Raw genomic sequence first — 57,021 nt, 5'->3', positions numbered from 1 at the left:
CCGGCGAAAGTGGTGGCGATCAGCGTCAACAGCGCGGGCTTGAGCGACGAAGCATACCGCCACGAAGCGCAGGTGCTGCGGGATCAAACCGGCTTGCCGGTGGTCGATCCCTGTCGCGACGGCGCCGGTTTGCTGGTGGATGCGCTGCTCGCGTACCAGCAAACGCTCGGGATGCTTCAGCCGGCCGGGGAGACCATGCAATGAAAGACGCCATCGTCTTGCTGATGCATCAGGGCAACTCTTTCACGCGCGAACTCAGCGCGCTGCTCGCCACACGCGATATCGCGCTTGTTGCGCTCAGTTCGTTGCCGCCCGATCCCGAGGTATTCGAGCGGAATAAAACGTTGCTCGACGACTGGGTGCTCGTCGATCACGCCGAACTCACGCAGGCGGACGTCGAGCAAGCGGTTCGCACCTTCGAGCAACGTCATTACCGGCTGCTCGCGGCGATCGCGACCTTCGAGGGCTATCGCCTGCTGATGGCCGATCTGAACCGCGCGCTTGGCTCGCGGGATGCGCCGCGCGAGGCGCTGGAGCTGAGTCTGGACAAATTCCGTTGCCGCGAATTTCTCCGTCGCGCCGGGCTCAGCGCGGTGACGAGCGTGCACCTCAACGAGGGCGAGGACCCCGCGCGGCTCGACCTCGATCCGTCGCGCCGTTGGTTCGTCAAGCCGGTGCGCGGCGCGGCGTCGTTCGGGTGCTTCATTCTGGAGAGCGTGCGCGATCTCGACGATTTGCCGAGGATGCGGGCGCAAATGCTGGACGACCGGAAACTGTCGGCCATCTTCATGGGCAAGTACGGGTTTTTCGCCGAAGAGTATGTCGAAGGGCCGGAATTCAGCTTCGAGATCGTCGCGGCCGATCGGCCGCGCGTCATCTGTATCCACGAAAAAGCGCGCGTCGAGCGCTTGCAGCGCACCACGCTCGAAAGCATGTCGATTTCCCCTCCCGTTTCGCTGTCGCGCGACAGCTTGCTGGACGGCGCGCGATTCGTCTGCGATTGCCTCACGCGTATCGGTTTGACGCAAGGGGCGTATCACGTCGAGATGAAGTATTGGGAAGCGAAACGGCGCTGGGAAATCATCGAGATCAACCCACGCATGGGCGGCAGCCTGATCAACGCCAGCACTGAGCGCGTCACCGGCGTGTCGATGCTGGAGATGTGGCTGCGCTCGTTGTTGCTGAAGGACGATGCCGAGCGTGCGATGTTTCATGCCTTTATCGACCGTGTGTCGCAGCTCGCGCGCCTTGACGATCCAGCCGAACGGCGCGCCACCCTGTTCGTCAGCAAGTACGGAGAAAAGGGCCGCACGATCAAGACGATCGAATACGAGGCGGCCGGACAGCCGCCCGATCTGCTCGAACTGCACGGAAAGCCGGGGTTGAAGCTCGAGGATTCGGACCGTGCGATTTGCGTAATGGATGCGCTTTGGGTGGTCGACAAGCACGCGCTCACGCAATCGATCGACGTGCTCGAGCACGAATCGGACACACATTTTCGAATCAGCTATTGCGAATAGCCGGTGGGTCAGCGCGGATGCGTCGTTTTTTGCAATCCAGTCCAATTTCAGTCGGGAACTCATGCTCATGGTCGATCTATCTCATCCGGCGTTTCAGGCGCATCTCGGCGGCAAGCTGCAGATGACGGGCAGGGTGAACATCGAAACCCGCGAAGATCTGGCTCGCGTCTATACGCCCGGGTTCGCGCGCGTTGCTGCCGCGATTCATCGCGATCCGGAGTTGATCCGGCGTTACACGATCCGGCAGAACACGGTCGCGATCGTGACGGACGGCACGGCCGTATCCGGCATTGGCGACGTCGGCCCGTATGCCGCGCTGCCGGTGATGGAGGGCAAGTCGCTCGTGTTTCGGCGCTTCGCCGGCATCAATGCGGTGCCGATCTGTGTCGACACGCGCGACAGCGGGGAGATTGTCGATACCGTCGCGCGCATCGCTCCGGCTTTCGGGGCAGTGATGCTCGAGGATATTGCCGCGCCACGCTGCTTCGAGATCGAGGCGCGGCTCGAATCGGTGCTGGGCATTCCGGTATTGCACGACGACCAGCACGCGACGGCGATTTCGGCGAGCGCCGCGCTGCTCAATGCGCTGAAGCGGATCGGCAAACGCATCGGCGAGATCAAGGTCGTGATGGTCGGCGCGGGCGCGGCCGGCACCGGCTGCGCGAAGATGTTCATGCAGCTCGGTGTGACGCGGCTGATCGCATGCGATCGGATCGGCGCGATTCATCGCGACCGCGCCGATCTCAACCCATCGAAAGCGTGGTTTGCCGAGCATACGAACGGCGCGTGCGAGACCGGCACGCTGCGCGACTTGCTCGCGGGCGCTGACGTGTTTCTCGGTGTGTCGGGGCCGGGCGTGGTGACGGCCGACGATATCGGATCGATGGCGCGCGAGCCGATCGTGTTTGCGCTGGCGAATCCCGAACCCGAAATTCTGCCGTCCGACTTGCGGGGCACGCGGGCAATCGTTGCGACCGGCCGCAGCGATCTTCCGAATCAGATAGACGGCGGCCTTGCGTATCCGGGGCTCTTTCGCGGCGTGCTGGACAGCCACGCACCGGCGTTCACCGATGCGATGAAGCTGGCCGCCGTGCACGCGATTGCGGGGTTGGTGGATGCGGATCAGCTCGATGCCGGCCGCATCATTCCAGACATCTTCGACGAGCGCGTGATGCCTGCCGTCGCAGCGGCCGTGGCGCAAGCGGCGTGACGCCAATGCCGAATGCGGCCGGCAAGCTTCGCGTGAACGGTTCGACGGCGGCCGCGCGGTGCGGGGGCGCGTCAAACGGCGAGATGTTCGACGGCGCTTTCCAGCACGACTTGCTTGAGTTGTTCGAGCGCGGGAGACAGTTTGCGGTGCGCGCCATGCAGACACAAATCCACCGTGGGCAGCTCCGGCAGCCCGTCACGCACGCCGAGCCGGCGCAGCGTGGGCGGAATGCCGGCCGCCGTGCGCAGCGTGATGCCGAGGCCGGCGGCGACCCCCGCCCACAAGCTTTGAAGGCTCGCGGTCGTGTATGCGAGCCGCCATGAAATATTCGCGTCGTCGAGCGCCTGCACGCCCGCGCGACGAAAAAGGCAGGGCGGATTGTAGAGCGCGAGATCCAGCGCGGCGCCCGCGGTCGAGCGGCGGGTGAAGTTTTGCGGGCCGATCCACGTCATAGGCAGTGTCGAGACATGTACGGCATCGGGGCGCGCTTGCTGACCGAGCGCCAGCACCAGATCGAGTTCCGCTTTGTCGAGACGCTCGAGCAGCAGGCGATTGGGTTCGACCGCGATTTCGACGCGCACCGCGGGATGGGTTTTTTTGAATGTGCCGAGCACGCCGGGCAGCCAGGTTTCCGCGAAATCGCTGGGCAGGCCGAAACGCACGCTGCCTTCGAGTGCCGCGCCGCGCACCGAGCGTATTGCCTCGTCATTGAGATCGAGAATGCGCTTGGCATACGAGAGGATCACGTCGCCCGCGTCGGTCAGCACGAGCCCGCGCCCTTGGCGGCGAAACAGCGGCAAGCCGACTTGCTCCTCGAGCTTGCGGATTTGCTGGCTGATCGCTGATTGGGACCGGCCGACGCGCTCGGCCGCACGGTTCAGGCTGCCCAATTGATGAGCGGCCAGCAGCGTTCGCATCACATCCATATCGAGATTCGGCAGAGACATGATTCAGTTTTCCCGCAGCATCGATACGGAATTATCGCATCTCCTTCAGAGTCGTTTGGCTATCATCAAAGCCGCACGCAACGCGCCGGCGCGAATGCCGGCTTGACGCAGATGAGCAATGATTTCCGATACCTTGGACGACGAACCTGGAGACTCGATATGACGAACGCTGGATCGCTGATTCGATTGGCCATGAAGTTGGCATGCGCGGGCGCAATGCTCGCGATGCCGGTCATATCGGTTGCGGGTGGCGCGTCGGCGTCGCTTGCCGGCACCTGGGCACTCGTGGCCGCGGACGTCGAACATCCGGACGGCACGCGCGGCCGCGATTATGGCGCCGCGCCGTCCGGCCTCTTGATGATCGATCGCGCCGGACGCTATTCGTTGCAGATCTTCAAGGCGGAACGCGCGCGCTTTGGCTCGGGCGACAAACGTTCGGCAACGGAGGCCGAATACAAGGATGCCGTGATGGGATCGAGCACGCACTTCGGCACGCTCGAAATCGATCCGGCGTCGCACACGCTGGTTTTTTACATTCAACATGCGTCGTTTCCGAATTGGGAAGGCGAGCAGCAAAAGCGCACCTATGAACTGAACGGCGATGAATTGAGCTACCGCGTCGTTGCGCGCCCGAATGGCGATGTGCCGATATCGGTGTGGAAGCGCGTGGACTGAACGCGCCGGCAGCACATGGCATGGTCCGCGCGGCTCGCGCGGGTACGGAGCGTCGGCGCAGGAGCGATTCAGCTTCTTAGCCCGCCGGCGATGCGATTCGGATGACTATGGAGGTGCCGTTGCTTGCGTCGACTGTATGGGAGTGGGCCTGGGTGCCGATCGTCTTGTGCGCGGCGTTTGGGCGCACGGTGCGCAATGCCGCCCAGCGCAGCTTGACCGAGCAGGCCGGGACGTTGCCTGCAACGCTCGTGCGGTTTCTGTACGGCCTGCCGTTTTCGCTGCTATGGATGCTGTTGTTATCGCGCATGGGGGGCACGCTGCCTGCGGTAACGGCGGCGTGGGCGGGGTGGTTGACGCTTGGGGCGCTCGCGCAGTTGGGCGGGACCGCGTTGTTGTTGATGGCGATGAAGCAGCGCAACTTCGTCGTGGCGGTAGCGTTCTCGAAAACCGAACCGTTGCAAGTGGCGCTGGTTTCGCTGCTGGTGCTGCATGAAGTGCCGGGCGGACTTTCGATGCTGGGCATGTTGATCGCGATGCTGGGCGTTGTCTTGCTGACCTATTCGGGACCGGGGCGGCGTGCGACGGACGTGGGCGGCGGGTTCGGTTTATCGGCCGTTTATGGGTTGGGCGCGGGCGCGGCGTTTGCGTTGATGGCGGTCGGCTATCGCGCGGCGGCCTTGCATCAGCCGGGCGTGACGCCGTGGATGAACGGCGCGTGGGGCGTGCTGTGGGCGCAGTTGATCCAGTCGGTCGTGCTGGGCGGATATCTGCTGCTGGCGAATCGCGCCGGATTGCTCGCGATCGTTCGGATCTGGCGTTTTTCGTTGACGGTCGGAACGGTCGGCGCGCTGGCGACCATCGGCGAATTGACCGCGCTTGCGCTTCACGGCGCGGCGGACGTGCGCACGCTCGGGCTGGTCGAGGTGCTGTTCAGTTATCTGGTGTCTCGCAAGCTGATGCGCGAGAAGCTCGGCATGCTCGAGCGTTGGGGGCTGACGCTCGTGACGTCCGGGCTGATTGTCGTGTGCGCGCAATTCTGACGCTGTAAGCGGCCGCGAGCGGCCGGTGGCGCTCGTCGCCGGGTCTGAACCGAAGTGCATCGATAGGGAGAGAGTTCATGTCGTCTGCGTTGACGTTTCGCGAATTGACGGTCACTGCCGTAAGGTTGCCGATGTCGAACCCGATCCGCACGGCAAGCGGCTTGATTGCGGATGCGCCGTTCGTGCTGATCGATCTGCACACCGAGCAGGGCGTCACGGGGCACGCGTATCTGTTCGTATTCACCCCGCTCGTTCTCAAGCCGCTGTCGACGCTGATCGCATCGTTCGGCGAGCTGCTGCAAGGCAAGCAGCTTATTGCGCTCGATACGCGCGATCTGCTCGAATCGCATTTTCATCTGGTCGGCAATACGGGGCTCGTCAGCATGGCGGTGGCTGGCGTCGAGATGGCGCTTTGGGATGCGCATGCTCGCGCATTGGGCGTTCCGTTGTCCCGCGCGCTCGGCGGCGCGCCGCAGCCGATTCCCGCGTATTCGAGCATCGGGATGCTCGGTGTCGACGCCAGTTGCCGGCTCGCGGAGCAATCGCTGGAGCGCGGCTTTCGGGCGATGAAAATCAAGCTCGGCCATATTTCGCTCGAACAGGATCTCGAGGTGGTGGCCGCGGTGAAATCCGTGCTCGGCACGAAGTCGATGCTGTGCGTCGACTACAACCAGGGGTTGACGGTGGACGAGGCGATTCGCCGCTGCAGGGCGCTCGATTCGTTCGGGCTGGGCTGGATCGAGGAGCCGACTCGGCAGGACGACTATGCGGGACACGCGCGCATCGCGCGCGAGACAATCACGCCGATTCAGATGGGCGAGAACTGCTTTGGGACGAACGAGCTTGGCAAATGCATTGCGGCCGGCGCATCCGATCTGTTGATGTTCGATCTGATGAAGATCGGCGGCGTCTCGCGTTGGATGCAGGGCGCGGCGTTGGCCGATGCGGCGTCGCTATCGGTGAGCACGCATAACTATCAGGAATTCAGCGCGCACTTGATGGCGGTTACGCCGACCGCGCACTGGCTGCAGTATTACGATTATGCCGATCTCGTGCTGGCTGAACCGATGCGGATCGTCGACGGCAACGCGATGCCGAACGACACACCGGGAAGCGGTGTCGAATGGGATCAGTCGGCACTGGCCCGCTATCGGATCGCGTGAATGCCGCGCGATGGCGAGCGCCACGCCGCGCAGCGACGGCACGCGCGATCGTTGATATGGGATGCGGCTTGTACGGCCGCCTCCGGTCCGTTCAGGCCGCTGTGGCAAAGCAACCGGTGGCCGGACCCGTGCGGGCCGTCCGATATCCGCCATTCGCGGCGCCGGAAACGGACGCATCCAGGCGCGCCCGTTCCGGCGATACGGCGCAAAGCCGGGCAGTAACGCGGGCAATTTGGTTTTTTCGAAGAAATGCGCGGAACCGCATGCGCTGCCAGCAGACGACGCGAGATGCCCCTGGCAGTTCAATATGCGTTGGTCGATGCTTTGTCCGCTCTTTCGCGGATGAGATCGATGCCGCGCACGGCCGCCGTGGTGCGGTTTCGGACGCCCAGCTTTTTGAACAGTACGCCGATATGCATCTTGACCGTGACGATTTCGATGCCGAGCAGATGGGCAATCGCTTTATTCTGATAGCCACGGATGATGTAAATCAGGATTTGCTGCTGCCGGGACGACAGTTTGGGAGGCGCGTGGCCGGATTCGTTATCCAGCATCGGCTGCAAAGCGGATTGCCAGATGGGCTTGGCAGGCGTGCAAGAACTTTCCAATGGCATCGTGCAGGATTGCGATCGAGCGCGATTGCCGGCCTGCGACGCTTGCGTAGCGCTGCTTTCGAGTTTGAATCGCTTGTCCACTGGAATCTCCAAGGTGGTGGGAAGGAAGTATGACGACGCGCGAGGCGTCGTCCGACGACTTCGATTCATTCGTCCGCGGCTGCAACGTAGTAATGGTTTGCAGCAAGACTTTCCACGCCGAGTTCGCGGAACTGATCGATGAAATCCGGAAATGAGCACGACACGTCGGCATAGCCGTCGAGATTGCACGCATTGTCAAAACGCAATGCCGCGACGAACAGCGACATGAAGTTCCGGTGATCGCCGCAGCTGCTGAGCGAAATCCCGCCCGCATAACGGTCCCTGCCGCGCGTGACGAAGCCGTCCGTGTGACCGTCCGGATGCCGGATGATCTCGATGTCCGCGCCGAGCTTGCGGACTTCGCCGACCATCGATTCGATGCGCGACGATTTGTGAAACCGCGTGACCGAGCCGCCCCGCACGGTCAGCTTGCCTTTGACGAAAAGGCTCAGTGCAACGAGTGTCGGAATGATGTTGGGGCCGCTGCTGACGTCGAACTCGAAATTGCCTTCGAGGCCGGCATTCGAGCTATCGACTTCGAGTATGTGGCCGGGCGCGTAGCGCAGCCGCACGCCGAGCGCCTCGACGATGTCGATGAAGAGTTTTTCGCCTTGCAGCGTTTCTTGCTGGATGCCGGCAATCCGATAGGCGCCGGGAAAAAGTGCGCAAGCCATCAGAAGATAGGAAAGCGAAGTGAAGTCGGCGTTGATGTGCGTGTCGAATGCCCGGTACGCTCCGGGCGACACGCGGTAGGCGGTGTAGTCGGGGCTGGCTTGTACGTCGAGCCCCGCGAGCTTCATGAAGTCGAGTGTTTGATCGATATACGATTGGGAGAGAACAGGCGGCGTCATCCGGATGTCGATGCTGCGTTGCGCGAGCGGAGCCGTCATGAGCAGCGCGGTGACGAACTGCGAGCTGATGTCGCCCGCCAGCGCGCAGTGCGAGCCGTCGAGCGCCTTGCCCCAATTGATCACGGGAGCCTTGCCTTCGTCGCCGAGATAGGTGAAGTTCGCGCCGAGCACATGCAGCGCATCGAACAGCGGTTTCATGACGCGCCGACGCAGCGTGGCATCGCCCGTGAGAATCGTCGGAATGCCGCGCATGCTGCTCAATGCCATCATCGTGCGGAATACGAGCCCGGAGCCTTGCGCGTCGATGACGTGGACGTCGTTGCTGAAGCGGCCGCCGGTGCCGGTGATCGTCAGCGCACCCGCGGTTTCGTCGATCGTCGCGCCCAGCTTGCGGCAAGCGGTTTTCATGGTTTCCGTTTCTACGCAGCGCAAGTCGTTGCGCACGGTCGAGATACCCTGGGCGAGACTCGCGGCGATGATGGCGCGCTGCGTTTCCGGTTTCGAGGCGGGCACCCTCATATCCCGCCCCAACGTCTTAATCGGTTCGACACGCAAATACATATTCCCTCCAAATGATCTGAATTCTGCGGATCGTGAAATGAGGAATCGGTTCCGGGGATACATACATGATCCGCCTGCCGAGCCATCGACAGGCGGCAAGGGCGGCGCCGGCACGTTGGCATCCGGGATGCTACGCGTCGGCGCTGGCGGTCACGCAGCGGATTTTTGCGGTGCCAATACCGTGTCTTCGTAGATTTCGCGGAAGAACATGGCGAGGATTTCCTGTACATCGTCGATGTACTTGAATACGGCCTCGTAATCCTCCTCGCTGAGAATGAGTTGATTGAGGATCTTCCACATTTCCAGCGAATGGTCGTCTCGCGTGTCGACGACGAGATGCGCCTCCTGCCCCTTGATCAGATCGTGGCCGAGCGTGGATTTGAGATTCTTCACGATGTCCGGCTGCAGCTTGGCCTGCGTATATTCGACGAGGTAGTTCGATACCACCGGCGCCATCGGGTGTTCGTGTTCGAGGGTGTAATAGAAAAAGCCTTCAAAAAGTTTGGTCGACAGATAAGGCTCGGTATTCAGAATTTCCTCGATCGACACGCCGGCTGCTTCGCAATCGCGGATGTAGAGCTTGTCGTGCAGCATTTCGTCGGCCTGATAATGCGCATAGTCTTGTGCGGCAGCCGGCGAGATCTGCGCGATCTTATAGATGGCCTTGGCCTGGCTCGCTCGCGACAGGCGAATGCGCCACACGTGCTCGATCAGCGTGCGACGGTAGTAATTCATGTTGATATTTTTGTCTTTCATGTGTGACGCATAGGGAATCGACTGACGCCATTCCTCCATTTTTTTATCGAGATATCGGTCGATTTTCGCTTTGCGCTCCAGGCTTTCCGATTCGGAGAAGAACGGTGCGGGATGCGTGATGCCGGAATTGCGGACTCGGTTCATGGATGCCTCCAGAGACGATCGCGGAAAAATGAAATTCAGTGAAATGGATAAACGGTCGACGACCGCGCTATTGCAGGAACAACTCGAATAGAAATACCTCGCTTATCGAAGTGTGGCTGGCTGATGTACCTGGACTCTTTCGAGAGCCTCGATATGTTTTTTGTTTGATTTGCATGCTCGCCGAAATTGGGGCAAATGCGGGAATTGCTCGTTTCAATGCGAGTTTGCGTTATTGCTCTTATCTGTTGGCGTTGATGAAACCATGTCGCTCATAATATTCATTTGAACGACTTGGTGAAGATATCCGAAGGTATATGGCACCGTCGAATCGGTGCGTTGCTGGATATGCCGATTTATTTTGGCAGCCATTTAATATTTAGATTGAATGGAGACATGAAACTTCGATGAATTAGTCCGCTTGCACCAGAATGGAGCGTATGCGTCTTACAAAACGATATAGACGGGCATGTAATAATGAACGGCTGAGGGCGCATCGATTAGCCGGATGTTTATCTGAAAAGCGTCCCGTTCTTGAGGAGTGTGAATGAACAACCCTATCGCCCGAGTCGAGTTGGCCAAGGCCTGCCGGCTCATCAATCACGGGCCGACCGTGCTCGTATCGGCCCGTCACGAGGGCGTGGATAACGTGATGGCCGCGGCATGGGCGTGCGCCCTGGATTTCTCTCCGCCCAAGCTGACGGTCGTGCTGGACAAGGCGACGAAAACGCGCGCGCTTATCGAGCAGAGCGGCTTGTTCGCGATTCAGGTGCCGACGGCCGCGCAATTGCGGCTGACGCATGAAGTCGGCACCGTAAGTGCGGTGGACGAGCCGGGCAAGCTGCAACAGGCGGGTGTCACGCTGTTCGACATCGACGGTCACGCGTTGCCGTTCGTCGCGGGCTGCTCGGCGTGGCTCGCATGCAAGCTTATCCCCGAGCCTCATAACCAGCAGGCTTATGACTTGTTCATTGGCGAGATCGTCGATGCATGGTCCGACACGCGCGTGTTTCGGGATGGTCACTGGCGCTTCGAGAGCGCGGGGCCGGCATGGCGGAGCCTGCATCATGTCGCGGGTGGCCATTTCTATGCGATCGGCGAACCGCTGTCGGCCCATGCGAATGAGGCGGCCGAGTCGGGGGGAGAGGCGTAGCGAGGGGTGATCGAAAAACAAAAAGCGCCGCTTGGCGGCGCTTTTTGTTTCGTGGAGGACCGAAGGGATCAGTTGGGATGCTTACGAGCGACACCCCCCTCAAACATCAATATCCCCCGCCCGCAACGCATTCGACTCGATAAACGCACGCCGCGGTTCGACTTCATCGCCCATCAGCGTCGTGAAAATCCCATCGGCCGCAATCGCATCCTCGATCTGCACGCGCAGCAGGCGCCGCACGTCCGGGTCCATCGTGGTTTCCCACAGCTGCTCGGGATTCATCTCGCCGAGCCCCTTGTAGCGCTGCTTCGACATATTGCGCTCCGCGTCGGACATCAGCCATTGCATCGCGCTCTTGAAGTTCGACACCTCGGAGCTGCGCTCGCCGCGCTTGATCAGCGCACCGTTGCCGATCAACCCCTTGAACGTATTCGCGGTATTCACGAGCTGCTGATAATCGGCGGTGACAAGAAATTCCTCGTCGATCACCGACACGCGAACATTGCCATGATGCGGCCGCTCGATCCGCAGCGACCGGTGCTCGCGCACTTCGTCATACGCCGGCAGAACCCGCACTTCGTTCTTGTGCGCATCGTCCTCGAGCGCGGCCTGCAACGCTTTCGCGGACGCTTGCGTTGCCGCGTCGTTCGACAGATCGATCGATACGCCGTCCATGATCGCCTCGAGCGCCGCCGGGTCGTACAGCCGTCCGAGCCGCTCGATCACCCCGCGCGACAGCAGATACGAGCGCGCCAACTCGCCGAGCGCATCGCCCGAGATGGGGGCGGCGTTTTCCTGCGGCACGAGTTCCGAGTTCTGCAGCGCGAGCCGCAGCATGTGCGCGCTCAACTCCGCGTCGTCTTTCAGGTAGCGCTCGTCCTTGCCCGCCTTTACCTTGTAGAGCGGCGGCTGTGCGATGTACACGTAGCCGCGCTCGATCATTTCCGGCATCTGCCGGTAGAAGAACGTGAGCAGCAGCGTGCGGATGTGCGCGCCGTCGACGTCCGCGTCGGTCATGATGATGATCCGGTGGTAGCGGAGCTTGTCGAGGTTGTAGTCGTCTTTGCCGATTCCGCAGCCAAGCGCGGTCACGAGCGTGACGATCTGTTCGGACGACAGCAGCTTGTCGTAGCGCGCCTTCTCGACGTTCAGCACCTTGCCGCGCAGCGGCAGGATCGCCTGGAATTTCCGGTCGCGTCCCTGCTTGGCCGAGCCGCCGGCCGAGTCGCCCTCGACGATGTAGATTTCCGACTTCGCCGGGTCTTTCTCCTGGCAGTCGGCGAGCTTGCCGGGCAGGCCGACGCCGTCGAGCACGCCTTTGCGGCGCGTCATCTCGCGCGCCTTGCGCGCGGCATCCCGCGCGCGCGCCGCCTCGACGATCTTGCCGCAGATGATCTTCGCGTCGTTCGGTGTTTCGAGCAGGAATTCCTCGAGCGCCTTCGCGACCACTTCCTCCACCGGCGCGCGCACCTCCGACGAGACGAGCTTGTCCTTCGTCTGCGAGCTGAACTTCGGCTCGGGCACTTTCACCGACAGCACGCACGACAGTCCTTCACGCATATCGTCGCCGGTCGTCTCGACCTTCGCCTTCTTCGCGATCTCGTTGTCGGCGATGTACTTGTTGATCACGCGCGTCATCGCCGCGCGCAGGCCGGTGAGGTGCGTGCCGCCGTCGCGCTGCGGGATGTTGTTCGTGAAGCACAGCACGTTTTCGTTGTAGCTGTCGTTCCACTGCATCGCGACCTCGACGCCGACGCCGTCCTTCTCGCCGTTGATGTGGAAGATGGTCGGATGCAGCACGCTCTTCGTCTTGTTGATGTATTCGACAAAGCCCTTCACGCCGCCGACGAACGCGAAATCGTCTTCCTTGCCGGTGCGCTGGTCGGTCAGGCGAATGCGCACGCCATTGTTCAGGAACGACAGCTCGCGGATGCGTTTCGCGAGGATGTCGTAGTGGTATTCGACCGTGCCGAAGATCGTCGGATCGGCCATGAAGTGCACTTCGGTGCCGCGGTTCTCGGTGTCGCCGATCAATTGCATCGGCGAGACTTCGACGCCGTCGCGCGTTTCGAGCACGCGGTTTTGCGCGACGCCGCGCTGAAACTCCATGAAGTGCTTCTTGCCGTTGCGGCGCACGGTCAGGCGCAGCCAGCTCGACAGCGCGTTCACGCACGACACGCCGACGCCGTGCAGGCCGCCCGACACCTTGTAGCTGTTCTGGTCGAACTTGCCGCCCGCATGCAGCTCGGTCATCACGATCTCGGCGGCCGAACGCTTCGGTTCGTGCTTGTCGTCGAGCTTGACGTCGGTCGGAATGCCGCGGCCGTTGTCGGTGACGGAGATCGAGTTGTCCGCGTGGATCGTCACGTGGATATCGTTGCAATGGCCGGCGAGCGCCTCGTCGATCGAGTTGTCGAGCACTTCGAACACGAGGTGGTGCAGACCGGTGCCGTCCGACGTATCGCCGATGTACATCCCGGGACGCTTGCGCACTGCCTCCAGACCCTCGAGAATCTGGATCGACGAGGCGCCATAGCTGTTTTCGGGCTGCGAATTGTGCTGTTCAGTCATGGATTTCTTCCGGTTCTGCTGGCCGCCGGCAAGGCAGCGCGATACTTCTCAAATCGCCATAAAAACGCCAAAGGGGCTTGCCGCCCCTTGGTATATCGGTCAGTCGCGCGCGCTCAAATGCGCATCGGCATCACGACGTACTTGAATTCGTCGTTCTCAGGCACGGTGATGAGCGCGCTCGAGCTTGCGTCGCCGAGGCTCACCTGCACGGTGTCGACCTTCAGGTTCGCGAGCACGTCGAGCAGATACGTGACGTTGAAGCCGATGTCGACCGTATCGCCCTGGTAGGCGATTTCCAGTTCCTCCTGCGCTTCCTCCTGGTCGGCGTTTGTCGACATGATTTTCAGCTGGCCGGGCGCGACGATGCAGCGCACGCCCTTGAACTTGTCGGACGTCAGGATGGCCGCGCGCTGCAGCGAACGCTGCAACTCCTCGCGGCCGATCTCGAACGTGTTCTTGTGGGCCTTCGGGATCACGCGCTGGAAGTCGGGGAACTTGCCCTCGACGAGCTTCGAGACGAGTTCGACCTGGCCGAACGTGAATTTCGCCTGCGTCTGCGCGATGTCGATCTTGACGGCGTCGTCGATATCCTCGAGCAGGCGCTGCAGTTCGAGAATCGTCTTGCGCGGCACGATCACTTCCTGGCGGCCGAACGAGCCTTCGATCTTCATCGACGAGTACGCGAGGCGGTGACCGTCGGTCGCCACCGCCATCAGCCGGTCGCCGTCGACGACGAGCAGCATTCCGTTCAGGTAATAGCGAATGTCCTGCTGCGCCATCGCGAAATGCACCATCCCGAGCAACTGACGGAATGCTTTTTGCGGCACGCTCAGGCTCGCGCCGAAATCCTTCGCTTGCGCCACGGTCGGAAATTCGTCGGCGGCGAGCGTTTGCAGCGCAAAGCGGCTCTTGCCGGATTGCACGGTCAGGCGCTTGTCCGCGAGCGTCAGCGTGACCTGGCCGTCCGGCATCGCGCGCAGGATGTCGAGCAGTTTGCGCGCCGCGACGGTGGTCGCCACCTGATCGCCGCCGACGCCGAAATCGGCGCGCGTGGTGATCTGGAGTTCGAGGTCGGTCGACAGAAACGACACGTCCGAGCCGCTCTTCGTGATCAGCAGATTGGCGAGGATCGGCAACGTGTGGCGGCGTTCGACGATACCGCTCACGGTTTGCAGCGGCCTTAGGAGGGTGTCTCGTTCGGTCTTGACCAGTTGCATAGAGTTCCTTCGTTCAAATAACGGCCTGCAAGCCCCGCAGCGCCTGTCCGGACGGGCAGGCGGCCCGCCGCCGGGAGGCGGTCAAACCAGTATTGTGCCTCAAAACCGAACCGCCCCTTTTAAATTGGGGCGGTTTTGCGCTTATCAAGCCGGGCGATCCGCGCGTCATCCCTTCAGTGTCTGCTCGAGCACGTGCAGCTCGTGATTGAGTTGCGCGTCCTTGCCGCGCTCGTCGGCGATCTTGCGCACCGCATGCAGCACGGTCGTATGGTCGCGTCCGCCGAACAGCTCGCCGATCTCGGGCAGGCTCTTCTGCGTGAGCTCCTTCGCGAGGTACATCGCGATCTGCCGCGGCCGCGCGATGTTCGCCGGGCGCTTTTTCGAATACATGTCGGCGACCTTGATGTTGTAGAAATCGGCGACGGTTTTCTGAATGTTCTCGACCGAAATCTGCCGGTTCTGCACGGTGAGCAGATCCTTCAGTGCTTCCTTGGTCAACTCGATCGTGATCTCGCGGCCGTGGAATTTCGAATACGCAAGGATCTTGCGCAGCGCACCCTCCAGCTCGCGCACGTTCGAGCGCAGATGCTTCGCGACGAAAAACGCGACGTCCTCCGACAGGTTCACGCCCTCGGACTGCGCCTTTCTCATCAGGATCGCGACGCGCATTTCGAGTTCGGGCGGCTCGATCGCGACGGTCAGCCCGGAGTCGAAGCGGGAGATCAGGCGATCGTCGATGCCGGAGATTTCCTTCGGGTACGTATCGCTCGTGATGATCACCTGCGCCTTGTTCGCGACGAGCGCTTCGAATGCGTAGAAGAACTCCTCCTGCGTGCGCGATTTGCCCGAGAAGAACTGGATATCGTCGATCAGCAGCAGGTCGAGCGAATGGTAGTAGCGCTTGAAATCGTCGAACGCTTTGCGCTGGTATGCCTTCACGACGTCGGACACGTATTGTTCCGCGTGGATGTAGCGAATGCGCGCGCCTGCCTTGTCGAGCAGCAATTGGTTGCCGATCGCGTGGATCAGGTGGGTCTTGCCGAGGCCGACGCCGCCGTACAGGAACAGCGGGTTGTACGAGACGCCGGGATTGTCGGCGACCTGGATCGCCGCCGCCCGCGCGAGCTGGTTCGCCTTGCCGGTCACGAAATTGTCGAACGTGAGCACCGGGTTCAGTTTCGAGCGTTCGTACATCGAATCGGCTTCACCGTTCGTCGGCGCGCCCGAACCGGGGCGCCAAGTCCGGCGGCCGGCCGCCGCCTCGTGCGCGGTCAGGCTCGGCAAATCGAGATCGGCGTCGTCGGCGGCGCTCAATGCGGCGGCGTTCGCTTGCGCGGCATGCGCGGCGGCCATGGCGGCGGCCGCCGCCGCGCTGGTGCCGGCGGGCGGGCTCGTATCGGCTGCGCTCGGCGGCGACGCGGGCTGCATCGCCGCTGCAAGCGGCGCGCGGGGGGCGGGCGCCGTCGCGGCCGGGCCGGCGGCGCGCTGGCCCGCTTTCGGATCGAGGACGAACTGGATTTCGATCGGCGCGTTCCAGAAATCCCGGGCCAGATCGGCAATGCGGCCTGAAAACTGGCTCTTGACCCAGTCGAGCTTGAAGCGGTTCGGCGCGGCGATCGACAGCGTGTTCGCGGCGGCATCGAATGCGATCGGGGCCAGGGGTTTGATCCACGTCACGTACTGCTGGGGCGTCAATTCACGCTCCAGCAGGGCGGAACAGTGTTGCCAAAAATCGTTCATCGAAGAAGCTGTCGTTTTTTCGGTTGCACGCACAGGCGCCGCAGCCCTTGTCGCGGATGCGCAACATGCGCAAGCGGACCGGCGCGGCCGTGCGGATATGCCCCGGAGGCTTGCGCAGCAAGGGTTTGAGCGCGAACGCGGGCCGAGGCGGTGTGTCGGATGGATGGAGATAAGGCGAGATTCTACCGCCAAACGCGTCGCGAGCGGGGGTTATCCACAGGGCCGGGCGATGGGTGGCGCGCATCGCGGCGGCCGGCGAAACCGCGGGGCGCCGACGCCGTCGCGGCCCGTCCGGGCGTCTAAAGTATTGACCGCCAAGAGAAAAACGGTTTAAATAGCGGGTTCCGCGAAAACCAATCCTTTTTCCGGCGATTGCGTTCGCCCGGTTGCCTCGAAAGAGAGGGCGCGCGGTCCCGTATTCCCGACATTCTCGAACTTCAGTGAGAGCAACATGAAACGTACCTACCAACCTTCCGTGACGCGCCGCAAGCGCACCCATGGTTTCCGCGTGCGCATGAAGACGGCGGGCGGCCGTAAGGTCATCAACGCCCGTCGTGCGAAGGGCCGCAAGCGCCTCGCCATCTAAGGGCGGGCCGCGCGCTGTGTCCGCCGTCCGCAGCGATGCGGGCAAGGCTGCCGCTATTGCGGGTTCGATTCCGTTGCCAGCGTCCGCCGTTTTTCCCAAAGCTGCGCGACTTCTGAAAACGGATGAATTCTCATCCGTTTTTCGTTTGCGTCCGTGGCGGCGCACCGCGCATTTCGTGATCTACGGCAAGCCGACGGGGCGCGACGCGCGCCTTGGGCTCGTGGTCGGCAAAAAGCATGCGCCGCGTGCGGTGACGCGCAACTTGGTCAAGCGGCTCGCGCGCGAAGCGTTTCGCGTGCGGCGCGCCGAGTTCGCGGGCTGGGACATTCTGCTGCGCTTGCATGCGCGCTTCGATACGAAAGCGATGCCGAGTGCGGCATCCGCGCCGCTTGCGGCGTTATGCGCGGGCGAGATCCGCGAGCTGCTCGATCGGGCGGCCCGGGAGGTCGCGCGTCGCAATGCGGCTGCGGCCGCGTCAGATTGACGAATGTGCCGGCTTGGATGCGTCCGTTGTTCACGGCGGCCGGTCGGCCGGATCGGATAGCCGGGGCAGCCGAAGCAGTCGGACTTTGCCGGCGCGATCGGCTCTGTCCGCTCAGCCAGGCTCGAGCGGGCAGAGCAGGGCAATCAGGTGGTCGGCTCGAATGCGGCGCATCGGCGCCGCCATTGCTATGCAAACGGTATTGTTCGCGTTGCTGCGCTTCTACAAGCTTGCCGTGAGTCCGCTGCTCGGCAGCCGATGCCGTTTTTATCCTTCCTGTTCGGATTACGCGCGCGAGGCAATCCAGTATCATGGCGCCGCGCGTGGCACTTATCTCGCCGCCAGGCGGCTGTGCCGATGCCACCCTTTCTCTGCGGGCGGCATCGACCTCGTTCCGCCGCCGCCCAATTCCGACGCACGCAGCGCGCCCCGCGAAGCTGACGCGTCGTCCCATCGATTCTGAGACTACGCATGGATATCAAACGCACCGTCCTATGGGTGATCTTCTTCGTGTCGGCTGTCATGCTGTTCGACAACTGGCAGCGATCCCACGGGCGCCCGTCGATGTTCTTCCCGAACGTCGCGCAGACGCATACCGCGGCGAACGCGGCTGACGGCGCGCCGGCCGCGAGCGGCGCAAGCAGTGCGGCGGCGTCGTTGCCGGCCGCGGCCGGCGAGGCGCCCGGTTCCACGGCGCCCGCCGCGCAGGCGCAGCTCGTGCGTTTTTCGACCGACGTCTACGACGGCGAGATCGACACGCGCGGCGGCACGCTCGCGAAGCTGACGCTGAAGAAGGAGGGCGACGGCAAGCAGCCCGATCTGTTCGTCACGCTGTTCGACCATACCGCGAACCATACGTATCTTGCGCGCACCGGCCTGCTGGGCGGCGATTTCCCGAACCACAACGACGTGTTCACGCAAGTCGCGGGCCCGACGGCACTGCCGGGCGATCAGAACACGCTGAAACTGTCGTTCGAATCGCCGGTCAAGGGTGGCGTGAAGGTGGTGAAGACCTACACGTTCACGCGCGGCAGCTACGTGATCGGCGTCGACACAAAGATCGACAACGTCGGCACCGCGCCCGTCACGCCGACCGTGTATATGGAACTCGTGCGCGACAACTCGTCGGTCGAGACGCCGATGTTCTCGCACACGTTCCTCGGGCCGGCGGTCTACTCCGATCAGAAGCATTTCCAGAAGATCACGTTCAGCGACATCGACAAGAACAAGGCCGAGTACGTCCCGTCTGCCGACAACGGCTGGGTCGCGATGGTTCAGCACTATTTCGCGTCCGCGTGGATTCCGCAGCAAGGGGCGAAGCGCGACATTTATGTCGGCAAGATCGATCCGTCGCTGTATCGCGTCGGCGTGAAGCAGCCGGTTGCGGCGATCGCGCCGGGGCAGTCGGCGGATGTGTCCGCGCGCCTGTTCGCCGGTCCGGAGGAGGAGCGCATGCTCGAGGGCGTCGCGCCGGGGCTCGAGCTTGTGAAGGATTACGGCTGGGTGACGATCATCGCGAAGCCGCTTTTCTGGTTGCTCGAGAAGATTCATGGCTACGTCGGCAACTGGGGCTGGGCGATCGTGCTGCTCACGCTGCTGATCAAGGCCGTGTTTTTCCCGCTGTCGGCCGCGAGCTACAAGTCGATGGCGCGGATGAAGGAAATCACGCCGCGGATGCAGGCGTTGCGCGAGCGCTTCAAGAACGATCCGCAGAAGATGAATGCGGCGCTGATGGAGCTTTACAAGACCGAAAAGGTCAATCCGTTCGGTGGCTGTTTGCCGGTCGTGATCCAGATTCCGGTGTTCATTTCACTGTACTGGGTGCTGCTCGCGTCGGTCGAGATGCGCGGTGCGCCGTGGATTCTGTGGATTCACGATCTGTCGCAGCGCGACCCGTACTTCATCTTGCCGGTGCTGATGGCCGTATCGATGTTCGTGCAGACGAAGCTGAACCCGACGCCCGCCGACCCTGTTCAAGCGAAGATGATGATGTTCATGCCGCTTGCATTCTCGGTGATGTTCTTCTTCTTCCCGTCGGGCCTCGTGCTGTACTACGTGGTCAACAACGTGCTGTCGATCGCGCAGCAGTATTACATCACGCGCACCATCGGCAACGCACCGAAGAAAAAGACGAGCTGACGCGGTTGCGCGCGGCGCGGCGAGCGTACCCGCCCGCCGCGGCGTCTTGTCGGACGATGTAAAAAAACCGCCCGGTTGGCGCCGGGCGGTTTTTTTATGGAAACCGTTCGATCGGATCGATGGCCGCGCAATCAGCGCTTGGGTGTTTCGCCGCCGTAGAACTGCTCGATTAGTTCCTGCACCAGATAACGATGATGCGGCGACAGCGCTTCGATTTTCGACGCGAGTTCGATCGTCTCGGGCGTCGGCGGATATTTCTCGTCGCGCGGCAGCGGCTGCGGTGTTACGCGCGCGGTGCTCGGCGGCGGACCGTAGTGCAGCCAATGTAGATCGACGCGCAGCCATTCGGCAAGCGTTTGCAATTTGTCCTGCGTCGGAATCGTGCGGCCCGTTAGCCACTTGTGCGCGGTTTGCGGAGACACCGGATGCTCGCCGCGATGGCGCAAATTGAAATGCAAAGCGAGTTCCGTCGCGCCGGTTACTTTTTCTGGGCTGCGCAACAGGGCGAATTTGAGACGTTCGGTGAACGCCGCTTTTTCTTCGAGTGTCGGCATGGCCAGATTGTGCAGTTCGACCACCGCCAAGAAGACAACTCAATGAGCTACATTTAGCTTAACTGAGCGATTGTTTAACCGGCAGGCGCGGGGTGTAACGAGTTCATCGGTGGGAACCATGCTTTTCACACGGCGATCAGCGGCTGTTTTTCAATGCTGGATCGCATATTTGTCGGACAAATTGATTAGCTCAGCTAAGATAAGTGTGGGCAGACGAAAAGCCGTCTTTCGATTCCTGTCCGGCGGGGTAGTATAGCGCCGCCAAGCTACAATTCGACATACGAACCTATTTGCCGTTTACTGATTTCCGTTCATTTATCGCCGATTGACCGCCATGCTCGCTACCGATTCCGATCCGATTGTCGCCATTGCCACCGCATCCGGGCGGGGAGGGATCGGTGTCGTGCGCATGTCGTTCGGGCGCGCGGGCGAAGCGGCGGCGTTGGCGCTTAGCGAAACGTTGTGTGGTACGCGGCTTGCGCCGAGGCACGCGAGCTATGTGCCGTTTCTCGACGGCGACGGCAAGCCGCTCGATCGTGGCATTGCGCTCTATTTTCCCGCGCCGCATTCATACACCGGCGAGCACGTGCTCGAATTGCAGGGGCATGGCGGCCCGATCGTGCTGCAACTCGTGTTGCAGCGCTGCATCGATGCCGGCCGCCCCTATGGCTTGCGGCTTGCCGAGCCGGGTGAATTCACACGTCGCGCATTCTTGAACGACAAGCTCGATCTCGCGCAGGCCGAGGCGGTGGCCGATCTGATCGAGGCGAGCACCGAGGCGGCCGCCCGATCGGCCGGCCGCTCGCTGGACGGCGCATTTTCCCGCGATATTCATGCGCTCGTCGATGACGTGATCTCGCTGCGGATGCTCGTCGAGGCGACGCTCGATTTCCCGGAAGAGGAGATCGATTTTCTCGAAGCCGCGGATGCGCGCGGCAAACTCGCGCGTATCCGCGAGCGGCTTGCGCAAGTGCTGGGCGACGCGCGGCAGGGCGCGCTGCTGCGCGAGGGGCTGTCGGTCGTGCTCGCGGGGCAGCCGAACGTCGGCAAATCGTCGCTGTTGAATGCGCTTGCAGGCGCGGAGCTGGCGATTGTCACGCCGATCGCCGGCACGACGCGCGACAAAGTCGCCCAGACGATCCAGATCGAAGGCATTGCGCTGCATATCATCGACACAGCGGGGCTGCGCGAAACGCAGGACGAGGTGGAGCAAATCGGCATTGCGCGCACGTGGGGCGAGATCGAGCGTGCCGATGTCGTGCTGCATCTGCTCGATGCGAGAAGCGGCCTGGGGGCCGACGACGAGGCGATTGCGGAGCGTTTTCCGGCGAACGTGCCGGTCGTGCGCGTTCTGAACAAGACGGATTTGACCGGCGCGCCTGCGGCGGTCGAACGCTTTGCCGCGCGCCCGGGCGGCTCGGATCTGTGCGAAGTGCGGTTGTCGGCAAAGCGCGGCGACGGAATCGATTTATTGCGCGGCGAGTTGCTGCGGATTGCGGGCTGGCAGGCGGGCGCGGAGAGTGTTTATCTTGCGCGCGAGCGGCATTTGATCGCGCTGCGCGCAGCGCAGGAGCATCTCGCGCAAGCAGCGGAACATGCCGAACAGAATGCTCACGCGCTAGATCTCTTTGCCGAGGAATTACGCCTTGCGCAAGAACAGTTGAATTCGATTACCGGAGAATTCAGTTCCGATGATTTGTTGGGCGTGATTTTCAGCCGGTTTTGCATCGGGAAATGACCGATCGAATCCAAGCGAAGAACGGCAATTGCCGGAATCGATAAAGGTTTCGCCGGCCGACGCAACTGTCTCGTTCTCCTCCCTCTATCAGCTGGCCGAAGCCAAGGCCGGCGCACGATGGCCGAATCCGGTACCGCAACGGATTCGGCCTTTTCATTCGGCTCGAATGTGGCGCTCGCACGGGCAATGGCGGTGAATCGGACAAAAGTCTCATGGGAATGTAGGGAATCGTACATTCGGTATTGATGCGATTTATTACGCTCGCGCTTCAGTGTGGCGCCGGCGCGCGCTGTGCGCCCGCTCCGATTCGACGAATACGTTGCGATAAGCCGATATTTCCGCCAAGCCGACGCAAGAAGTAAAAGCATTCGCGCGCCATATTCGGAACTCGTTCGCTGGCCCGTTCAACGCCATCCTGACCATTGCGTGGGGAAATCATGGCTTTCGCATATCGTCGCCGCGCGCCGTCGTATCCAGAGGCCCAGCGATTTGCCGCGCGCGCTATCTTCACTCGCGCGGCAAACGCTGCGATTCGTTAGCCGCGTTCCGTGATTTTCCGCATGATCTTTCGTCAATTCGTGTCACGAGCGGCAGTTGCCGCGCACTGCGTGTTGCTAGGCGTGATGGTGTTATCCGGTACGCGTTACGCTCACGCGCAGTCCTACCGTGACGTTGCGCCGTTGCCGCCGCCTGCCGTCGCCAAATACTCGTCTCCTGCATTGCCCGCCGAGCCCGACGACCGTTCGACGGCCGTCGCGATTACGCAACTGCGCGGCATCGCGTTTGTGCGTGGGGGCGTTTCATCGTCCGAAGGCGACGCGCATAGCGGTGCATCGAGCGCTGACGGCAACGTGCGCGAGACCGGCCTGCCGTTGCTGAACGCAGCGTTTCTCGGCCGTCTCGCGGCCGATATCGGCAAGCCGCTTACATTCGCTCATCTGGCCGACATCCGGCGCATGGTCGTGCAGGCGTATCGCGACGCCGGGCGGCCGCTCGTCGATGTTTACGTGCCTGAACAAGACGTGAGCGGTGGCGAGGTGACGATCGCGGTTGCTGAATTCCGGCTCGGCAACGTATCGGTGCAAGGCAACCGCCATTTCTCGACGGCGCTGCTCGAACGCGAGATGCCGCTGTCGGCCGGCAAACCGATTCGGGCAGACGACGTCGATGCCGGGCTCGCGTTGCTGAACGAGAATCCGTACCGTCGCGTCGATGCTGTCTACGCGCCGGGCGCCGCGCCCGGCACGACCGACGTCGTGTTGAACGTCGACGATCGTCTGCCGCTGCGCATCTACGGCGGCTACAACAACGACGGCGTCCGGCAGCTCGGCCGCGACCGTGTGCTCGCGGGCCTCGATTACGGTAACTTGTTCGGTGCCGACATTCGTTTCGGATACCAAATGACCGCGAGCAACGATTTGTTGACTGGTAATCCGGCGATCGAGGGCCGTCCGAACCGCCCGCGCTTCATCGCGCATGCGATGAATCTCGTTGTGCCGCTGACGCCCTTCGACAGCATCGAGCTATTCGGCGTGTTCGCGCGCAGCACGCCGAGGCTGCCGGACAGCTATCGGCAAGACGGGATCAGCTCGCAGATCAGCTTTCGCTACGGCCGCCGGCTGCCGTCATTGGCCGGCTGGCAGCAGCGCGCGCGGTTCGGCTATGACTTCAAGCGTTCGAACAACGATCTGGAATTCGGCGGCTTTCAAGTGTTCAACGCGAACACGCACGTTCATCAATTCGTGCTCGAGTATGACGTGTCGAAGAGCGACGCATCCGGCGACACGCGCGTCAACGCGTCGCTGATGCTGAGCCCCGGCGGTTTCGACGGCAACAACCGCGACGACGCGTTCGATGCGGCGCAGCTTGGCGCAAAGGCGCGCTACCAGTATCTTCAACTGTCCGCGCAACGCGACACGCCGCTCGGCGCGTCGAAATTCATCTGGTCGATGCGTGCGCAGGTGCAATGGACGAACAGCACGCTGCTGCCGAGCGAAAAACTCGGCCTGGGCGGCGATGCGACGGTGCGTGGCTACGAGCCTTATTCGGCACAAGGGGATCGCGGCTGGAATATTCAATCGGAGTTGCGTTCGCCTTCGTTCGCCCTGGGCACCGTCGCGCTACAGCCGTTCTTGTTCTTCGATGCCGGCCGCGTGTGGAACCGCACGCCGCAGCCGGTCGATATCAACAGCGCGTCGCTGGCGAGCATCGGTGCGGGCTTTCGGTTGCAGGCCGCACGCTTTGTCAGCGTGCGCGGCACGCTGGGATTTCCGCTGCGCTCGGTCGTGCCGAACGGATCAAAGGCGCCGCAAGGCGAGCTTTTCGTCGTTTTCGGCAGTTGAACGGAAGCGGGGTGGCGCGATCGGCAGGCGCGCGATCTCGAAGATCGACGAATAACGCCCGGCATCGTGGTGTCCCGCTTGCAGCCGCTGCGGCTGTCGGGTGCGGACAGATAGTCGCGGCGGCCGCCATCCTTGCCGTTCCGGCGATTGCGTGGGCGTCATCGGATCGCGCCGTGGCCGGCGCTTCTGTGTGCGGCAAGACCGTTCAGCTCGAGACGGCTAGTTGGCGTTCCGCAGCGGGGGCGCTTCGTCTTATCCTAAAGCCTTGCAGGCGGCCGAAGCGACCATTGCCGTGAATTTTTACCGGCCGCCGGGGCGGCAGGCGCGTTGGTGCGCCGGAGTCCGACGCGAACGTTGGGCGATCGCAGCGTTTTGCGATGTGGTTTATGTATGCGTCCGACCCTTTGGGGCGGGAAACAAGGAATGCGACGCGCATACCGATCAGGCACCCGACGAGTTAAGTGACATCACCGGCCGGCGGCCGAGCGTCGGCGCCCACGCCGAGTACGCGCGATGCGGCGCGACGCGTGCATGGCACGATAAAACCACTGTCGGGGCGCGGCGAATCAGTTCGTGGAAATGCGATGCTCAATGCCGCCGCAGCAGACGCCACGGATGACGCCAGTCGGCATGCGCGGGCGCCACGTGTTCATCGCGCGGACGCTTCAGGCGGTGTTCCTGCCATAGTTCGTCGGAATACAGCACCGCCACGATGAGCAGCGGCAACACGAGAAAAACGCCCAATATCAGTTGCTCGATCACGATCGCCTCCGTCGTGCGGCGGGAACCCTTGATTCATTTTAGGCTCTGTATTGGAGCCCACAGTCATTTTCAGTTGACGAATTTTCCGGCATCTCCGGCGCACCGGCGTCCATGCCGCCCGTGCGCAGCTAATCAAATGACTCAAGGACATTCATGCAAATTCAGAATGAACAGCACACGCTCGCGCTGAGGCCGCTCGAGCGCCAAGATCTGCGTTTCGTTCACGAACTCAACAACGACGCAAAAATCATGCGTTACTGGTTCGAGGAGCCATACGAAACCTTCGCGGAACTGTCGCAACTGTACGATCAGCACGTGCACGACCAGCGCGAGCGCCGTTTCGTCGTGGCGGACACGGAGGGCGAGCTTGTCGGCCTCGTCGAGCTGATCGAACTCGACTATATCCACCGGCGCGGCGAGTTCCAGATCATCATCGCGCCGAACCAGCAAGGCCGCGGTTACGCGACGCACGCGACGCGGCTGGCGGTGGCTTATGCGTTCAAGGTGCTGAACCTGCGCAAGCTGTATTTGATCGTCGACAAATCGAATGTCGCGGCGATTCATGTGTACGAGAAATGCGGTTTCAGGCATGAAGCCGAGCTGATCGAAGAGTTTTTTGGTAACGGCCAATATCACAACGCATTGCGGATGTGCATATTTCAGCGCGATTATTTCTCGGCTCAGTAGCGCGCCGACGAATTGCGCGGTTGTGAATGAAGCCGGCTGGCGTATATGTCGGCGTGCGTAATCGGTGACAGAGTGCCGGCGGCATAAGCCGCTGGCATTTTTTTTGTATTCCGCATATCAGAAAAACTTGGTGCGGCACTGCGAAATTTCTTGACGACTTTATGTGCGGCGCATCAAATAGATCGGCGACGCGAATTGAATTATCCAACTCGTTCATTTGCGTCGTGCGTATGGAACGGAAAGTCTTGCCAAATAAGACTTTGGCGGATTAGAAAAATCCGGAGTGCGTATTTTCCCCCGAAATGGCGCGCGATACTGGAACCGGTATGCAGGGGATGTGACGGGGTGCGGCAATACGTCACTATTGCAATCGCACAACGATTGTGCTTGCGGTCGCCGTCGGTTCTCCTAGCATGAACAAGTGCGGGCCGACGCATGCCTTTAAATACATAGCTAATGAGCGTATCGGCGCGCGAGTATGGGAGACACGACATGAAACGAACTGGTCTTTTGCTTGCGTTGATAAGCGGCATCGCTGCGTTTTCGGTTGCGCAGGCAGGCGGCGATGCGTCGCTCAAGCCTCAACAGGAAATCCAGCTCACCAAGAATGCGTGGGGATGTCTGTCGAAAGACAATTTGGACTCCGTACTGAGCCATGAGCGCGACGGCCGCTCGCAAGCGCGGCAACAGTATTTCGACGACTTCCGCTGCCTGTCGGTGCCGGAAGGTCAACGCTTCCGGGTGGTCAGCGTCGACAAGGGCGACGTGCAGTTCGTGAGCGCCGAGAATAGCGACCAGCAAGGTCTCTGGACGGACGCACGCTTCATCAAGCAGTAACCAACGGCAGGGCTGCCGCGCGGCCGTCTTGCGGCGGCGCGCGGGTGTCGGCCGGGGAGGCGTGGTTGCTGCGTATGGCCTGGGCGGCGCCCGGGCCGCGTTGCGTTTGGCCCGGCCATCAGGTTGTTTTACGCCTGCCGCGTGCGTATCGCGCATTCTGTATCATCATGCCCCGACTCGAATCAACGGCCTGTATGGGGCACGATGCTGGAATGGCGCTCAAATCGACGATCTACAAGGCGGAACTGCAAATCGCCGACATGGACCGGCATTACTATGCCGATCATTCGCTCACCGTTGCACGTCATCCGTCCGAGACGGACGAACGGATGATGGTGCGCATTGCCGCGTTCGCGCTTTTCGCGGATGAACGGCTCGAATTCTGCAAGGGACTGTCGGATACCGACGAGCCCGATCTCTGGCAAAAAGATCTGACGGGCGCGATCGATGCGTGGATCGACGTCGGCCAGCCGGACGAGCGGCGCATCGCGAAAGCGAGCGGGCGCGCCGGGCGGGTGGACGTGATTGCGTATGGCGGCCGCGCGTCCGATATCTGGTGGCAAGGCGCGCGCGCAAAGGTGGAGCGGCTGCGCAATGTGCGGGTGGTGTCGCTGGCGGACGGCGTGGCCGTTGCGCTGGGCGGGCTTGCACAGCGGACGATGCGCCTGCAATGCACGGTGCAGGACGGCGCGGCGTGGCTGTCGAGCGCAACGCATGACCCGGTGGCGATCGAATGGACCGTGCTGAAGGCGCGGGACGATGAGTGAGCATGTGCGGCGTGCGCCGCAATTTCCGTGCTCCAGAATAAGGCCGGAAGCTGCGCCGTGCACTTAAGCACCCGCCGCTTTCGCATCAGTGCGCGGCGGCTTGCGGCGGCCCCTTGAGTTCAACCATATTGCCTTCGGGGTCGTATAGATAGATCGACGGCCCGTAGCCGTCTGCGCCGTAGCGCCGCTCGGCGTCACCCGGCCGCGCACCGTGCGCGGCAAGGTGAGCGCGCAACGCGGCAGCGTCGAACGGTTCGACGCGCAAGCATAGATGATCCATGTTGTGGCTCTGTTCGGGCGTGCCGCGCGCCAATAGGTCGATCAGCGATTTGCCGGCGCGCAACTGAACGAGCCCCAAGTCCTGCTGCACTTTCTCGACGTGGCAGCCGAGCGCGTCGCAATAAAAGCGCGTCATGGCATCCAGATCGGTCACGCGCAGTACGACGTGATCGATCTCGCGGATATGGGGTTTCATCAAAAGCGTCTCCTGTCCGGGGAGTCTTACCGAGTGTAGACGGTCGGTGCGGGCGGCGGAGGGCCGACGCAAAATCGATGGGCGAAAAAAAGCCCGTTCGCATTTGAACGGGCTTAATCCATATCAGGAGGAGACATGGAGGAGACGGTTCCTACTATACACATCCGGATGGTGCAATGCAATATTCGATGTGCAAAAAAACATCAGGACAGCAATCTGTCGCATTCGCACTGCGCCAAAATGGGGCCAGTGCCGATATGAAGGCGCGTGGCCGTGAGGCGACCGGCGACTGGCGCTCTGCATCGATTGTGGAAACTATGAGGCGAATGAGAGCGCAAGATTCAGCGCGTGGCCGGATGCGATGGCGTCTACAGTGGCACGCATCCGTTCCGCTTTTGCGAGGTCATGATGAAAAAGTCGGATTATTCGACTGACGATGCGCGCTGGGCCGCGCTCATTGCGCGCGACGCTCGCGCCGACGGCGCGTTTTGCTATGCAGTCAGGACGACGGGAGTGTTTTGTCGTCCGTCATGCGCGTCGCGGCTGCCGCTGCGCGAAAATGTCGCGTTTTTTGCCGATACGGCCGCGGCGCGCGCGGCGGGCTATCGTCCGTGCAAGCGCTGCCGGCCCGAAGGGCTGCCGCGCGAGCTTGAGATCGTCAATCGCGCGTGCGCGGTGCTTGACGCGCACCGCCAGGATCGTTTCACGCTCGCGCAACTGAGCGACGCCGTTCACGTGAGCCCATTTCACTTGCAACGGCTGTTCAAGCGCGTGGTCGGCGTGTCGCCGCGCCAGTATCAGGCCGCGCGGCGGGGCGCGGCGTTGCGCGAGGCGCTGCAAAGCGGCGCGGCCGTCACGCGGGCGGCTGTCGACGCGGGCTTCAATTCGTCGTCGAGGCTCTACGAATCGGTGCCGCGTGAGCTTGGCATGCTGCCGTCGGCGTTTCGCCGCAAGGGCGCGGGGTTGACGATCGCGTATGCGACGGCCGATACGCCGCTCGGTATGGTGCTCGTCGCGGCTACCGACAAGGGAATTTGCAAGATTGCGTTCGGCGACGCAGCCGAGCCGCTCGTCGACGAACTGCGGGCGTCCTTTGCGAATGCGGCGCTGGTTGAATCGCCTGAGCGGATTGCGCCGTTCGTCGAGCAAATCAACGCTTATCTGAACGGCACGCGCGAGCGTTTCGATCTGCCGCTCGATATCGCCGCAACCGCGTTTCAGCAACGTGTATGGGACGCGTTGTGTCGGATTCCATACGGCCAGACACGCAGCTATACGGAGATTGCCGAGGCGCTTGGCGCGCCACGCGCAGTGCGTGCGGTCGCGAGCGCTTGCGCGTCGAATCCGGTCGCGTTGGCGATACCGTGTCATCGCGTCGTGCAAAAAAGCGGCTCGCTCGCCGGCTATCGGTGGGGGCTGCCGCGTAAGGCAGCGCTGATCGATGCCGAGGCGCAACGCGCGGGTGGCGAGTTTGCCGCCGCGCTCGCCGTGGACGACGCGACTTGAGCGCCGCCGCACAAGCCGCGGCCGCCGCGTTGCCCGCCGCGCAGCCGGGCGGCGTCACGTTCGAGTTGCCCTTCAAATCTCCATACGATTGGCCGCGCGTGCTGCGCTTTTTGGCGGGTCGCGCGATTCCCCGCGTCGAGGCAGTCGAGGGCGGCGCGTACCGGCGCACGATCGAATATCGCGGCACGACGGGCGTGCTCATGGTGCGTAAGCATCCGCGCAAGCGCTGTCTTGTCGCGTTCGTCGAAGGCGAGGCGGCGCGTTGCGCGGATGACGCGCTCGCCGTGCGTCTGGCGACGATGTTCGATCTGCGCGCCAATCCTGCCGTGATCGATGCGCATCTCGCGCGCGACGCATGGCTCGCGCCTCTTGTCAGCGCTGCGCCGGGCTTGCGCGTGCCGGGCGCCTGGTCGAGCTTCGAGCTGATCGTGCGCGCGATCGTCGGCCAGCAAGTGAGCGTGAAGGCGGCGACGACGATCGTCGGGCGGCTGGTCGAGCGTGCGGGCGAGCCGCTTGCCGACAAGGCGCCGCATGCGGCAACCGGTTGGCGTTTTCCGGAGCCGGCCGAGCTTGCCGCGTGCGACTTGTCGAACGTCGGGATGCCGGGCAAGCGCGTTGCAGCATTGCAGGGCGTCGCGCGCGCCGTCGCGGCGGGCGACGTGCCGATCGACGCGTATGCCGACGACCCGGCCGGCGTGCGCGCCGCGCTGCTGGCGCTGCCGGGCATTGGGCCGTGGACGGTCGAATATGTCGCGATGCGCGCCTGGCGCGACGCCGACGCGTGGCCGGCGACCGACCTCGTGCTGATGCAGGCAATCGCCGCGCGCGATCCTGCGCTCGACCGGCCGGCCAGCCAGCGTCTGCGTACCGAGCCGTGGCGGCCGTGGCGCGCTTATGCGGCGATGCATTTATGGAACGAGATCGCCGACCGGGCGGGCGCGGCGCGCGGCGGATAGTGGCATAAGCAACGGATGGCGGACGGCTGGCCCGCGCATGCGCAACCGGGCGGGCGGTGCCGAGGGCGGGTCAAGCGAGCGGCGCGGCGAGATGTTAAAGTGCCCGCTACCATTTCATTCCCACAACTGACCCGCGCATGCCGCGCGACATTGAGCCATCCTTGCGCATCGATGCTGAACAACATGACTCCCCGCCAGACTGACCGGCTGCTGCAACGCCTCGCCGTGCTGAGCACGAACCCGACACGCGAGCAACTGCCTAACGGGCTGCGCGGCATCGAAAAGGAGAGCCTGCGCGTGACGCGCGACGGGATGATCGCGTTCACGCCGCATCCGCGCGTGCTCGGCTCGGCGCTGACGCATCCGTCGATCACGACCGACTACTCGGAAGCGCTGCTCGAGCTGATCACGCCCGCCGAACGCGACGCCGCGACGACGCTCGCGCGGCTCGACGAATTGCATCGCTATGTCTATGCATTGATCGGTGACGAGATGCTGTGGACGGATTCGATGCCCGGCCTGCTGCCCGCCGACGATGAAATCCCGATCGCGAATTACGGCGTGTCGAACATCGGCCGTCTGAAAACGGTTTACCGGCGCGGTCTCGCATATCGCTACGGGCGCACGATGCAGTGCATCGCGGGCATCCACTACAACTATTCGTTGAACGAAGAAGTGTGGCGGCGGTTACATGAGGAAGACGGCTCCACCGCGAATCTGGTCGACTATCAATCCGAGCGCTATCTCGCGCTGATTCGCAACTTCCGCCGCACGAGCTGGCTGCTGATGTACTTGTTCGGCGCGTCGCCCGCGCTCGATTTGGGTTTTTTGCGCGGACGCGCGCACAAGCTCGATGCATTCGACGCCACGACGTTGTATCGCCCATATGCAACCAGCTTGCGCATGAGCGATCTCGGCTACTCGAATACGACCGCGCAGGCCGCGCTCGAAGCGGACTACAACACGCTGCAGGGCTATCTCGACGCGCTGTCGAAGGCGGTCAGCGATCCCTATCCGCCATACGAGGCGATCGGCACGCATCGCGACGGCGAATGGATTCAGATCAACACGAATGTGCTGCAAATCGAGAACGAGTTTTACTCGACGATTCGGCCAAAGCGCGTCACCTATTCGGGCGAGCGGCCGCTGCATGCGCTGGCCTCGCGCGGCGTGCAGTACATCGAAGTGCGGTGTCTCGACATCGATCCGTTCGAGCCGGTCGGCATTTCGCTCGAAACCGCGCGCTTTCTCGATGCGTATTTGCTCGTTTGCGCGCTCGATGCGAGCCCGCCGCTCACATGCGACACGTATCGGGAATCGGATGCGAATTTCGGCCGCGTCGCGCTGGACGGGCGCCGGCCGGGGCTCGAGTTGATGCGCGACGGCGTGAGCGTGCCGATGCGCGTGTGGGCCGACGAAATGCTCTCGAAGATCGATGCCGCAGGCGCCGTGCTGGATGGGATTCGCGGCGATGATGCGCACGCGCGCGCGATTGCCGCGCAGCGCGCGAAGCTCGACAATCCGGAACTCACCCCGTCGGCGCGCGTGTTGCGCACGATGCGCGAGCGGGGCCAGTCGTTCATCGAATTCGCGCGCGTGCAGAGCGAAGCGCATGCATCGTATTTTCGCGCCCGGCCGCTCGACGATGAGGCGATGCAGCAAGCGCAGCGGCTCGCGCAGCGCTCGCTCGATGAACAGACGGAACTCGAAGGAAAGAATGCGGGATCGTTCGATGCGTTCGTCGCCGCGTATCGCGCTTATACGCTGAATCGGTTCAGCGTTTGATGGCGCGGGGATAAAGGATGACTGACGGGCGGCGGCTGGCCTTGCGCGCTTGACGCGCCGCCCGTGCGGGTCGTTTGTTGGGCATCGAAAGCCGTTCGAGTTGGTGCGCGCAGGCGTGCGTTTAGCCTCGGCCGGCGGCGTTGCGTGCGACCCGTTTGCCGGCTCGGAGACGTTTCCGGTCGCTGCGCGCGCAGAGCCGGTTGGCGCCGAGTCGGGTGCGAGGACGAGTCCAGCTTGTCATGCTGCCGCGTTGGTGAGATTGATCGACACGAATGCACTTGAACAACTCAAGTCGGCGAGCCGCGAGATGTGTGTGAACTGAGGTGCCTGAGAGGCAGGCGCGCTGAGGCGTGGATGTCGTGCCGGCGGTATTGAGGAAGCGGGAGGCGCTGAAGTACGCGACGGACCGAGCCATTTCCGCAGCGTGTTCGTCGTGTACACGCCGAACGGGGCGAAGGACGGCATTTGGCGCATTCCGGTGTCGGAAACCGCTACGAACGACGAATTCGTCGCCGGTGAAAGCGTGATGCGCGATATTTGCTCGCGGCGCATTGCGTGCCCTCGCAATGGTTCGGCATCGTGCATGACAACTCGAGCGGGTTCGGTATGACAGACGCCGCCGCGCGCGTGTTCGGAGCGGCGTGAAATCAAGTTGCGCTGCCGGTGCTGGCTCGTGACTGCCGTAATATTAGACGCCGTCTGATATTGGCACGGAGACGGAAATGAAAAAGGGCTTAGCATCGCTGCTAAGCCCTTGAATTCTTTGGTGGGGCGTGAGTGACTCGAACACTCGACCTACGGATTAAGAGTCCGCTGCTCTACCAACTGAGCTAACGCCCCAACAGAAGCGAGATTATGCGCAAACTTTTCGGGATTGTCTAGCCCTTTTCCGTATTTTCGGCAAAATTTTTTTTGAGCCTTCCGCCGCGCCTGTCCGATTCCTGACGGCGCGTCGCACTGCGCGCGCTCCCGGTATGATGACGCCGAATCCTTGTCGCGCGGCGGTCGCGCGGCTTTTTCTGGGCTTACGATGATGGACGAAAATACTGTCCGCGATTTGCTGGACCGGCTCCTCGCGCCGTGGGTCCGTTCCCTTTGCCTGACTCCCGTGACGATCTCGGAGGAGGGCGTCACGCTCCGCTTGCCGTTTTCGGGCGAGCTTCGCCATTCGGGAGGCGTCATCTGCGGTCAAGTGTTCATGGCGGCCGCCGATACCGCGATGGTTGTCGCGATCTCTGCCGCGTTAGGCGAATTCCGGCCGATGACTACCGTGGCGTTGAACACGCATTTCATGCGCCCGGTGCGCAAGGGGGACGTGCTCGTCACGGCACGCGTGCTGCGAATGGGCCGCAATCTCGTGTTCGGCGAGATCGAGCTGTTCGACGAGGACGGCAAGATGGCTGTCCACGCGACCTCGACCTATGCGCTCGTTTCCTGAGCGCGCTTCGCGGACAGAGGGGCGCTGATTCGATGTTCGAGCAGATCGTTTTTGCGGGAGGCGGCAATCGCTGCTGGTGGCAGGCAGGGTTCTGGGATGTCGTGCGTCCCGCGCTCGACTTGTCGCCGCGCGTGATCGCCGGGATCTCGGCGGGAGCCGCCACGGCTTGCATGCTCCACCTGCGCGATTCGCAATGGGTGATGCGCTATTACGAGGCGGTGCTCAAGCACAATCGGAAGAATGCCTATTGGGGCAACCTGCTGCGCGCCGAGCCGGTATTTCCGCATTACCGGATCTACCGGCAGGCGCTTCTCGACATTTACGGCGAGCCGTTTGCGAGGCTTGCCGCCGCACCCGAGATTCGCGTCGGCGTGTCTCATCTGCCGCGCTGGCTCGGGGCGCGTAGCGCGGTGGCGGCAGGGCTGGTCGCGTACAACATCGAGAAATACGTGCGCAAGACGCTGCATCCAACGTTTGGCCGTTCGCTGGGTTTTCGGCCGGAGTTCGTGCGCGCGCAGGATTGCGCAGGAGTCGACGAACTTGCCGACTTGATCCTGCAATCGTCGTGCACGCCGCCATTTACGCCGGTCCTGCGCCGCAATGGCCGGCCGGTGCTCGACGGCGGCATGGTCGACAATGTGCCCGTCAGCGCGCTCGATGCATCGCCAGGGCCGGTGCTCGTGATGGTCACGCGACGCTATCCACGGCCGCAGATGTTCGCGGTCGATCACGGCGGCCAGCGGCGCGTCTATGTGCAGCCGTCGAAGAAGGTGCCGATCTCGAGCTGGGACTATACGAGTCCGCACCAGATGCAGCACGCTTACGATCTTGGGCGGTGCGATGGCGAGCGTTTTGTGACGGCGGCTGCGCGCATCGTCGGCGGGGCTGCCGCGCAAAGCCGCTGAGCCGGGCGGGCCCGCTTTCCAGGGGGGCTCGCGGGCGTCGCACGCACGTCGGTCTACGCAAATCGGAAAACGCGCACAGGCCCAACGGTGGGCGACCTAAAATTTTGATCGACGGATCGACGGATCGACGGATCGACGGATCGACGGATCGACGGATCGACGGATCGACGGATCGACGGATCGACGGATCGACGGATCGACGGATCGACGGATCGACGGATCGACGGATCGACGGATCGACGGATCGACGGATCGACGGATCGACGGATCGACGGATCGACGGATCGACGGATCGACGGATCGACGGATCGACGGATCGACGGATCAATTCCGGCCGCCGCTTCCGCGTCGCCATTGCCGCGCGTGCATATCGCGATAGCGTCACCCGTTGGCGGCTCAGGCCGCCGGGCTCAGGTTACCGGCGCGAGCGCCCCGGCGTCAGCGCGTCCGGATTGACGACGCTCGAGATGTCGCCGGCGTCGAACGCGAGAATGTTCTTGAACGCGGCGCTGAAGTAAAGCTCATAGCTCTCGCGCTCGACATAGCCGATGTGCGGCGTGCAGATCACGTTTTCCATCCGCAGCAGGCTGTAGCCTTGCAGAATCGGCTCGCTTTCGTAGACGTCGATGGCGACCATTCCCGGACGGTTGCGCGCGAGCGCGTTGACGAGCGCGTTTTCCTCGAGCAGCTCGGCGCGGCTCGTGTTGACGAAAAGCGATGTCGGTTTCATCCGCAGTAAATCGTCCAGCTTGACGATGCCGCGTGTGTCGTCGTGTAGGCGCAGGTGCAGCGACAGCACGTCGACTTGCTCGAAGAACGCCTCGCGGCTTGGCGCGAGCGCATGGCCGTCCGCGCGCGCGGCTTCGAGCGAGTGCTCGCGGCCCCAGATCATCACGTTCATCCCGAACGCTTTGCCGTAGCCGGCGACGAGCCGGCCGATCTTGCCATAGCCCCAAATGCCGAGTGTTTGCCCGCGCAGCACTTGGCCGAGCCCGAAGTTGGGCGGCATTGCCGAGGTTTTGAGCCCCGATTGCTGCCATGCGCCCTGTTTCAGGTTCGCGACGTACTGCGGAATGCGGCGTTGCGCGGCCATGATGAGCGCCCAAGTCAGCTCTGCGGGCGCGATCGGCGAACCGGTGCCTTCCAGCACGGCGATGCCGCGCTCGGTGCAGGCGTCGAGATCGATGTGCGACGAGATACGCCCCGTTTGGCTGATCATCCGCAATTGCGGCAGCTTGCCGAGCAACTGCGATGTGATGTGCGAGCGCTCACGGATCAGCACGAGGGCCTCGACTTCGGCCAAGCGGCTTGCGAGCTGTCCGAGGCCGCGCACCGTGTTGTTGAAGACCTTGACCTCATGGTCGGCGAGCATGTCGAAGCAATCGAGTTTGCGGACCGCGTCCTGGTAGTCGTCGAGGATGGCAATTTTCATGGCGTGTTTCAGGGTTCGCGCGGCTTGTGGAAGGGGCGGCCGTCTGGCGTCGGCGTGCCCGGATCCGGCCCGGTTTGGGGTCGTCATGATCCTATGACGGCGCGGGAGCAGGTGTATCTCTTTTTAACAGCTTGTTACGTAACGCGACAAGTTGTCGCACATGGGCGGCACTCGGGATGCTTCGCTCCTTTTTTATATCGGTCGGAGCGCGGTTTTTGCGTGTCTCAATTGTCGGGTTTGCTCGCCATGCAGACTAAATTATCTCTTTTGTCTGGACAATTAGCCTATCCTGAGGGCTGAGCTTAACAAGTTTGAAGGTTTTTTCAGAAATTTCGTCAGGAATTGAGCAACTCTGCATTTTTTTCGCTGTCGTAGGAAAATTACCCATTTGCTTCACATTTTTGAAGCTGTAACAGCGGTAGGAGTGAAGTATGGATCATTTGCAGTCGATGCGAGTGTTCGTGAAGGTGGCGGATCTCGGCAGCTTTGCGCGAGCCGCAAGCGCGATGGATATTTCGAACGCCGTCGCGACGCGTCACGTCGCCGACCTCGAGAGCCGACTTGGCACCCGCCTTCTGAACCGCACTACCCGCAGTCTCTCGCTGACCGAGTCCGGCCAGGTTTATCTGGAACGGGCGCGCCAGATTCTCGATGAGTTGGAAGACGTCGAGCAAATGGTGGTCGCGCGTAACCATGAGCCGGTGGGCACGCTACGGATCGTCGCGCCCGTCGTTTTCGGCCTGCACAATCTTGCGCCGGTGCTGCAGTCATATACGCAGCGCTATCCGAAAGTCGTGCCTGATTTGACCCTTGTCGACCGTCAAGTCGATCTCGTCGAAGAAGGCTTCGACGTCGGGGTCGTGATCACGCGCCAGATGCGCAGCGCAAGCATCGTCACGCGCAGGTTGACGACAGGCTGCATGGTGGTTTGCGCGACGCCCAGCTATCTGGAGAAGCACGGCGTGCCGACCCATCCGGATCACCTGAGCGAGCATCCGTCGTTGAGTCTGCCGGCCGAATACTGGGGCGACGAGCGGGTATTCACCGGGCCGGATGGCGAAGTGCGTGTGCGGCCGGCGAACATCATCGTCGCGAACAACACCGAAATGCTGCGCCAGTTCGCCATGCTCGGCATGGGTATCGCGATCCTGCCGAGCTACCTGATCGGCAGCGACATTGCGCGCGGCAAGCTGGTGCGCCTGTTGAGCGATTACCGGTTGCCGCAGGTCGAGATCAACATCGCGTATCCGAGCCGCCGTCACTTGCCTGCGAAGGTCCGCACGTTCATCGATCATCTCGTCGAGTACTTCAGTCAGTCGCCCGACACGACGCTGGGCGAGCAATGGGCTTCGCAGGGTAGTGTGGGGCAGCCTGTCGACGTGCAACATGTCGAAATGCACGCCGAGCACTCGGACGCCAACAACGGGCCGACGCTCGCGCCGCGCTTGTCACGCTCGCCGCGCCCGCGCGTCGTCGTGCCTTCGCCGCTGTAATACGCAGTAAATAGCGCTCAGGAACACGTTACGCAGCGGCGGTTTGTTTGGCGCGATTGCAGCGCGGCGCCACGCTCATTGGTTGGCGAGCAGCTTGTGACTGCGCATTGAACGCGATTGAAGGAAAAAGCGCGGGCTCATCGAGCGCCGCGCTTTTTTTGTGACTATGCCGACGCGGCGTGTGCGGATTAAATTGCAGCGTGTGCGGTGTATCGCTGCGCGTGCCACATGACATCCCGTTGTCGCGCAATGCCCGGCAGGCCTGCGATGAGTCGAGGCCGGCGAACCGGCCTTGGTCAGTTGGGCGTGAACCCGGCGCGGCCAGGTGCCGAGCCGGGCGCTCCCGATGCGGTGTGGATCAAGAGCCCGTTTTACGCGCCGGGGTCTTGCGGGCTGCGCTCTTGCGGGCCGGTGCGGCTTTCTTGCCGCTTTGCTCCGCTTCCTGCGGGGCGTCGCCGGACGGCGCCGATCCAGCCGCGCTCTTTTTCGCCGCAGCGGCTTTCGGTTCCTTTTTCTCGAACTCGAAGCCGATCTTGCCATCCGGCTGTTTGACGAGATAAGCCTTGAAGTTACGCCCCGTGCGCGACGATTTGAAGTTCGGCAGCAGATCGGTGCGGCCTTCTTCGAGCAGCTTCGCCATTTGCTCGCGGGTGATTTCTTGTTGCAGGATCACCTTGCCTGAGCGGAAATCGCAAGTCTTCGGATTCGCGACCGAATGCTCGCAGACATAGCTCATCCCGTGCTCGAACACGCGGGCCTTGCACTTCGGACACCCGCCGACGGGTTCCTGCGCGGAGAAGTCGGGCGCTTCGCCGTCTTCGCTGCCCTGTTCCTGGCCGAAATCGAACTCGAGCTTGTAGTTGTTCGTCTCGTCGTCGAACGTGAGTTTGAGGATGGCCGAGAACGGCCGCCCCATCTTGCTGCGAAAGCCGGACAACGGACCGATTTCCTTCTTCTGCAACAGTTCCTCAACCTCGGCAATCTCGAACTGGCGGCTGCCCGGAATCTTGGAAATCGAAAACTCGCACTTCGTGCATGCGAAACGCCGGTAGTTTTCCTTCACCTGACCGCCGCAATTCGGGCAAGGCGTTTCGAGCGTGGCGTAATCGCCGGGGATCGTATCGGAGTCGTATTCCTTCGCCCGCTTGACGATTGTCTGCGTCATCCGTGCGATTTCCTGCATGAACGCGTCGCGTTGCAGGTTGCCGCGCTCCATCTGCGCGAGCTTGTATTCCCATTCGCCGGTGAGCTCGGGCGCAGTCAACTCCTTTACGTCCAGGCCGCGCAGCAGCGTCATGAGCTGGAATGCCTTCGCGGTCGGAATGAGTTCGCGGCCCTCGCGAACGAGATACTTTTCGCCGAGCAACCCTTCGATGATCGCCGCGCGCGTGGCCGGCGTGCCGAGCCCCTTTGCCGCCATCGCCTCGCGCAATTCGTCGTCCTCGACGAGTTTGCCCGCGCCTTCCATCGCCGACAACAGCGTCGCTTCCGAATAGCGCGCGGGCGGTTTCGTCGTCAGGCTGTGTGCGGCGATCTTGTCGGTCTTGACCTTCTCGTCCTTCTGCACCGGTACGAGGTTCGCGTCCGCGCCCTCGGCGTCGCGGCCATACACTTGCAGCCAGCCCGGCTCGATCAGCACCTTGCCTTCCGTCTTGAAGTGATGGCCGGCCACTTCGGTGATCCGCGTCGTGACCCTGTATTCGGCGGCCGGGAAGAACACCGCCAGAAAACGTTTGACCACGAGGTCGTAAAGTTTCTGCTCGGGTTCCGACAGCGATTTCGGCGCTTGCAGCGTCGGGATGATCGCGAAGTGGTCGCTGATCTTCGAATTGTCGAAGATCCGCTTATTCGGCTTCACCCAGCCCTTGTCGAGCACCTGTTTCGCGTGCGGCAGGTAGTTGTTGCTTTCCTTGAGCATCTCGAGCGTGCTCTTTACGGTGCCGAGGTAGTCCTCCGGCAGCGCGCGCGCATCGGTACGCGGGTAGGTGAGCACCTTGTGCTTTTCATATAGCGCCTGCGCGAGCCCGAGCGTGTTCTTCGCGGAGAAGCCGAAACGGCTGTTCGCTTCGCGCTGCAGGCTCGTCAAGTCGTACAAGAGCGGCGAGAGCTGCGTCGACGGCTTTGATTCCTCGCTGACGACGCCGAGCTGATCGCGGCATGCGGCGACGATCGTCTCGGCGGCGGGCAGGCTCCAGAGGCGCGAGTCGCGCTTCTCGGGATCGAACTCGTCTTTCTTGAACTTCGGATCGAACCAGCGGCCTTCGTAGAAGCCGCCCGCGCAGACGAACTCGGCTCGCACTTCCCAGTAGTCGCGCGGCACGAAGCGGCGGATCTTTTCCTCGCGCTCGACGACGATCGACAGCGTCGGCGTTTGCACGCGGCCAACCGTCGTCAGGAAGAAGCCGCCCCCCTTGCTGTTGAACGCGGTCATCGCGCGCGTGCCGTTGATGCCGACGAGCCAGTCGGCCTCCGAGCGGCAGCGCGCGGCGTCGGCGAGCGGCTGCATTTCGCCGTCGCTGCGCAGATGGGCGAAGCCGTCGCGGATCGCCGCAGGCGTCATCGATTGCAGCCACAGCCGCTGAACCGGTTGTTTCGCTTTGGCGTGTTGCGCGATCAGGCGGAAGATCAGCTCGCCCTCACGCCCCGCGTCGCAGGCGTTGATCAGACGGTCGATGTCCTTGCGCTTGATCAGCTTGGTCAGCACCTTCAGGCGCGACTCGCTTTTCGCGATCGGATTCAGATCGAAGTGCGGCGGAATGACCGGCAGGTGCGCGAAGCTCCATTTGCCTCGCTTGACTTCGTATTCTTCGGGCGCGGCGATTTCGAGCAGGTGGCCGACCGCCGACGACAGCACGTACTCGTCGCTTTCGTAATATTCGTCATGCTTGGTAAAGCCGCCCAAGGCTCGCGCGATGTCGTTCGCGACAGAAGGCTTTTCCGCAATGATGAGTGCTTTCGACATGACAATGTATATGGGTGGACCGGGCGAACCCGGTTACAGGCTCTTTTACGACGGCTTTATAGCACACGGCGCCGCATTGGGAGCCAGTACCGCAAAAAGCGGGTCATCATAAGTGGGGGCAAGGGCGACGGCAAGCCTGGCGCGCGCACCCGGTGTAAACAGGCGGAAAAATTTTCTTCGATGCTCATTTTTTTGAGGGCCTGACAATTTTATTCGAACAAATTGCGAAGCTTGGGCGCATGCGGCACGCCCGGCAGCGCGGTCAGGTCGGACAGCATGCGATCGACGATGCCTGCGTGGGGCAGCACGGTACCGAAGAAGCGCACTGCGTTGGCGTCTTCGATCAAAAGGGTCGGAAAATTCTCGACGTCGAGTTCGTCGAGCCGGTCGGCGTGCGTTTCGATGTCGATCCACGCGAAGCAGGCTTCGGGGTGGGCGGCGGCCAGGGTGTCAAAGGTGGTTTGGTATTCGCGGCACGTGCCGCACCACTCGGCGCATAGGCAGGCGACGAACAGCGTGTCCGGATTCCGGAGGCGCTCGGCGATCCGATCCTCATCGGTGTCGAGATTCAGCGCGGGCATGGTTTTCCTTGTTTGGTCGGGCGGCGGTGCGGGAAGCTCCCGCGCTCACGCCGCTATTGGCCGGAATTTAGCACGGCGTTCGTCTTGCACGCTTGCGGGCGCTGCGGCGAGCCGTCGACGCGGGTATAGCGGCCGCCCGGCAGCGCCGCGATGCGGCCGGCCAGCTCGAGTTGCAGCAGCAGACGATGCAGCGCATCGGCCGGCAGTGCCGTGCGCTGCGCAAGCAGTTCGAGCGGCACGGGGCTATAGCCGATTGCATCGAGCAGCCGACGGGCGTCGGCGTCCGGCTCCGGGGGTTCGATCGGCGGGCCGGACTGGGCTGAACTGGCCGAGTCGACTGGCGCGGCGGGTTCGGCGGGCGCAGCGGCTCGTACTGCCGCTGCCCGGCTCGCGGCCGCCGGCCGCGCGGGGGCGAGACCAAATTCATCGAGCACGTCCGAGGTTGTCTCGACCAGCTTCGCGCCATCGCGGATCAGCGCGTGACACCCTTGCGACAGCGGCGCGTGAATCGAGCCGGGAATCGCAAACACGTCGCGGCCCATGTCGTTCGCGAGCCGCGCGGTGATCAGCGAGCCGGAGCGCAGCGCGGCCTCGACGATCAGCACGCCGCCCGCCAACGCGGCGATCAGCCGGTTGCGTTGTGGGAAATGCGCAGAGCGGGCTGGCGTGCCGAGCGGCCATTCGGAAACGAGCGCACCGCGCCCGGCGATTTCGTGTGCAAGCGCGTGGTGCCGGGCCGGGTAGACGAGATCCGCGCCGGTGCCGATCACGGCGACCGTGCTGCTCGCGCCGTCGAGGCCGCCGCGGTGTGCGGCGCCGTCGATGCCCAGCGCGAGACCCGATACGACCGCGAGCCCAGCGTCGGACAACTCGCGCGCGAAGCGGGTTGCGTCAGCAAGCCCCTGCGGCGTCGCACTCCGGCTGCCGACGATTGCGACCGAGCGCGCATGGAGCAACTCGATCCGCCCTTTTATATATAGGAGCGGCGGGGGATCGTGCAGCGCCGCGAACGTGCCGGGATAGGCCGGGTCGCGCTGGGTGACGAGCGCGTTGCCTGGTTCGTCGAGCCAGGCGAGCGTTAGGTCGACGCGGCGTGCAAGATCGTCGGCGGGCGGCATGAGCACGGCGCGCGCCACCGCTTCGCCGACGAGTGCCGCCAACTCCGCATGGGACGCGTCGAAAAGCGCCGCCGGCGATGCAAATGCGTCGATGAGCGCCGCGCGCGCCGCCGAAGGCACGCCGGATAACGCCGCGAACCGCACCCACGCGGCGAGTTCGGTGCGCGTGAGCATCAGCGGCGGCATGAGCCGGTCCTCGAGACGCGTGGTCTGCGGCACGTGTAATGCCGTGATAAAATTTTCATCATCCGAAATAAAACGAAGAACGAAGTGCCGTGCGCGCGGAATCACGGCGCTGTGCCGGCCGTCTCGACGCACGGGCCATATTGCGGCGTCGGCTCCATCTTGACGTCGGCGAGTGCGTCGCGGCAGTCTGCCGGACAGCTAACGCAGGCAGATCGCTCGTTCCTCCCAAACCTGAACATCATGGCTTTGCTGAACATCCTCCATTACCCTGACAAGCGGCTGCACAAGGTCGCCAAGCCGGTCGACAAGGTCGACGACCGGATCCGCAAGCTCGTCGCCGACATGGCCGAGACGATGTACGCCGCGCCCGGCATCGGCTTGGCGGCAACGCAGGTCGACGTGCACGAGCGCGTGATCGTGATCGACGTGTCCGAGGAAAAGAACGAGCTGCGCGTTTTCATCAATCCGGAAATCGTTTGGTCGAGCGACGGTAGGCAGGTGTATGAGGAGGGCTGTTTGTCGGTGCCCGGCATCTACGACGAGGTCGAGCGGCCCGAGCGCGTGCGCGTGCGCGCGCTGAACGAACAAGGCGAGACGTTCGAGATCGATTGTGAAGGGCTCCTCGCGGTGTGCGTGCAGCACGAGATGGATCACCTGATGGGGCGTGTATTCGTTCAATATCTGTCGCCGCTCAAGCAAAGCCGGATCAAGACGAAGATGAAGAAACTCGAGCGCGCGATGTAAGGCGCGCGGCCGCAGCACTGTCTGCTTCCCGATTCATTTGCCATGACACATTCACTGCGGGTCGTTTTTGCCGGTACGCCGGAGTTTGCCGCGGCGGCGCTTGCCGCGATCCATGAAGCCGGTTTCCCGGTGCCGCTCGTGCTTACCCAGCCGGATCGCCCGGCCGGACGCGGGATGAAGCTGCAGGCAAGCGCGGTGAAGCGCTACGCGCTCGAGCACGGCATCGCCGTTGCACAGCCCGCTTCGCTGCGCCGCGCGGGCAAGTATCCGGCCGAGGCCGCCGCCGCGCTCGAGCTGCTGCACGCGACGCCGCACGACGTGATGGTGGTCGCCGCATACGGTTTGTTGTTGCCGCAGGAGGTGCTCGATCTGCCGCGCCACGGCTGCATCAACATTCATGCGTCGTTGCTGCCGCGCTGGCGCGGCGCCGCGCCGATCCATCGCGCAATCGAGGCGGGCGATGCGCAAACGGGCGTCACGCTGATGCAAATGGACGCCGGGCTCGATACGGGCGCGATGCTTGACGACACGCGTGTCGCGATCCTGCCTGACGATACGACGGCCACGCTGCACGACAAGCTTGCCGCGGCCGGCGCGCGGCTTATTGTCGATGCGCTTGCCGAGCTGGAGCGCGCCGGCTCGCTTGCGTCGACGCCGCAGCCCGCCGAGGGCGTGACGTATGCCGAGAAGATCGCCAAACACGAGGCGGCGCTCGACTGGCGCAAGCCGGCAGCGGCGCTCGCGCGCCAAGTGCGGGCGTTCGACCCGTTCCCGGGCGGCGTGGGCACGCTCGATGGCGTGGTGCTCAAAATTTGGGCCGCCGACGCAGTGGCCTCGCGGGGCGACGCATTGCCCGGCACGATCGTCGACGCCGGTCCCGACGGCGTCGTGATCGCCTGTGGCGAAGGGGCGCTGCGCGTCACGCAGTTGCAGAAGCCCGGCGGCAAGCGCTTGCCTGCCCGCGAATTTCTCGCCGGCTCGCCCGTGGCGGCCGGACAGCGTTTCGAGCTTCCCGGCGTTGCGTAGCCGCGCCGCCGCCGGATACGAGTTCAACGCAATCGGTCGCGCGGCGCAATCGGCTGAACGGCCAAGTCGCTATGCGCGGTGCGCGCACGTAAAATTTCTCTGCTAACCCGTTGGGAGGAGTCGCATGTTCGGCATTACTCATTTCGGCTTGTTCGTTGCGGCAGTTTTTTTATTGAATATCACGCCGGGACCTGACACCGCCTACGTCGTCGGCCGCAGCATCGCGCAGGGGCGCGGCGCGGGCCTCGTGTCCGCGCTGGGCATCTCGGCGGGGTGCTGCGTCCACGCGCTGGCGTGCGCATTCGGCCTGACAGCCGTGTTGGCCGCGTCGGCCACCGCGTTTACCGTCATCAAGATCGTGGGCGCGGCTTATCTCGTCTATCTGGGTGTGCGTCTCATCTTCGCGAAGCACGAGCCGCAGGCCACTGAAGGCGCTGCGTGGCCGGGCACTGATAAATCGTTGCGCCAGCTTTTCATGCAAGGCTTCCTGACGAACGTGCTGAATCCGAAAGTAGTGCTCTTTTTCGTGTCGTTCTTTCCGCAATTCGTCGCGGCCGACAGCGACCATAAGGTGCTGGCGTTCTTGACGCTGGGCGCGGTGTTCGTCGTGATGGGCACGATGTGGTCGTGCATCGTCGTCTGGGTGGCGGCCGGCGTCACGCAGCGCTTCGCGGGCAAGCCGCGCGTGAAGAAATGGCTCGATCGGGGCATCGGCAGTGCGTTCATCGGTCTTGGCGTGAGGCTTGCGGCGTCGCAGCGCTGAGGGTTGAATTTTCTCGACGCGTTCTTATCTAACAGATCGCTTACAATCGAGCGCTGTTGCCGGTATCGGCGCGGCGATATCCCGGCAGACGGATAAGGAGTGGGAAATATGTTTAATTGGGTCAAAACGGCGATGCTGATGGCCGCGATCACGGCCCTTTTCATCGTAATCGGCGGCATGATCGGCGGATCGCGCGGCATGACGATTGCGTTGCTGCTCGCGCTCGGCATGAATTTCTTTTCGTACTGGTTCTCGGACAAGATGGTTCTGCGCATGTACAACGCGCAGGAAGTCGACGAAACAACGGCGCCGCAGTTCTACCGGATGGTGCGTGAGCTGGCGACGCGCGCGAACCTGCCAATGCCGCGCGTCTATCTGATCGACGAGGATCAGCCGAATGCGTTCGCCACCGGCCGCAACCCTGAGCACGCGGCGGTCGCCGCGACGACGGGCATTCTGCGTGCGTTGTCCGAGCGCGAGATGCGCGGGGTGATGGCCCATGAGCTTGCGCACGTCAAGCATCGCGACATCCTGATCTCGACGATTTCCGCGACGATGGCAGGTGCGATTTCCGCGCTCGCGAATTTCGCGATGTTCTTCGGCGGGCGCGACGAGAACGGCCGTCCTGCGAATCCGATCGCGGGCATCGCGGTCGCGCTGCTCGCGCCGATCGCAGGTGCGCTGATCCAGATGGCGATTTCACGGGCGCGCGAGTTCGAGGCCGATCGGGGTGGTGCGCAAATCTCGGGCGATCCGCAGGCGCTCGCAGCGGCGCTCGACAAAATCCATCGCTATGCGTCAGGCATCCCGTTTCCGGCGGCCGAGCAGCATCCGGCCACTGCGCAGATGATGATCATGAATCCGCTGTCGGGAGGCGGTTTGCAGAATCTGTTCTCGACGCACCCGGCCACCGAGGAGCGGATTGCACGCTTGATGGAAATGGCGCGCACGGGCCGCTTCGACTGACAGACGGCGCAGGCGGCGAGTGTGGCGCCGTTGAGGCCGGCTGGCTGGTCGAGCAATGACGAGGTTAGAGTACCAGCGCTGCACCATTTCTAATGGCGCCCGATTGCCGGATGACGGAACCCAGCGCGCATTCGAATCCTGTCGCACGATGCATCGTTTCGGGCCGGCCCGCGAGTGAGCATGTCGTGGGCCGTCGGGCGAGGCCGACGATCATTCGATCGTCGGGCTGAATGAGTCACTCGGCAATCTCGCTACAATATCCCCCTTCGCTTGGGCCGCCAGCCGGCTCTTGATCCCTTCCTATCTTCGCTCGGCGCGAGTTCGTATCCCGCACCGCGCGCACTGAGTTCCAATGACCCAGATTCGTCGTCCCCGATCCCGCACATCCGATGCGCCCGCGCGTTCGCGCGCGCCGCGCCTGTCGGCGTTGCATCTCAGTGCCGATTCGCTCGGTTTCGCGCTCGATGGCGCCGCCCAGGCAGTCGACGCAGTCGCGCGCGGTGTGGCGTTGCCCGCCGCGCTTTCGGCCGTGCACGCAGAGTTGTCCGCCGGCGTGCAGACGGCTTCGCGCGGCGCGATCCAGGATATTGCGTATCGCGCGATGCGCCGGCGCGGCACGGCGGAATGGCTGATCACGCAATTCGTCGCGAAGCCGCCGCCCGCGCACGTGCAGGCACTTCTCGTCTGCGCGTTCGCGCTGCTCGTCGACGATGAAGCGCATGCGCCGTATGCGCCCTTCACCGTGGTCGATCAAGCGGTGAGCGCGATCGGTGCGCGCCGCGAGTTTGCGTTTGCGAAAGGGCTCGTCAACGCGGTGCTGCGCCGTTTCTTGCGCGAGCGGACGGTTTGGCTGGAGCGCGTGCAAGCCGATCGGCGCGCGCGGTGGAATTACGACGCATGGTGGATTGACGCGGTGACGCGCGCATGGCCCGACGCCTGGGAGCGCGTGCTCGCAGCGGGCGACGCGCCGGGGCCGCTGACGCTGCGTGTGAACGCGCGTCGCATGACGGCCGGCGACTATCTCGAAAAACTGCGTATTGAGCAGATCGACGCCGAGCAAATTGGCCGTCATGCGGTGCGGCTCGCGTCGCCGCTGCCGGTCGAGCGGATTCCCGGTTTCGCGCAAGGGGCCGTTTCGGTGCAGGATGCGGGCGCGCAGTTCGCGGCTCAATGGCTTGGCGCGCGCGACGGCATGCGCGTGCTCGACGCATGCGCGGCGCCCGGCGGCAAGACGGGCCATATCCTCGAGTTGGCCGACGTCGAAGTCGTCGCGCTCGAAAGCGATCCGCAGCGCGCGCAGCGCATCGGCGAGAATCTCGCGCGGCTTTCGCTGCCCGCCGGCCGCAGCAGGTGCGACGTGCGCATCGGCGACGCGGGCGAGCCCGCGCAATGGCACGACGGCCGCGCGTTCGATCGCATTCTCGCGGACGTGCCGTGCTCCGCGTCCGGTATCGTGCGCCGCCATCCCGATATTCGCTGGTTGCGCCGTGCGGCCGATATTGCGGCGCTCATCGCCGAACAGCGCCGCATTCTCGGCGCGCTCTGGCCGCTGTTGAAGCCGGGCGGCGAACTGCTCTACGTCACGTGCTCGATCTTTCCGGAGGAAGGCGAGTGGCAGGCGCGCTGGTTTGGAGACGCCTATCAAGATGCGGTACGATTGGACGCGCCCGGGCAGTTGCTGCCGCGGAGCACGTCAGGCGTGGCGCCGGTCGATGAGCCGGACGGCTTGCGCCGGCCTATCGATCACGACGGATTTTTCTACGCGCGCTTTCAGAAACGGTGACGATCAAACGCTTCTTTCCACTTCGGCTCGCGGCCGTGCTTTGGGTCGCGTTGACGCTGTGCCTTGCTGCCGTTCCGGTCGCGCATGCCGATACGATCGCTGTGCAACGCGCGTCGCTGCAGTCCGACGGCAGCGGCTGGAGTCTCGACGCGAAGTTCGATTTCGAGCTGAACAGCAGCCTTGAGGATGCGGTCAACAAGGGCGTTCCGCTCTATTTCACGACCGATTTCGAGCTGAGCCGCGCGCGCTGGTATTGGTTCGACGAGCAGCCGGTTTCGGTGTCGAAGACGATCCGGCTGTCGTACCAGCCGCTCACGCGCGACTACCGCGTGTCCACGGGCGGCCTGCAGCTCGTCGGCTTCACGACGTTGAAGGAGGCGCTCGCGATCGTCAAGCATGTCACGTCATGGCACGTGATCGACAAGAGCCAGGTGAGTCCGGGCGAAACCTATACCGCATCGGTGCGCATGCAGCTCGATACCGCGCTGATGCCGAAACCGTTTCAGGTGGACGCGGTGAACAACCGCGATTGGAATCTCGCCTCCGACTGGAAGCGCTTTACCTTTACGGTGGCCGAACGTGCTAAATAAAGTACGGGTGCGCCGCGCAGCGAGCGGCAAGAGCCTTCTGGTGCGCGTGATCGTGTCGACCGTCGCGATCACGGCGTTGCTGCTGCTCGTGCTGCTTGCGGCGGCGAGCGCGAACACCGAGTTTTTCGATCGCTACTACTCGTGGCTCTATTCCGCGAACATCATCGTCGCGCTGGTATTCCTGCTCGTCGTGCTCGGGCTCGTGGGGATGATCGTCGTGCGGCTGCGCAAGGGCAAGTTCGGCACGCGGCTGCTCGCGAAGCTCGCAGTGTTCTTCGCGCTCGTCGGTGTCGTGCCGGGCGGGATCATTTATATCGTGTCGTATCAGTTCGTGTCGCGCAGCATCGAGTCGTGGTTCGACGTCAACGTCGAGACGGCGCTTACCGCCGGCCTGAACCTCGGCCGCGGGATGCTCGATACGTCGCTTGCGGATCTGCAGACGAAAGCGAAGCTGATGGCCGAGCAGCTCGCGAGCGCCGACACGCACACGAACGGCACGACGTTGACGCTGTTGCGCCTGCGCGACCAGTTCGGCGTGCAGGATGCCACGATCCTCGAGCCGGGCCGCAGCACGGGCGCGTCGCCCGATGTGCATATCGTCGCGCAGGCGTCGGGCAATTTCGCGACGCTGATTCCGGACGACATGCCGACGCCGCTGATGCTGAGCCAGGCGCGCGAGCACGGCGGCTATGCGGTCATCGAGGGTGAGGTGGACGGCGATCCGCATGCGCACGGCTCGAAGGGCGCGCTCAGGCTGCGCGTCGTTCAGCGGATTCCCGATTCGTCGATGGCGCTGCTGCAGCCCGGCGAGCGCTATCTTCAGCTCACGCAGCCGGTGTCGCCGGTGCTCGCGCGCAACGCCGACGCCGTGCAGCGCGCATATCGCGAATATCAGGAGAAGTCGCTCGGCAGAAGCGGCTTGCGCAAGATGTACATCGGCACGCTGACGCTCGCGCTTTTCCTCGCGACGTTCATCGCGATGATGATCGCGCTCGCGCTCGGCAATCAGCTCGCGCGGCCGTTGTTCCTGCTCGCGCAGGGTACGAAGGAGGTCGCGGAGGGCGACTATACGCCCAAGCGCGAGATCAAGACGCGCGACGAGCTTGGCTTTCTCACGCAATCGTTCAACGCGATGACGCGCCAGCTTTCGGAGGCGCGGCTCGCGGTCGAGAAGAACCGGGTCGCGCTCGAGCATTCGAAGACCTATCTCGAAAGCATTCTCGCGAACCTGACGGCAGGCGTGTTCGTGCTCGACCGGCAATTTCGTCTGACGACCGCCAACCGCGGCGCCGAGCGTATCTTCCGGCAGCCGTTCAATTCGCTGATCGGCACGACGCTCGATCAGATCGGCGTTGTCGCGGAATTCGGCGCGATGGTGCGCAAGGCGTTTGCCGATCGCGAGGCGGCGGGCCAGGGCGGCGGCGACGATCGCGGCCACTGGCAGCAGCAGTTCGCCGTCGACGTGCCGGGCGAAGCCGATCCGCTCACGCTGCTCGTGCGCGGCACGCGGCTCGTGTCGACGGCGAGCGTGGCAGGCGTCGCGGACGATCCGCAAACATCCGGCTACGTCGTCGTGTTCGACGACATCTCCGACGTGATCTCCGCGCAGCGCTCGGTTGCATGGGGCGAGGTCGCGCGGCGGCTCGCGCACGAGATCAAGAATCCGCTCACGCCGATCCAGCTATCGGCCGAGCGCCTGCAGATGAAGTTGTCCGACAAGCTCGCGCCGCCCGATGCCGAAGTGCTCAAACGCGGCGCGACCACGATCGTCAACCAGGTCGCCGCGATGAAACGGATGGTCGACGATTTCCGCGAATATGCGCGCACGCCGCCCGCGATGCTCGCCAATCTCCAATTAAATGATCTGGTGAGCGAAGTGTCGACGCTGTACGGTGTCGGCGAGGGCAAGAGCATGATCGTCGTCGAGCAGGCGGCGCTGCCGGTGATTCGCGGCGACGCGACGCAATTGCGGCAAGTGATTCACAACCTGCTGCAGAACGCGCAGGATTCAGTCGCGGATGTCGAGCATCCTCGTGTGTTGCTCGAAACCAAGACAGTAGAATATGGCGATCCCGACGCAAACGGCAAAGCGCGCGTCGCGGTACGGCTGACTGTCTCCGACAATGGTCCGGGTTTTCCGGCACGCATCCTGACGCGCGCATTCGAGCCCTACGTGACGACAAAAGCGAAGGGTACGGGACTCGGTCTCGCGACGGTGAAGAAGATCGTCGACGAGCACGGTGCGCGGATCGATCTGCGCAACCGGATGCATGGCGACGTCGTGGAAGGCGCGCAGGTCTCGATTCTGTTCCTGCAGCTCGCCGATGACGCGACGGGCGCCGGGGGCGGAGCAAATGGCGGCGCCGCACCCGCCAAGACAAAAGCAACTGTGCAGACAAAGGCAGCGTAAATGGCGACCATTCTGGTGGTGGATGATGAAATGGGCATCCGGGAATTGCTCTCGGAAATTCTCAGCGACGAAGGGCATGTCGTCGAGGTCGCGGAGAACGCGCAGGCCGCGCGCGACTACCGGCAGCAGCAGGCGCCCGATCTCGTGCTGCTCGACATCTGGATGCCCGATACCGACGGCGTCACGCTGCTCAAGGAGTGGGCGGGCCAGGGGCAGCTCACGATGCCCGTCATCATGATGTCTGGCCACGCGACGATCGATACGGCCGTCGAGGCGACGAAGATCGGCGCGCTCGATTTTCTCGAGAAGCCGATTACCTTGCAGAAGCTGTTGAAATCCGTCGAGCACGGCCTCGCGCGGGGCGCGGCGCCGTTGCCGGCCAATGCCGCGGCCAAGCAGGCGACGGGGCCGTCGACGATCGCATCGGCGGCGGCGTTGCCGGCGCTCGACGACGCGGGCGCGCCGCTCGCGGGCCAGACGACGGCCGCGATCCCGTTCGACATCCCGTTGCGCGAGGCGCGCGATGCATTCGAGCGTGCCTATTTCGAGTACCACTTGGCGCGCGAGAACGGCAGCATGACGCGCGTTGCGGAAAAGACCGGGCTCGAGCGCACGCACCTGTATCGCAAGCTCAAGCAGCTTGGCGTGGAATTGGGCAAGAAACCGGCCGATGGCACGGCATAAAATTTCCGCCCAAGGGGCTTGATCACTGCTTCGCTTCTGGCTATAATCTTTTTTCTCCGTGGCCCGGTAGCTCAGTTGGTAGAGCAGCGGATTGAAAATCCGCGTGTCGGTGGTTCGATTCCGCCCCAGGCCACCAGCAGTATCCCACCCCAAGAATCGCCAGATTCTTGGGGTTTTTCGTTTGGGAAGCACTGCCTTGTAGTGTGGCGATCTTCGGCCAGGTTGGGGCGGCGTGATAAAATCTTCGTCGACTCAAAGACTTAGGATCTGGCGAGGCTGCTCGACACCGTCCGTTCGAAGCCGTCGCAGATCCTTTTTCGTTTCGGCGCTCGCGCACGGCTGAGCCCGTGCGCCGCAAGCGTTCGCGAGGCCCGCCGTGCGCGAGATCGGCGCCTCCGGCCGTGCGGCTGCCTATACTGGGAAGCTGGCGCTGTCGGCAAGCGCGCTCATCATTCACGGAGTATCGAGGTGATTCGGACAGATGCTAAAGACGGCGCGCTCGTGCTGTTTTCCGGCGGCCAGGATTCGGCCACCTGTGTTACATGGGCGCTCGAGCGTTACGAGACCGTCGAGACGCTCGGCTTCGATTATGGCCAGCGGCATCGCGTCGAACTCGAATGCCGCGAAGGGGTGCGCGACGCGCTGAAGCGCGATTTCCCGCAGTGGGCGGGCCGGCTTGGCGACGATCACATGATCGATCTGTCGGTGCTCGGCGCAATCAGCGATACCGCGATGACGCGCGCGATCCAGATCGAAACGGCCGCGAACGGTTTGCCGAACACGTTCGTGCCGGGCCGCAATCTGTTGTTCATGACGATCGGCGCGGCGATCGCGTATCGCCGCGGGCTGCGTGCGCTTGTCGGCGGGATGTGCGAGACCGATTTCTCCGGTTATCCGGATTGCCGCGACGACACGATGAAGGCGCTGCAAGTCGCGCTCAATCTCGGGATGGACACGCGTTTCGTCGTCGAGACGCCGCTGATGTGGCTCGACAAGGCCGATACGTGGCGGCTCGCCGAGCAGTTGGGCGGCACGCGGCTCGTCGATCTGATTCGTGTCGAGACGCATACGTGCTATGTCGGCGAGCGCTCGGAATTGCACGACTGGGGTTTTGGCTGCGGCGAGTGCCCGGCGTGCAAGCTGCGCAAGCGCGGCTATGAAGCGTATCTGTGTGGCGAGCACGTGACGCAGGCGCCGGCCTGACGCATCGGCGCGGTGTGCGCGGTCAAGCTGGCGGCATCGGCCGGTTTCAATAAGTAACGAACGCGAGCGGCGCGAGCCGGGCGAGAGCATGACGTACACGGTCAAGGAAATTTTCTACACGTTGCAGGGCGAGGGCGCGAACGCCGGGCGGCCGGCCGTGTTCTGCCGGTTCGCCGGCTGCAATTTGTGGTCGGGGCGCGAGGCGGACCGCGCGAGCGCCGTGTGCCGCTTTTGCGATACCGATTTCGTCGGCACCGACGGTGAAAACGGCGGCAAATTCGGCGATGCCGAGACCTTGGCGGCAAAGGTCGCGTCGCTATGGCCGGCGGACGGCGCGCATCGCTTTGTCGTGTGCACGGGCGGCGAGCCGATGCTGCAGCTCGATCAGCCGCTCGTCGACGCGCTGCATGCGGCTGGCTTCGAAATCGCGATCGAGACGAACGGCTCGCTGCCCGTGCTCGATTCGATCGATTGGGTCTGCGTGAGCCCGAAGGCCGGAGCGCCGCTCGTCGTCACGAAAGGCAACGAGCTGAAGGTCGTGGTGCCGCAGGACAACCAGCGCCTGACCGATTACGCGCAGCTCGATTTTGAGCATTTCCTTGTGCAGCCGATGGATGGCCCCGCGCGCGATTTCAACACGAAGCTCGCGATCGACTGGTGCAAGCGCCATCCGCAATGGCGGCTGTCGATGCAGACGCATAAATACCTGAACATTCCTTGAGCCTGACGCTTCATTCATCGTGCTGATTACCCGAAAACTCGAATTCGACGCGGGCCACCGCATCCCCGACCACCGCAGCCAATGCAGGAACCTGCACGGGCATCGTTACGTGCTCGAAATCACGCTGCGCGGCGATCTTGTCGAAACCGAGGGCGCGCCCGATCGCGGCATGGTGATGGATTTCGCCGATGTGAAGGCGCTGGCGATGGAGCACCTCGTCAACCAGTGGGACCACGCGTTTCTCGTCTATGCGCGTGACGAGGTCGTGCGCTCGTTTCTCGAGAAGATGGCGGATCACAAGACGGTCGTGCTCGACCGGATTCCGACCGTCGAGAATCTTGCGGCGGTGGCGTTCGACATACTCGCGAACGTCTACGATTCGCATTACGGCGTCAATTTGCGGCTCGAGCGCGTGCGGCTTTACGAGACGCCGAATTGCTGGGCCGAAGTCGACCGCGAATCGCGCGGATGAGGGATGTCGGCACGTGCTGCGCCGGCGGCATGCGCGGACTTGGCAGCCGGCCATTCCGCAGCCGATGTTGCCGGCGAGCGCGCGCCGGCGCATGTGAAGGCCGGCGTGGACGGGCGCATTAGGTGTGCGCCGCGCCGAATGCGCAAGCGAATCGGGCTGGATCGCGCCCGCCGAAACGTGGATCGACGCGCGGATCGATGTGTAGATGGATGTGAAGCGCGCGTTCAACGTGCGCGCGTATCGCCGCGCTTCAGCTTTTCATCAGCCGCCTCTGCCGTCCGACGCTCATGATGAGCCCGACGGCGATGCCCAGCGTCGTCAACGCGGTGCCGCCGTAGCTCATGAACGGCAATGGCACGCCGACGACGGGCAAGACCCCGCTTACCATCCCGATATTGACGAACGCATAGACGAAGAAGGCGAGCGTGAGCGAGCCGGCGAGCAGGCGTCCGAACACCGTCGAGCCTTGCGCGGCGATATAGAGACCGCGAGAGATCAGCGCCATGTAGAGCGTGAGCAGCACGAGTCCGCCCGCGAGCCCGAATTCCTCGGAAAACACCGCGAAGATGAAGTCGGTGTGCTTTTCCGGAATGAACTCCAGGTGCGCTTGAGTGCCTTTCAGATAGCCTTTGCCGAGCGGGCCGCCCGAGCCGATCGCGATCACCGCCTGGATCGTGTGGAAGCCCTTGCCGAGTGGGTCGGAAGTCGGATCGAGCAGCGTGCAGACGCGGTGTTTCTGATAGTCGTGCATCAGCGGCCAGACCACCTCGGGCTGGCAGATGCGTTCCTCGAACACGGCGATCGAGCCGATCGCGATCACTCCGGCGACGAGCACCGGCACGATCAGCTTGAATGACAGCCCCGCGAGATAAATCACGAAGAGCCCCGCCGCGAACACGAGCACGGCCGTGCCGAGGTCCGGCTGTTTCGCGATCAGCCCGACAGGCACGAGCAGGATCACGAACGCGACGGCGAAGTCGTACCAGCGCAGGCTGCTTTCGCGCCGCTGGTAGTACCACGCGAGCATCAGCGGCGTCGCGATCTTGAGGATCTCGGACGGCTGGATCACGACGCCGACGTTCAGCCAGCGCTTGGCGCCTTTCTTCGTCATCCCGAATAGCGCGACCGCGACGAGCAGCGCGACGCCGAATGTATAGAGCGGCACCGCGAAGCGCATCAGCGTCTGTGGCGGGATGTTGGCGATGCCCCACATCAGCGCGAACGTCAGCATGATGTTGCGCAACTGGTCCTCGACGCGGCCGGGCATGTCGATGCTTGCGCTGTACAGCGTGACGATGCCAACACACAGCAGCAGGAATACGATGAGCGCGAGCGGCCGGTCGAAGCCCGCGAACATCTGCTTGATCTTGTCGAGCCAAGCGCGCTTGTCGAATTGCATGCGTGCCTCCGTTATTCGTCGATGCCGCCCTGCGCCGGCTTGGCGGCGGGCGCGCCGCGGTTGTCGTCACGCGGCACGGCCGCGGGCGGCGACGCGTCGCTCGCGGGCGTGCGGCGGGGTTTGCGAGGCGGCGCATGGCGGCGCGCAGCGGCTGCGCCGGCCTCGGAGGGCGCGGCCGATGCCGGGCGTGCCGCCGGCGTGCCGTCCTGCGATCCGGCGGCCGCGCCGCCAGGCGCGCGTGCGTCCGCCTGGGCGGCGGCTTTCGCGTTCGATGCGGCGCTCGCTTCGCTTGCCGCGTCGCCGGATGCGTTCGCGCCGGACGCGCCGCTCGCGGCCGCGGGCTGGGTCGGCAGCGGCAGCGCCTTGAACCCGGCCGCGATCGCGACCGCTTTGGTCGCATCGCCGATCACGGGCGCGTTGACCGGCTCGGTTGCCGAGGCGGCGGCCGCGACCGCCGCCGCCTCCGTTGCCGGATTTTTGCGCTCGACCAGATAGAAATCGAGCACGCGTCGCGCGATCGGGCCTGCCGACTGCGCGCCCCAGCCACCGTTCTCGACGATCAGCGCGAGCGCGATCTGCGGATGATCGACGGGCGCATAGGCGATGAAGAGGGCGTGATCGCGAAGATGTTCGGCGAGCAGATGGCCTTTGTAGTTGCCGCCTTGCAGCGAGAACACCTGCGCGGTGCCGGTCTTGCCGGCCGCGAGGTAGGGCGCGCCGCGGAACACTTTGTACGCGGTGCCGGACGGATTTTCGATCACGTTTTCCATCCCGCGCTTCACGACGTCGAGGTCGGCCTGCTTGAGCGGGATCGTGCCGCTCTCCTTCGGTACGGTCAGATGCCGCTCCCGCGAGATCGGATTCTCGATTTCCTTCACGAGGTGCGGCTTCATGATCACGCCGTCGTTGGCGATCGTCGCCGTCGCGTGCGCAAGCTGCAGGATGGTGAACGAGTTGTAGCCTTGCCCGATCCCGAGGCTGATCGTCTCGCCGTCGAACCATTTCTGTTGCGCCGCTTTCTTGAAGGTCTTCTTCTTCCACTCGGGCGACGGCAGGATGCCGCGCGCCTCGCCCTGAATGTCGATGCCGGTGAGCTGGCCGAAGCCGAACGGCTTCATGAAATTGGCGATCGCGGTGACGCCGAGGTCGCGCGCGAGCATGTAGAAATACGTGTCGTTCGACACCATGATCGCGCGATTCATGTCGACCCAACCCTGGCCCGAGCGCACGTCGTTGCGGAACGTATGGCCGCCGAACGTGAAATAGCCGGGGTCGTGGAAGCCCCAGCCGGGCGTGCGCTTGCCGAGCGTCAGGCCCGCGAGCGCCATGAATGGCTTATACGTCGAGCCGGGCGGATAGGTGCCGTGCAGCGGCCGGTTCAGCAGCGGCTTGTCGGGCGAGTTGTTCAGCTCGTCCCAGGTTTGCTGGTCGATGCCGTCGACGAACGCGTTCGGATCGAAGCTCGGCGACGACACGAACGCCAGCACGTCGCCCGTTTTCGGCTCGATCGCGACGAGCGCGCCGCGCTTGCCCGCGAATGCCTGCTCGGCCACCTGCTGCAACCCGATGTCGACTGACAGCACGAGGTTGTTGCCGGGCGTGGCCTGCGTGCGCGACAGCGTGCGCACCGGCCGCCCGCCCGCCGTCACCTCGACTTCCTCGAAGCCCGTGATCCCGTGCAGATCCGTTTCGTAGCTTTGCTCGACGCCCGTTTTGCCGATGTAGTCGGTGCCCTTGTAGTTGTTCGCGTCGCGGCGGGGGTCGTAGTTTTCCGATTCGCTGTCGTTGTCGTCGCTCATCGCGTCGATCCGGTCCTGGTCGCGCTTCGAGATCCGGCCGATATAGCCGATCACGTGCGCGGCCGTCGGCCCGAGCGGATATTGGCGGAACAGCCGCGCGCGCACGTCGACGCCCGGAAAACGCCAGCGCTGCGCGGTAAAGCGCGCGACCTCGTCGTCGGTCAGCCGGGTGCGGATCGGCAGGCTTTCGAAATTCTTCGAATCCTCCTGCAGCTTCTTGAAGCGGCGGCGGTCGCGCGCGTCGATCGGCACGACTTCGGACAGCGCGTCGATCGTGTTTTCGAGCGTGTCGTTCAGCTTGGACGGCGTGATCTCGAGCGTATACGCGGAGTAGTTCTTCGCGAGCACGACGCCGTTGCGGTCCGTGATGATGCCGCGGTTCGGGACGATCGGCGCGACCGAAATCCGGTTTTCCTCGGCCTGCAGCGCGTATTTGCCGTGCTGCCAGACTTGCAGATAAAAGAATCGCGCGGCGAGCAGGCCAAAGCAGA

General features: G+C 63.3%; 50 protein-coding genes, 2 tRNA genes and 1 pseudogene (2 of these 53 cut by a window edge). 36 read left to right on the top strand and 17 right to left on the bottom strand.

Features of this window, described 5'->3' with window-relative positions; translation table 11 throughout:
* The 3 genes from AQ611_RS01320 to AQ611_RS01310 all read left to right on the top strand — a co-directional run.
* On the top strand, positions 1-204 hold the end of the coding sequence (locus tag AQ611_RS01320; RefSeq protein ID WP_069233535.1) for an N-acetyltransferase DgcN family protein. The gene continues 894 nt to the left of window position 1, outside the view; 204 of the gene's 1,098 nt are visible here — the last part of the coding sequence; the start codon falls outside the window, past its left edge; it ends in the stop codon at positions 202-204.
* A complete protein-coding gene (locus tag AQ611_RS01315) occupies positions 201-1,520 on the top strand; it encodes an ATP-grasp domain-containing protein (protein WP_069233534.1) in 1,320 nt (439 codons plus the stop codon). Before AQ611_RS01320 ends, AQ611_RS01315 begins: the two co-directional genes overlap by 4 nt.
* Positions 1,521-1,587: 67 nt before the next feature.
* Positions 1,588-2,730, top strand: coding sequence for an NAD(P)-dependent malic enzyme (locus AQ611_RS01310; RefSeq protein ID WP_231935885.1), 1,143 nt, complete (start codon positions 1,588-1,590; stop codon positions 2,728-2,730).
* A gap of 71 nt (positions 2,731-2,801) precedes the next feature.
* Here AQ611_RS01310 and AQ611_RS01305 read toward each other — a convergent pair whose 3' ends face one another.
* Positions 2,802-3,677, bottom strand: a complete 876-nt coding sequence (locus AQ611_RS01305; RefSeq protein ID WP_059517149.1) for a LysR substrate-binding domain-containing protein — start codon at positions 3,675-3,677, stop codon at positions 2,802-2,804.
* A gap of 159 nt (positions 3,678-3,836) precedes the next feature.
* On the opposite strand from AQ611_RS01305, the gene AQ611_RS01300 reads away from it, so the two are divergent.
* The 3 genes from AQ611_RS01300 (at position 3,837) to AQ611_RS01290 (ending at position 6,555) form a co-directional block, all read left to right on the top strand.
* Positions 3,837-4,352 (top strand): lipocalin-like domain-containing protein, encoded by a 516-nt coding sequence (locus tag AQ611_RS01300; RefSeq protein WP_069233533.1) that lies wholly within the window; start codon positions 3,837-3,839, stop codon positions 4,350-4,352.
* A gap of 101 nt (positions 4,353-4,453) precedes the next feature.
* A complete protein-coding gene (locus AQ611_RS01295) occupies positions 4,454-5,392 on the top strand; it encodes a DMT family transporter (RefSeq protein WP_069233532.1) in 939 nt (312 codons plus the stop codon).
* Positions 5,393-5,469: 77 nt separating this feature from the next.
* Positions 5,470-6,555 (top strand): enolase C-terminal domain-like protein, encoded by a 1,086-nt coding sequence (locus AQ611_RS01290; RefSeq protein ID WP_069233531.1) that lies wholly within the window; start codon positions 5,470-5,472, stop codon positions 6,553-6,555.
* A 302-nt stretch (positions 6,556-6,857) separates the two neighbouring features.
* Here the strand turns inward: AQ611_RS01290 and AQ611_RS01285 are convergent, their stop codons facing one another.
* The 3 genes from AQ611_RS01285 to AQ611_RS01275 form a co-directional block, all read right to left on the bottom strand.
* Positions 6,858-7,250 carry a response regulator transcription factor gene (locus tag AQ611_RS01285; RefSeq protein WP_059517157.1) on the bottom strand — a complete coding sequence of 131 codons (393 nt, stop codon included), beginning with the start codon at positions 7,248-7,250 and terminating at the stop codon, positions 6,858-6,860.
* Positions 7,251-7,315: 65 nt separating this feature from the next.
* Complete coding sequence (locus tag AQ611_RS01280; protein WP_069233530.1) at positions 7,316-8,662, bottom strand: 3-phosphoshikimate 1-carboxyvinyltransferase; 1,347 nt, start codon at positions 8,660-8,662, stop codon at positions 7,316-7,318.
* A gap of 150 nt (positions 8,663-8,812) precedes the next feature.
* Entirely contained in the window at positions 8,813-9,562 is a 750-nt protein-coding gene (locus AQ611_RS01275) for a hypothetical protein (protein WP_059517161.1), read from the bottom strand.
* 544 nt (positions 9,563-10,106) lie between these two features.
* On the opposite strand from AQ611_RS01275, the gene AQ611_RS01270 reads away from it, so the two are divergent.
* On the top strand, positions 10,107-10,712 hold the full coding sequence (locus tag AQ611_RS01270) for a flavin reductase family protein (protein ID WP_069233529.1): 606 nt from the start codon (positions 10,107-10,109) through the stop codon (positions 10,710-10,712).
* A gap of 99 nt (positions 10,713-10,811) precedes the next feature.
* Here the strand turns inward: AQ611_RS01270 and gyrB are convergent, their stop codons facing one another.
* From gyrB to dnaA, 3 genes are all read right to left on the bottom strand, one after another.
* Positions 10,812-13,283 (bottom strand): DNA topoisomerase (ATP-hydrolyzing) subunit B, encoded by a 2,472-nt coding sequence (gene gyrB, locus AQ611_RS01265; RefSeq protein ID WP_059517165.1) that lies wholly within the window; start codon positions 13,281-13,283, stop codon positions 10,812-10,814.
* Between the two features lie 113 nt (positions 13,284-13,396).
* Complete coding sequence (dnaN, locus tag AQ611_RS01260) at positions 13,397-14,500, bottom strand: DNA polymerase III subunit beta (protein WP_059517166.1); 1,104 nt, start codon at positions 14,498-14,500, stop codon at positions 13,397-13,399.
* Positions 14,501-14,665: 165 nt separating this feature from the next.
* Positions 14,666-16,240 (bottom strand): chromosomal replication initiator protein DnaA, encoded by a 1,575-nt coding sequence (gene dnaA, locus AQ611_RS01255; protein ID WP_069233528.1) that lies wholly within the window; start codon positions 16,238-16,240, stop codon positions 14,666-14,668.
* A 451-nt stretch (positions 16,241-16,691) separates the two neighbouring features.
* Here dnaA and rpmH point away from each other — a divergent pair, with 451 nt between their 5' ends.
* From rpmH to yidC, 4 genes are all read left to right on the top strand, one after another.
* A complete protein-coding gene (gene rpmH / locus AQ611_RS01250; RefSeq protein ID WP_004198824.1) occupies positions 16,692-16,826 on the top strand; it encodes a 50S ribosomal protein L34 in 135 nt (44 codons plus the stop codon).
* Positions 16,827-16,899: 73 nt separating this feature from the next.
* Positions 16,900-17,310 (top strand): ribonuclease P protein component, encoded by a 411-nt coding sequence (gene rnpA, locus AQ611_RS01245; protein ID WP_082711952.1) that lies wholly within the window; start codon positions 16,900-16,902, stop codon positions 17,308-17,310.
* A 187-nt stretch (positions 17,311-17,497) separates the two neighbouring features.
* Positions 17,498-17,770 (top strand): membrane protein insertion efficiency factor YidD, encoded by a 273-nt coding sequence (gene yidD / locus AQ611_RS01240; RefSeq protein ID WP_059517169.1) that lies wholly within the window; start codon positions 17,498-17,500, stop codon positions 17,768-17,770.
* An 8-nt stretch (positions 17,771-17,778) separates the two neighbouring features.
* Positions 17,779-19,446: a membrane protein insertase YidC gene (yidC, locus tag AQ611_RS01235; protein ID WP_069233527.1), complete on the top strand. Its 1,668-nt coding sequence runs from the start codon at positions 17,779-17,781 to the stop codon at positions 19,444-19,446.
* Between the two features lie 131 nt (positions 19,447-19,577).
* On the opposite strand, the gene AQ611_RS01230 is transcribed toward yidC, so the two are convergent.
* Positions 19,578-19,946 carry a helix-turn-helix domain-containing protein gene (locus tag AQ611_RS01230; RefSeq protein ID WP_231935883.1) on the bottom strand — a complete coding sequence of 123 codons (369 nt, stop codon included), beginning with the start codon at positions 19,944-19,946 and terminating at the stop codon, positions 19,578-19,580.
* On the opposite strand from AQ611_RS01230, the gene AQ611_RS26245 reads away from it, so the two are divergent.
* The 3 genes from AQ611_RS26245 (at position 19,872) to AQ611_RS01220 (ending at position 24,080) form a co-directional block, all read left to right on the top strand.
* Entirely contained in the window at positions 19,872-20,057 is a 186-nt protein-coding gene (locus tag AQ611_RS26245; protein ID WP_231935881.1) for a hypothetical protein, read from the top strand. The two genes, AQ611_RS01230 and AQ611_RS26245, sit on opposite strands and share 75 nt — an antisense overlap.
* 277 nt (positions 20,058-20,334) lie before the next feature.
* Positions 20,335-21,738 carry a tRNA uridine-5-carboxymethylaminomethyl(34) synthesis GTPase MnmE gene (mnmE, locus tag AQ611_RS01225; RefSeq protein ID WP_069233526.1) on the top strand — a complete coding sequence of 468 codons (1,404 nt, stop codon included), beginning with the start codon at positions 20,335-20,337 and terminating at the stop codon, positions 21,736-21,738.
* A gap of 560 nt (positions 21,739-22,298) precedes the next feature.
* Positions 22,299-24,080, top strand: coding sequence for a ShlB/FhaC/HecB family hemolysin secretion/activation protein (locus AQ611_RS01220; RefSeq protein WP_083237195.1), 1,782 nt, complete (start codon positions 22,299-22,301; stop codon positions 24,078-24,080).
* Between the two features lie 588 nt (positions 24,081-24,668).
* Here AQ611_RS01220 and AQ611_RS26005 read toward each other — a convergent pair.
* Positions 24,669-24,842, bottom strand: a complete 174-nt coding sequence (locus AQ611_RS26005) for a hypothetical protein (protein ID WP_176704085.1) — start codon at positions 24,840-24,842, stop codon at positions 24,669-24,671.
* Positions 24,843-24,995: 153 nt separating this feature from the next.
* Between AQ611_RS26005 and speG the strand changes: the two genes are divergently transcribed.
* The 3 genes from speG to AQ611_RS01205 all read left to right on the top strand — a co-directional run bounded on the left by speG (position 24,996) and on the right by AQ611_RS01205 (position 27,133).
* The gene (gene speG / locus AQ611_RS01215; RefSeq protein ID WP_059517175.1) at positions 24,996-25,529 is read left to right on the top strand and encodes a spermidine N1-acetyltransferase; all 534 of its coding nucleotides are present in this window, start codon (positions 24,996-24,998) and stop codon (positions 25,527-25,529) included.
* Between the two features lie 492 nt (positions 25,530-26,021).
* Complete coding sequence (gene sap1, locus AQ611_RS01210; RefSeq protein WP_059517177.1) at positions 26,022-26,366, top strand: surface attachment protein Sap1; 345 nt, start codon at positions 26,022-26,024, stop codon at positions 26,364-26,366.
* Between the two features lie 212 nt (positions 26,367-26,578).
* A complete protein-coding gene (locus tag AQ611_RS01205; RefSeq protein ID WP_059517180.1) occupies positions 26,579-27,133 on the top strand; it encodes a YaeQ family protein in 555 nt (184 codons plus the stop codon).
* A gap of 85 nt (positions 27,134-27,218) precedes the next feature.
* Here AQ611_RS01205 and AQ611_RS01200 read toward each other — a convergent pair whose 3' ends face one another.
* Entirely contained in the window at positions 27,219-27,608 is a 390-nt protein-coding gene (locus AQ611_RS01200) for a VOC family protein (RefSeq protein ID WP_059517182.1), read from the bottom strand.
* A 408-nt stretch (positions 27,609-28,016) separates the two neighbouring features.
* Here AQ611_RS01200 and ada point away from each other — a divergent pair, with 408 nt between their 5' ends.
* The 4 genes and pseudogenes from ada to AQ611_RS26690 all read left to right on the top strand — a co-directional run.
* On the top strand, positions 28,017-29,114 hold the full coding sequence (ada, locus tag AQ611_RS01195; RefSeq protein ID WP_059517927.1) for a bifunctional DNA-binding transcriptional regulator/O6-methylguanine-DNA methyltransferase Ada: 1,098 nt from the start codon (positions 28,017-28,019) through the stop codon (positions 29,112-29,114).
* Positions 29,111-30,070: a DNA-3-methyladenine glycosylase family protein gene (locus tag AQ611_RS01190; protein ID WP_069233525.1), complete on the top strand. Its 960-nt coding sequence runs from the start codon at positions 29,111-29,113 to the stop codon at positions 30,068-30,070. Before ada ends, AQ611_RS01190 begins: the two co-directional genes overlap by 4 nt.
* Positions 30,071-30,241: 171 nt before the next feature.
* Positions 30,242-31,855, top strand: coding sequence for a glutamate--cysteine ligase (gene gshA, locus AQ611_RS01185; protein ID WP_069233524.1), 1,614 nt, complete (start codon positions 30,242-30,244; stop codon positions 31,853-31,855).
* Positions 31,856-32,258: 403 nt separating this feature from the next.
* Positions 32,259-32,491 (top strand): annotated as a pseudogene (locus AQ611_RS26690) (phage portal protein); the annotation flags it as partial.
* A gap of 128 nt (positions 32,492-32,619) precedes the next feature.
* Here the strand turns inward: AQ611_RS26690 and AQ611_RS01180 are convergent.
* A tRNA-Lys gene (locus AQ611_RS01180) sits at positions 32,620-32,695 on the bottom strand.
* Positions 32,696-32,888: 193 nt separating this feature from the next.
* On the opposite strand from AQ611_RS01180, the gene AQ611_RS01175 reads away from it, so the two are divergent.
* Together AQ611_RS01175 and AQ611_RS01170 are read left to right on the top strand one after the other, a co-directional pair.
* Entirely contained in the window at positions 32,889-33,293 is a 405-nt protein-coding gene (locus AQ611_RS01175; protein WP_059517187.1) for a PaaI family thioesterase, read from the top strand.
* A gap of 32 nt (positions 33,294-33,325) precedes the next feature.
* On the top strand, positions 33,326-34,198 hold the full coding sequence (locus tag AQ611_RS01170; RefSeq protein ID WP_069233523.1) for a patatin-like phospholipase family protein: 873 nt from the start codon (positions 33,326-33,328) through the stop codon (positions 34,196-34,198).
* Positions 34,199-34,613: 415 nt separating this feature from the next.
* On the opposite strand, the gene AQ611_RS01165 is transcribed toward AQ611_RS01170, so the two are convergent.
* A complete protein-coding gene (locus tag AQ611_RS01165; RefSeq protein ID WP_069233522.1) occupies positions 34,614-35,630 on the bottom strand; it encodes a D-2-hydroxyacid dehydrogenase family protein in 1,017 nt (338 codons plus the stop codon).
* 431 nt (positions 35,631-36,061) lie between these two features.
* On the opposite strand from AQ611_RS01165, the gene AQ611_RS01160 reads away from it, so the two are divergent.
* A complete protein-coding gene (locus AQ611_RS01160) occupies positions 36,062-37,123 on the top strand; it encodes a LysR family transcriptional regulator (protein ID WP_059517193.1) in 1,062 nt (353 codons plus the stop codon).
* Positions 37,124-37,481: 358 nt separating this feature from the next.
* Here AQ611_RS01160 and AQ611_RS01150 read toward each other — a convergent pair whose 3' ends face one another.
* The 3 genes from AQ611_RS01150 to dprA all read right to left on the bottom strand — a co-directional run bounded on the left by AQ611_RS01150 (position 37,482) and on the right by dprA (position 41,970).
* Positions 37,482-40,085, bottom strand: coding sequence for a DNA topoisomerase III (locus AQ611_RS01150; RefSeq protein WP_069233520.1), 2,604 nt, complete (start codon positions 40,083-40,085; stop codon positions 37,482-37,484).
* Positions 40,086-40,294: 209 nt separating this feature from the next.
* A complete protein-coding gene (locus tag AQ611_RS01145; RefSeq protein ID WP_059517199.1) occupies positions 40,295-40,666 on the bottom strand; it encodes a thioredoxin family protein in 372 nt (123 codons plus the stop codon).
* A gap of 53 nt (positions 40,667-40,719) precedes the next feature.
* Positions 40,720-41,970, bottom strand: coding sequence for a DNA-processing protein DprA (gene dprA, locus AQ611_RS01140; RefSeq protein WP_069235081.1), 1,251 nt, complete (start codon positions 41,968-41,970; stop codon positions 40,720-40,722).
* Between the two features lie 240 nt (positions 41,971-42,210).
* On the opposite strand from dprA, the gene def reads away from it, so the two are divergent.
* The 12 genes from def (at position 42,211) to queD (ending at position 53,332) form a co-directional block, all read left to right on the top strand.
* Positions 42,211-42,714 carry a peptide deformylase gene (gene def, locus AQ611_RS01135; RefSeq protein ID WP_059517201.1) on the top strand — a complete coding sequence of 168 codons (504 nt, stop codon included), beginning with the start codon at positions 42,211-42,213 and terminating at the stop codon, positions 42,712-42,714.
* Between the two features lie 42 nt (positions 42,715-42,756).
* The gene (gene fmt / locus AQ611_RS01130; RefSeq protein WP_069233519.1) at positions 42,757-43,740 is read left to right on the top strand and encodes a methionyl-tRNA formyltransferase; all 984 of its coding nucleotides are present in this window, start codon (positions 42,757-42,759) and stop codon (positions 43,738-43,740) included.
* 124 nt (positions 43,741-43,864) lie between these two features.
* On the top strand, positions 43,865-44,503 hold the full coding sequence (locus tag AQ611_RS01125; RefSeq protein WP_069233518.1) for a LysE family translocator: 639 nt from the start codon (positions 43,865-43,867) through the stop codon (positions 44,501-44,503).
* Between the two features lie 108 nt (positions 44,504-44,611).
* Complete coding sequence (gene htpX, locus AQ611_RS01120; protein WP_059517206.1) at positions 44,612-45,469, top strand: zinc metalloprotease HtpX; 858 nt, start codon at positions 44,612-44,614, stop codon at positions 45,467-45,469.
* Positions 45,470-45,821: 352 nt separating this feature from the next.
* The gene (gene rsmB, locus AQ611_RS01115) at positions 45,822-47,252 is read left to right on the top strand and encodes a 16S rRNA (cytosine(967)-C(5))-methyltransferase RsmB (protein ID WP_069233517.1); all 1,431 of its coding nucleotides are present in this window, start codon (positions 45,822-45,824) and stop codon (positions 47,250-47,252) included.
* Complete coding sequence (locus tag AQ611_RS01110) at positions 47,249-47,842, top strand: DUF4390 domain-containing protein (protein ID WP_059517930.1); 594 nt, start codon at positions 47,249-47,251, stop codon at positions 47,840-47,842. Before rsmB ends, AQ611_RS01110 begins: the two co-directional genes overlap by 4 nt.
* Complete coding sequence (gene esaS, locus AQ611_RS01105; protein WP_059517210.1) at positions 47,832-50,252, top strand: sensor histidine kinase EsaS; 2,421 nt, start codon at positions 47,832-47,834, stop codon at positions 50,250-50,252. Before AQ611_RS01110 ends, esaS begins: the two co-directional genes overlap by 11 nt.
* Positions 50,253-50,936 (top strand): response regulator transcription factor EsaR, encoded by a 684-nt coding sequence (esaR, locus tag AQ611_RS01100; RefSeq protein ID WP_069233516.1) that lies wholly within the window; start codon positions 50,253-50,255, stop codon positions 50,934-50,936. It abuts the gene before it with no gap.
* A 60-nt stretch (positions 50,937-50,996) separates the two neighbouring features.
* Positions 50,997-51,072: transfer RNA gene (locus tag AQ611_RS01095), tRNA-Phe, on the top strand.
* A gap of 332 nt (positions 51,073-51,404) precedes the next feature.
* Entirely contained in the window at positions 51,405-52,139 is a 735-nt protein-coding gene (gene queC / locus AQ611_RS01090) for a 7-cyano-7-deazaguanine synthase QueC (protein WP_069233515.1), read from the top strand.
* Between the two features lie 88 nt (positions 52,140-52,227).
* A complete protein-coding gene (gene queE, locus AQ611_RS01085; RefSeq protein WP_069233514.1) occupies positions 52,228-52,860 on the top strand; it encodes a 7-carboxy-7-deazaguanine synthase in 633 nt (210 codons plus the stop codon).
* A 19-nt stretch (positions 52,861-52,879) separates the two neighbouring features.
* Entirely contained in the window at positions 52,880-53,332 is a 453-nt protein-coding gene (queD, locus tag AQ611_RS01080) for a 6-carboxytetrahydropterin synthase QueD (RefSeq protein WP_059517216.1), read from the top strand.
* Between the two features lie 250 nt (positions 53,333-53,582).
* Here the strand turns inward: queD and rodA are convergent, their stop codons facing one another.
* Both rodA and mrdA read right to left on the bottom strand, forming a co-directional pair.
* Positions 53,583-54,731 carry a rod shape-determining protein RodA gene (gene rodA / locus AQ611_RS01075; RefSeq protein WP_059517218.1) on the bottom strand — a complete coding sequence of 383 codons (1,149 nt, stop codon included), beginning with the start codon at positions 54,729-54,731 and terminating at the stop codon, positions 53,583-53,585.
* 11 nt (positions 54,732-54,742) lie between these two features.
* On the bottom strand, positions 54,743-57,021 hold the 3' portion of the coding sequence (mrdA, locus tag AQ611_RS01070) for a penicillin-binding protein 2 (RefSeq protein WP_069233513.1). The gene runs 79 nt beyond the window's last position; only the last 2,279 of its 2,358 coding nucleotides appear in the window; the start codon falls outside the window, past its right edge; the stop codon is at positions 54,743-54,745.

Source organism: Burkholderia singularis (assembly GCF_001718875.1).
In the GTDB taxonomy this organism is placed as follows: domain Bacteria; phylum Pseudomonadota; class Gammaproteobacteria; order Burkholderiales; family Burkholderiaceae; genus Burkholderia; species Burkholderia singularis.
This window is presented reverse-complemented; position numbering and strand designations above follow the sequence as displayed.

What these genes read in the sequence shown, in the direction of transcription:
- AQ611_RS01315 (WP_069233534.1), top strand. Translation starts at nt 201, where the DNA reads ATGAAAGACGCCATCGTCTTGCTGATGCATCAGGGCAACTCTTTCACG.
- AQ611_RS01310 (WP_231935885.1), top strand. Translation starts at nt 1,588, where the DNA reads ATGGTCGATCTATCTCATCCGGCGTTTCAGGCGCATCTCGGCGGCAAG.
- AQ611_RS01305 (WP_059517149.1), bottom strand. Translation starts at nt 3,677, where the DNA reads ATGTCTCTGCCGAATCTCGATATGGATGTGATGCGAACGCTGCTGGCC.
- AQ611_RS01300 (WP_069233533.1), top strand. Translation starts at nt 3,837, where the DNA reads ATGACGAACGCTGGATCGCTGATTCGATTGGCCATGAAGTTGGCATGC.
- AQ611_RS01295 (WP_069233532.1), top strand. Translation starts at nt 4,454, where the DNA reads ATGACTATGGAGGTGCCGTTGCTTGCGTCGACTGTATGGGAGTGGGCC.
- AQ611_RS01290 (WP_069233531.1), top strand. Translation starts at nt 5,470, where the DNA reads ATGTCGTCTGCGTTGACGTTTCGCGAATTGACGGTCACTGCCGTAAGG.
- AQ611_RS01280 (WP_069233530.1), bottom strand. Translation starts at nt 8,662, where the DNA reads ATGTATTTGCGTGTCGAACCGATTAAGACGTTGGGGCGGGATATGAGG.
- AQ611_RS01275 (WP_059517161.1), bottom strand. Translation starts at nt 9,562, where the DNA reads ATGAACCGAGTCCGCAATTCCGGCATCACGCATCCCGCACCGTTCTTC.
- AQ611_RS01270 (WP_069233529.1), top strand. Translation starts at nt 10,107, where the DNA reads ATGAACAACCCTATCGCCCGAGTCGAGTTGGCCAAGGCCTGCCGGCTC.
- gyrB (WP_059517165.1), bottom strand. Translation starts at nt 13,283, where the DNA reads ATGACTGAACAGCACAATTCGCAGCCCGAAAACAGCTATGGCGCCTCG.
- dnaN (WP_059517166.1), bottom strand. Translation starts at nt 14,500, where the DNA reads ATGCAACTGGTCAAGACCGAACGAGACACCCTCCTAAGGCCGCTGCAA.
- dnaA (WP_069233528.1), bottom strand. Translation starts at nt 16,240, where the DNA reads ATGAACGATTTTTGGCAACACTGTTCCGCCCTGCTGGAGCGTGAATTG.
- rpmH (WP_004198824.1), top strand. Translation starts at nt 16,692, where the DNA reads ATGAAACGTACCTACCAACCTTCCGTGACGCGCCGCAAGCGCACCCAT.
- yidD (WP_059517169.1), top strand. Translation starts at nt 17,498, where the DNA reads ATGCAAACGGTATTGTTCGCGTTGCTGCGCTTCTACAAGCTTGCCGTG.
- yidC (WP_069233527.1), top strand. Translation starts at nt 17,779, where the DNA reads ATGGATATCAAACGCACCGTCCTATGGGTGATCTTCTTCGTGTCGGCT.
- AQ611_RS26245 (WP_231935881.1), top strand. Translation starts at nt 19,872, where the DNA reads ATGCTCGCCGCGATGGCGCAAATTGAAATGCAAAGCGAGTTCCGTCGC.
- mnmE (WP_069233526.1), top strand. Translation starts at nt 20,335, where the DNA reads ATGCTCGCTACCGATTCCGATCCGATTGTCGCCATTGCCACCGCATCC.
- AQ611_RS01220 (WP_083237195.1), top strand. Translation starts at nt 22,299, where the DNA reads ATGATCTTTCGTCAATTCGTGTCACGAGCGGCAGTTGCCGCGCACTGC.
- speG (WP_059517175.1), top strand. Translation starts at nt 24,996, where the DNA reads ATGCAAATTCAGAATGAACAGCACACGCTCGCGCTGAGGCCGCTCGAG.
- sap1 (WP_059517177.1), top strand. Translation starts at nt 26,022, where the DNA reads ATGAAACGAACTGGTCTTTTGCTTGCGTTGATAAGCGGCATCGCTGCG.
- AQ611_RS01205 (WP_059517180.1), top strand. Translation starts at nt 26,579, where the DNA reads ATGGCGCTCAAATCGACGATCTACAAGGCGGAACTGCAAATCGCCGAC.
- AQ611_RS01200 (WP_059517182.1), bottom strand. Translation starts at nt 27,608, where the DNA reads ATGAAACCCCATATCCGCGAGATCGATCACGTCGTACTGCGCGTGACC.
- ada (WP_059517927.1), top strand. Translation starts at nt 28,017, where the DNA reads ATGAAAAAGTCGGATTATTCGACTGACGATGCGCGCTGGGCCGCGCTC.
- gshA (WP_069233524.1), top strand. Translation starts at nt 30,242, where the DNA reads ATGCTGAACAACATGACTCCCCGCCAGACTGACCGGCTGCTGCAACGC.
- AQ611_RS01175 (WP_059517187.1), top strand. Translation starts at nt 32,889, where the DNA reads ATGGACGAAAATACTGTCCGCGATTTGCTGGACCGGCTCCTCGCGCCG.
- AQ611_RS01170 (WP_069233523.1), top strand. Translation starts at nt 33,326, where the DNA reads ATGTTCGAGCAGATCGTTTTTGCGGGAGGCGGCAATCGCTGCTGGTGG.
- AQ611_RS01165 (WP_069233522.1), bottom strand. Translation starts at nt 35,630, where the DNA reads ATGAAAATTGCCATCCTCGACGACTACCAGGACGCGGTCCGCAAACTC.
- AQ611_RS01160 (WP_059517193.1), top strand. Translation starts at nt 36,062, where the DNA reads ATGGATCATTTGCAGTCGATGCGAGTGTTCGTGAAGGTGGCGGATCTC.
- AQ611_RS01150 (WP_069233520.1), bottom strand. Translation starts at nt 40,085, where the DNA reads ATGTCGAAAGCACTCATCATTGCGGAAAAGCCTTCTGTCGCGAACGAC.
- AQ611_RS01145 (WP_059517199.1), bottom strand. Translation starts at nt 40,666, where the DNA reads ATGCCCGCGCTGAATCTCGACACCGATGAGGATCGGATCGCCGAGCGC.
- dprA (WP_069235081.1), bottom strand. Translation starts at nt 41,970, where the DNA reads ATGCCGCCGCTGATGCTCACGCGCACCGAACTCGCCGCGTGGGTGCGG.
- def (WP_059517201.1), top strand. Translation starts at nt 42,211, where the DNA reads ATGGCTTTGCTGAACATCCTCCATTACCCTGACAAGCGGCTGCACAAG.
- fmt (WP_069233519.1), top strand. Translation starts at nt 42,757, where the DNA reads ATGACACATTCACTGCGGGTCGTTTTTGCCGGTACGCCGGAGTTTGCC.
- AQ611_RS01125 (WP_069233518.1), top strand. Translation starts at nt 43,865, where the DNA reads ATGTTCGGCATTACTCATTTCGGCTTGTTCGTTGCGGCAGTTTTTTTA.
- htpX (WP_059517206.1), top strand. Translation starts at nt 44,612, where the DNA reads ATGTTTAATTGGGTCAAAACGGCGATGCTGATGGCCGCGATCACGGCC.
- rsmB (WP_069233517.1), top strand. Translation starts at nt 45,822, where the DNA reads ATGACCCAGATTCGTCGTCCCCGATCCCGCACATCCGATGCGCCCGCG.
- esaR (WP_069233516.1), top strand. Translation starts at nt 50,253, where the DNA reads ATGGCGACCATTCTGGTGGTGGATGATGAAATGGGCATCCGGGAATTG.
- queE (WP_069233514.1), top strand. Translation starts at nt 52,228, where the DNA reads ATGACGTACACGGTCAAGGAAATTTTCTACACGTTGCAGGGCGAGGGC.
- rodA (WP_059517218.1), bottom strand. Translation starts at nt 54,731, where the DNA reads ATGCAATTCGACAAGCGCGCTTGGCTCGACAAGATCAAGCAGATGTTC.